Genomic DNA, 56,799 nt, shown 5'->3' with positions numbered 1-56,799 from the left:
TCCAGCTCAACAGTTCGTGGATCTCGCGGCTGGTATAGGCGTTGGCGCCGGTCGTCTCGTGGCCGACACCGACGAAGATCGACACGCCGAGTTCGGAGAGCTCGGCCGCGGTCGGGATCACGCCTTCGGAGGCGGCGAAATGGATGCGGCTCTCGCAGCCCTTTTCGGCGAAGCGCTGCATCTCGATCAGCTGGGTGGCCCAGGACTGGCGGAAGAAGCCGGCGGCCTTGGACGGATCGCTTTCCGGCCGCGGCGTATCGACATAGACGCGCTGGGAGGCGTCATTGGCATTCATCAGGTGCTGGACGCAGACAGTGTAGCCGCTGTGGCCGCCGCCGAGCCCTACCGCCATGCGGTTCGTCTTCGGAAAGCCGAAATAGCGGTGGATCGCCCGCATCATGTCGGTCAGGATTTTGTCTGCCGGATAGCCGCGGTGCATGCTGCGGGAAATTTCGGCGGTGGTGAAGCCGCCGATGTCGTTACCCCTGTCGTCGAACTTGCGATAGGTCTTCTCGATCCAGGCGTCGAAGGCGATGCGCCGCAGGCGGCTGTCCACTTCATCCGTTGTCGCGTCTGTGATCGGGCCGACGCCGAAGAACGGGTTGGACGGCAACCGTGGCGCGCCATCCCGGGTCAGTTGGAGGGCCTTCAGTCGCTGTTCCTGCATATGCGCGATGTTCGTCATTGTCTGCCTATCTGATTTCGAGACGGGAAAGTGCCTGATAGTGAAGCGAACACGTTCGAAAAAAGACCTCATATGCGTCGAACAGCACGCGGAATGCGTCATCGGCGCGCCTGCGGTGGTCCTACAGGCTCATCAAGAAGTGCCTCGACGGGATATGAGGCTGGGGCAGCCGCGAAAACGGCGTAGTGCGCGACGGTGCAGCAACCAGACGCGAAGCCATCGCTTCAGCGGGCAGTCTCGCCGCGTGCTGCCCGTCCCGGACGCGCCAGGGATGCCCGGAAAACGTGCGGCGTGCCCGCGAAGCGTCTCCGGAACATCCGGCTGAGATGGGATGAATCGCAGAAACCGCTTTCCGCCGCGATCGTCGCAATCGACTTGTCGGTGTTTTCGAGCATGTGGCGCGCGAGCAAGAGCCGCATCTCGATGAACGCCGACAGCGGCGAGGTTCCAAGTGCTTCCCTGAAATGCCTTTCGAGCAAGCGTTTGCCGACTTGCAGATGTCTCGCCAACTCGGCGACGGAAAGTGGCGCGTCCAGATTTTGCTGCATCAGCAGAAGCGCTTTCCTGACGAGAGGATCCGTGGTCCGGAAGTCGAGCGTCAGGCCGGGCTGCGGTGTTTTGCCGTCCTCAGCCCCGTTGATCATCATGATGTTCAAGCTCTTCGTGGATTGGGCCTTGCCGATGTGCCTGTCGACCAGGAACGCGGCCAGATGCGCAGTGCTCGTGCCGCCCGAGCATGTCAGGCGGTCGCGGTCGACGACGAAGATCTGGTCGGATACCGGCCTGAGCCCGTCGAACTGCGAAAGAAAATCCTGATGGTGGAACCAGCTTACGCAGCCGCGGTAGCCCTCCATCAGTCCGGCACGATGGAGGATGAAGGTGCCGGTACAAAGGCCCACGAGCGGAACGCCGGCCGAGGCGGCCTGCCGCAAGAAACCCTCCACACGGTCGTCGGGCCTGTCCATTTCGTCCATGAGCCCGCCGACCACGACGATATAGTCGAAGAGCCTGGGATTGCCGAACACCTCCTGCGGCTGAACGGAAACGCCGCAACTCGCCGTGATCGCTCTCATGTCGGGGGCGACGACCTTCCATCGACATTGAATCGGCCGGCTACGGTCGCCTTCATCGGCGGCAAGGCGCAACACGTCAACAAAGTTTGCGAAGGCACACAGCGTAAACCGCGGCACCAGCACAAACCCCACGGTCAGACGCGCGTTCTGGTCACGCCGGATACTGCTCGGGGAAACGTTGTTGGCATCCATTCGCATGGCGTCTCATTTCTACTGCCGATATGACGCAATCATTCTTTTCAGATTTCTAATAGAGGTCAATACTCCAAGCCTTTCGAGGAGTAGATATGCCATGCAACGCTGGAGGGCGCGGCTGGCAGTCGAGCGGAGGGTCTTGCATGAAAATGACGAGTGCCGAACAGCGTCTGTTCGCATTCTACCTTGTGCCAGATTTTACAATGCTGGCCTTCTCTTCCGCGGTCGAGGCCCTGCGGTTGGCAAACGCGGTGGTCGGCTACGAAGCCTATGCCTGGCGCGTCGTCTCTTCCGACGGTGGCAAGGTCCGCGCCAGCTGCGGCCTCACGCTCGAAGCCGACAATTCCGTAACGGTCGAGCGCCAGCATCTCGGCAGCCGGCTGCGTCCGTCCGTCTCGGTCATCTGCGGCGGAAAGAACGTCGAGCGCCACGCCGACCGTGCGGCCGACGCATGGCTGCGCGAGTGTCGCAATCGCGGCGTCGCCGTCGCCGGTCTGTGCACCGGGGCGCATGTCCTGGCGAGAGCCGGGCTGCTCGACGAGAGGAAATGCGCGATCCATTGGGAAAACCATCCCGGATTTATCGAGCGCTTTCGTGCGGCGAGCGTCAGCACGGGAATCTTCGAAGTCGACGGCAGCATCTATACCTGTGCCGGAGGCACCGCTTCCTTCGACATGATGCTCCACATCATCGGCCGCGATTTCGACGAAAGCGTCGTGAGCGGCATCTGCGAGCTCGCTCTTGTCGACCGCGTCCGCGATCCGGGGGAGCGGCAGCGCCTTCCCTTCGCCCAACGCGTCGGGGTTCAGGATCCCACTGTGATGAAGCTGGTCGAAAAAATGGAGCGGAGCCTGACCGAGCCGATGCAGGTGGAGGAGCTTACGGCTTCGATCGGGCTCTCGCGCCGCCAGATCGAGCGGCTGTTCCGCAACGAGTTGCGCTGTTCCCCGGCGCGCTACTATCTGAAGCTCCGTCTCGAGCGCGCCCAGTTGCTGTTGGTCCAGTCGGCAATGCCGGTCGTGGAAGTCGCCATCGCCTGTGGCTTCGTGTCGGCTTCGCATTTCTCCAAGTGCTACCGCGAAACCTTTGGGTGTTCCCCGCAGGAAGCGCGGGGCCGCAGCATCAAGGCGAGGTCAACGCGTCCGGTCGCATGTGCGTCGGCCGCCTGACGCGCGGCCACTTCCGAGTTCCGCAAATTCAAAGGTCTGCAGAGATCCCGCGCGGCTGAGACGACGCGGGCGCTGTAGGATATGCGCGACATTCCAGCCCCTTCGCCCCGATGACCGGCTGAAATCCGATCGATCGCCCGGGTAGTCCGGGACCTACCCACCCTTCCATACTGCCACCCGCTCGGACCGCATCGGTGCCGCCCGTCTGGCATTCTTTTCTGCCTGAGCGAGTGTTGTGCGCGCAGGGCCTGAAAGGCAGCCTGAGTCGCGCGAAAGTCGCCTATGAGAGGCGACAACCATCCAACGAAAAAGCCGGATGGGAGCGGTTCAAGAACCAACGAACCGAAAAGGGGAAACCGATGCAACAACCAAGGTCAATTCACGTGGACCCGGCCGTTTTTTGGCCGGCCATGATCTTCATATTAGGATTTGTCGGCTGGGGGACGCTCTCCCCCCAAAGCCTCGCTTCGACTGCCAAGGTGGTGCTGGATACGATCATCGCGGATTTCGGATGGGGCTTTGTCGTATCCTCGGTCGGCTTCCTGGCTTTCGCCCTGTTTCTGGCGGTGAGCCGCTTCGGAAAGATCCGCCTTGGCCAGGACGACGAGCGTCCCGAGTTCCGGACGGCCTCGTGGATATGCATGATGTTCAGCGTCGGCATGGGAATAGGCCTCATGTTCTGGGGCGTTGCCGAACCCATCTATCACTTTGAGAGCCCCCCGCATGGGCAAGCCGAGCCGAGAAGTCTGGAAGCGGCCCTGCTCGCCATGAAATATTCCTACTTCCATTGGGCGCTGCATCCCTGGGCGATCTACGCGGTCGTGGGTTTGACGATCGCCTATTTCACGTTCCGCAAAGGCAAATCGAACCTGATCTCCGCCGCCTTCACACCGATCCTCGGCGAGGCGGCCAGCGGACCGATCGGCAAGGCGATCGACGTCCTGGCAATCATCGCCACGCTGTTCGGCACCGCAACGTCGCTGGGCCTTGGGGCTCAGCAGATCAACAGCGGTTTGAACTTCCTCTGGTCTACCGGCGAGTCCAATACGATCGCGCTCACCATCATCGGTGTCATGACCGTGCTGTTCATTCTCTCGGCAGTGTCGGGGGTGGGCAAGGGTATCCAGTTCCTCTCGAACATGAACATGGTCATCGCCCTTCTCCTGTTGCTGTTCCTCGTCTGCATCGGGCCGACCATCTTCATATTCAACACGTTCACGGAATCGCTCGGCTTCTACCTCAGCGACCTCGTGACGATGTCCTTCCGCACCGCGGCCTTCAGTGACGGCAAATGGCTCGGGAGCTGGACCATCTTCTATTGGGCATGGTGGGTCTCGTGGGCACCCTTCGTCGGCGTGTTCATCGCGCGCATTTCGCGCGGCCGCACGATTCGGGAATTCATCATCGGGGTGCTCCTGATCCCGAGCGGCGTCACCTTCGTCTGGTTCACGATCATGGGCGGCACCGCGCTCCATTCGGAACTGTTCGGTGCCGGCGGCATCGTTGACGCCGTCAACAACAAGGGCGCGGCCGTCTCGCTCTTTGCCCTGCTCGCACAATATCCATTCGCCTGGCTGACATCGTTGACCGCCATGTTCCTGGTCGCGATCTTCTTCATCTCGGGCGCGGATGCAGGCGCGGTTGTCATGGGCATGCTTTCGTCGCGCGGCACGCTCGAGCCGCGCCCCGGCGTGGTCGTCCTCTGGGGTGTGCTGGCGGGAGCCTCCGCCTCGGTGCTGCTGGTCATGGGCGGCTTGCAGGGGCTTCAGACCGCTTCGATCATCGCGGCCGCGCCCTTCCTGCTGGTCATGGTCGGGCTTTGCCTCTCCCTTTGGCACGCGCTTCTGGACGAACTCGAAGAGGGAGCCCCGCAGCGGGGTGCCGTCGGAGCCGTCTCTGGAACGACTGCAATCATCACGGTCGCGCCTGAATTGGCGTCGTGATGTAAAAGGAGCAATCCTGGCGTCGGCCCCAAAGTCTGACGCCAGGGTCTGCCGCGTTTGTTGTACAAGCGCAGAACGTGAGGCGTTCCTGCTAGTCCCGCTTCGTTACGTCCTCGAATCGTAAGCCAAAGCGCGCAAGATATTTCACGAGACGGTCGGCATCATTGCTACTCTTCTTTTCCAGGCGGGAATTTGCGAAAAGCGCTCTGCCGGCGGCACTCGCCGTCGCATGATCCCGACACATGCGAAGTACTGCGGCAAGTTGCGCTGCATCAAAACGATCGAGGCGCGCTGCCCCACCGGCGCCGAGGAGCTCTTCGAGGATCGAGTCACCATCAGGAACGTCTGATGGGGGCCGCCAGAACGCGTTCAGCCTGCGGATCTCGTCATTGACGACATCGATTGTGATGCGGCTGTGCGGGGCGAGCGTGGCCATCCGCGTAATGGAGGCCGACAAGTCCCGGAAATTCGCGCTCCAGACTGCCTGTGGGCTGGTGGCGAAAGCAAGATACCGTTCGCGTGCTTCCTTGTTGAAGGTGACGTTCTGTCCCTCGCGCTCCAGATAGCGCCTCAGCTCGAACTCGATATTGGGCTCTATGTCCTCCTTGCGCTCCCGCAGAGCCGGCAGTCGGAAGGTCCAAAGATTGAGGCGAGCATAAAGGTCCTCGCGGAATCTGCCCTTTCTCACCTCGTCGCCGAGATCGCGGTTGGTGCCGGCAAGCAATTGGAAATCAGCCGTTGCCTCGCGGTCGGCGCCGACGGGCAGGAAGCGCTTCTCCTCGATCGCCCGCAGGCACATCGCCTGCTCATCCAGTCCGAGCTCGCCGATCTCGTCGAGAAACAGCACGCCCTGGTCGGCCGATTTGAGCAGACCGGCCCGTTCGCCGGCTGCACCCGTGAAGGCGCCCTTCACATGGCCGAACAGGGCAGACATCGCGTGATCGCCGCGCAGGGTCGCGCAATTGACCTCGATGAACTGTCCGCTCACCTTGCGCTGGTTCTTCTTGAGCTCATAGATTCGACGAGCAAGCTGGGATTTGCCCGCACCCGTCGGCCCCGTCAGGAGCACAGGCGCCGTCGAGCGGATGACGACCCGCTCGATCTCGTCGATCATCCGGTTGAAGGCGGCATTGCGCGTTAAAATCCCCGACTTCAGGAAGGATGCGGCGTCCGCGCGTTCGGAGGCGAAGCGCTTGGCGATTTCGTCGTAGCGGGAGAGATCGAGATCGATGATCCGGTGCGTTCCGGCGAAATCCTCCCCCGGCTCCCGTTCCCGGGGCGGCGAGAGCTGAAGCAATCGACCGGGGATGATGCGGGCTTCGGTGAGCAGAAACCAGCAGATCTGCGCCACATGCGTCCCGGTGGTGATATTGACGAGATAGTCCTCTTCGTCCGGATCAAACGCGTAGCCGCGGGCAAAGTCCCGGAGGCCGGTATAGACTTCGGAAAAGTCCCAAGGATCCTTGAAGTTGATGACGTTGCTGCGCACTTCCGTCGCCGGCGACACGGTTTCGATATCGCCGATGATCCGCCTTGCCAGGGCCCCGGCATGATTGTCGTGAATAAGCTCCAGCCGGTCGATGAAGAGACCTGATTGCTGGCACAGGCCGACATTTGGTCGCCAGCGATTCCAGCGATCCTCCCGCTTGCCCATGTCGAGGGTGGTCCCGAGAATGCTGATGGCAACGCGTCGCTTCATGATTATCCAAAAATATAAGTTGCTATATCAAAAGCTAAGATAATCACTCATACGCTTGTCCCGCAACCTTCGAATGATCGCTGCTCAGTAATTTTTTATCTTTTAATTTCAGCATGATATGGAAAACGGATAGTTTTTTCGGCGCCGCCTCGCCAAATTGGCACGCCTCTTGAAATTTATCTGGCACAAGCCAATCAAGAGGTGCTGTGATGGTCAACAAGGCAATCTTCAAATCCTACCTCGGAAAGCTGCTTCCGGGCACGGACGCGACAAACCACGAAGGTGCTCCGGCCTATCCACTGTCGGCGCGGGAAACACTCGCACAATATGCCGTGACCGGCACGTTCAACGGCACCTTCTATGCGAACGGCGCCGAACAGCTCGATGCGGTGAAGGCTCTCGCGCTTCAGGTCGAACCGGAATTCCTTGCCAAAGTGGCGATCCATGCGGCCGAGAAGGGCTATATGAAGGACATGCCGGTGATGCTGCTGGCGATGCTCTCGAGCCTTCAAAGCGAGGCTTTCGCGCGTGCTTTTCCGCGGGTCGTGAAAAGTGGCAAGATGCTGCGCGGCTTCGTTCAGGTCATGCGCTCGGGCGCAACGGGGCGCAAGTCGCTCGGCACGCGGCCGAAGAAGGCCGTGCAGGCATGGCTCGAGCGCGCAAGCGTCGAGCAGATCCTGCGTGCGATGGTCGGCAACGACCCTTCGCTCGCCGATGTGATCCGCATGGTCCATCCGAAGCCATCCTCGCAGGAGCGTAAGGCGCTCTACGCCTGGGCGATCGGCAAGCCGTATGATCACGCGGCACTGCCGGATCTGGTGAAATCGCTGGAGGCATTCCGGCGCGATCAGCGAGCTCCAGTGCCGGACGTGCCGTTCCAACTGCTGACGTCCCTGCCGCTCACCCGTGAGCATTGGGTCGCGATCGCCCGAAAGGGCGGCTGGCAGATGGTGCGGCAGAACCTCAACACCTTCGCACGCAACGGCGTGTTCGAAGTGGATGGGTTCGCTGAGACGCTGGCTGCGCGGCTCTCCGATCCTGAGGAGATCCGCAGGGCGAAGGTCTTCCCCTATCAGTTGATGATGGCGTGGAGGATGGTCGACAGCCAGGTTCCGGATGTCGTGAGGCAGGCGCTGCAGGAGGCTATGGATATCGCGATCGCCAATGTGCCGGCGATCGAGGGAAATGTCGTGCTCTGCCCGGACGTATCCGGCTCCATGAGCTCGTCGGTGACAGGTTACCGGAAGGGTTCCACGTCCTCGGTGCGTTGCATCGATGTCGCCGGTCTGATGACCGCGGCCTTCCTGCAGCGTAACCCGAAGGCGCGGGTGCTGCCGTTCGAGAACGATGTCGTGCGCATCGACCTCAACCGGCGGGATTCGGTGATGACCAATGCCGGCAAGCTGGCCGCGATCGGCGGTGGCGGAACGAACTGCTCCGCGCCGCTCAGGAAGCTTGTCAACGAGAAGGCGAAGGTCGATCTCGTCGTCTTCATCTCGGACAACGAGTCCTGGGTGGACGCGCGCCGCGGCGGTCAGCCCACCGCTGTGATGACCGAGTGGGCGCGGATCAAGAGGATCAACCCGGCCGCAAAGCTGGTTTGCCTCGATATCCAGCCCTACGCCACGTCTCAGGCGACGACGCGTGACGACGTGCTGAACATCGGCGGCTTCTCTGACGCCGTCTATGCTGTGATTGCGGCCTTCGCGGCCAACAGAACAGGAGCTGAAGCCTGGGTGGAAAGTATCGAAGCGATCGAGCTTTGACCCGAACAAAGCAATTCCCCGCGCCGCCGTGAACGGCGCGGGGCCGTGACGAATGCCGGATGAAACTACAGGCTGTTAACCCTCCAGGTCGCGGGTTCGAATCCCGCCGGGTCCTCCATTTATGGACCCGTAGCTCAGCGGATAGAGCAGGACGTTTCTCCACTCCTCGTCGTCACGGGCGGATACATGGCGAATGCGTGAGGAACTCCATCGGTAGCCCGCAAGGGTCGTGGGTTCGAATCCCACCTTCCGCAAGGAAGAGTGTTTCTCGCAAACCTCGTCGCCATGGAATGGGCAGCGAATGCCTGGAAAACGACGCTGGTGCTCCGCGAATGGAGTTGCAGGTTCGAAGCCTGTGCTGCCGTCATCTCCCTTCGTGGAGAAACGGCAGGAAGTTTTCCTCGCAAAGCTGTTTGACGGCAGCGGCGAATGCCGGACGGAACTACAGCCTCACCACATCGGATGGTCTGGTTGGGTTCGACTCCTACCCTTGGCGGCGCTCTCTGTCGCGAGCGGGGCCATCCGGTTTCGTCCACCTCGTCGCCGCTGCGACGTTCCCTCCGGGGAACTGAGGAATGCAATGCCCGGCGAATGCCGGTAGGACTACAGGGTAGAGCGGCCCGTCGAGCCTTAGGCGGGCAGGTCGGATGTTCAAATCATCCCGTGTTCGATGGAACGCGTAGCTCAGTAAAGCGTCCTGCCAACACTCGTCGCCGGGACCCAAGCGATGAAGAAACGAACGGAACAGAAGGACTGCAGACGCAGATAAGAAAATGACCGGAGTAATGAGCGGACAGGACTTGATCGATGCCGGCATGAGCCAGGGCAAATGGTTTCGCGCGGCGCTTGAAGCAGCCAACAAGGTGTTGAGCGATGGCGGCTCGACGGCCGATGCGCTGGCTGCCGCCCGCGGATATCAGCCCGCGCCGACGCTTCCGCTGCGATCGGGGAACGACGTGGCCATTCACATGAATATCCGCGCCGAAAACACGCAGGAACAGGACAACATCGAGAAGGTCAGCGCCACCATGCGCGAGTTGGTCCGCACACCTGTCGTTCGGGCGGCCGCGATCATGCCGGACGCCTGCCCTTCCGGGCCGGTTGGCACGATTCCCGTCGGCGGCGTAGTCGCCTCGGAGGCGATCCATCCCGGCATGCACTCGGCCGACATCTGCTGCTCGATGGCGATCTCGACCTTCCCGGAGGTGTCGCCAAAGGCACTGCTCGATGCCGTGCATGCGGTGACGCATTTCGGTCCGGGTGGACGCCCTCGCGGTGCACAGATCAAGCCTTCCGAGGCGACGCTTTCGGCGTTCCAGCAGAATCCGCTTCTCAGGGAGATAGTCAGCGTCGGCATCGACCACTTTGCCACCCAGGGCGACGGCAACCATTTCGCCTATGTTGGACAAATGAAGTCGACCGGCGAGACGACGCTCGTCACCCATCACGGTTCGCGTGCGCCTGGCGCGCGGCTCTATGATAGGGGCATGAAGCTCGCCGACAGGTTTCGCCAGCAGCTTTCCCCGGAAACGCTGAGGGAAAACGCCTGGATACCGGCGGAGAGCGAAGAAGGAGAAATCTATTGGTCGGCCCTGCAGACGGTCCGCCAGTGGACGAAGGAGAACCACTTCGCCATCCATGACATGGCGGCGGAGAAGCTTACCGCAAAGGTCGGCGACCGTTTCTGGAACGAGCACAATTTCGTGTTCCGGAAATCCGACGGTCTCTTCTACCACGGCAAGGGTGCGACGCCCGCTTTCGACAACTGGGCAGGCGATGCGACCGATCTCACGATCATTCCGCTGAACATGGCGGAACCGATCCTGATCGTGCGCGGCTCCAACGCTGACAACGGTCTCGGCTTCTCGCCGCATGGGGCCGGCCGCAATTTCTCGCGCACGGCGCATATCAGGCACCTGCGCGAGGAATATGGCGCCGACACTCGCGGTCTGAGCCCGAACAACATCGCGACGATCATGGAGAAGGAGACGAAGGGCCTTGACGTGCGCTTCTACGCCGGCTTGCCCGACGTGTCCGAGCTTCCGAGCGCCTACAAGAACGCAGCGACCGTGAAGGCGCAGATCGAGCACTATGGTCTCGCCGAAGTGGTCGATGAGGTGATCCCTTACGGATCCATCATGGCCGGCGACTGGCAGAGCAACGCTCCGTGGCGTCGGGGCAAGCGCCGGGGTTGAGAGTCAGGGCGAAGGGCGCCGCCACGAAGTCGGAGGCGGCGCCCCGCTATGCGGGCTTCCCGACGATACATTATGCGATCCTAGACTAAGCCACCTATTGGGCTTCCGGCCGTTTGCCCTTTTTGCCGCCACTCTTTTTGGGAGCGATGGTCTTTTTCAGCGGCTTGGTGCTCTCTGACTGTTTTACTGTCGTGGATTTCGGCGCCCGTTTCACTTTGGCGACGACTGCCGGTTCGTTCGGTTGGGCAACAACGGCCACATCCTGCTGGCCACCGTTGATCTTCGTCGACTGGATCTCGGCTGCTGCTTCGAACCAGTGCTTCAGCCCGTCGCCCTCTGGTCGCTCTCTCCCACAGCTCATAGGCACGCTTCCTGATCAGTGCTTTGTCGTCCGTTTTCATGGCAAACGCTCCTTATCAGCTGTGGTGGAAAATGGCGGTGGGTAGTGAAACCTGAACTCGTGCCGAACAAGGACTTTAGGTCCAAGACTGCATGCGCGCAACCGAACTGGCCTGTTGCTCATTCCTGGACCGTTTGCAGCTAATCGAGGCGCACACATGCCTCCGCCGAATGAGACTGACCGCATGCCTAGATCTAATGGCCCTCCGCTCATCGGCGGTCGCGTTATCGGGATGGGGAAGGTGCACAACGTTCTCGCGTCCCAGCCCTGCCCCGGCTTACTGCTCGCCCTCGCTGCGTGCACGCCTCCATCAGCGTCAAGGGCGAGATTGGCCGTGCAAGCGGTCAGCACACCAGGCGGAGTGATAACGACGACACGCGTTGCCGAAATGATCGGAGCCGGCGCCGAATTTGCCAAATTCCTTCGAGGAGCAGATCAGGACGGCGCGGGTTCCACTTGGTGAGGAACTGTCGCCCCGTTCAGGGCCGTGGCGAAGCGCGCGGCAAGGGCGCGCTTCGCTTCTCTTACCGGCCAGCGCCGGACCGCAAGCACACGAGGTTGCGCTCGCGCTCAGGCGGCTTTCATGACCGACAGCACGTCCGCGACCGTCTCGCCGAACGAGGACGGCGTCGGCACGATGGTGACACCGGCGCTCTTCAGGATCTCGACCTTTTCCTGGGCCGATTCGCCGAAGGCAGAGATGATCGCGCCGGCGTGACCCATGCGACGCCCTTTCGGGGCTGAGAGCCCGGCGATATAGGCGATTAGCGGCTTCTTCATATTGTCGCGTGCCCAGAGCGCGGCTTCCGCCTCCTGCGGCCCGCCGATCTCGCCGATCATCAGCACCGCATCGGTGTTCGGATCCTGCTCGAACAGCTCCAGCATGTCCTTGAAGGACGAGCCGTTGACCGGGTCGCCGCCGATGCCGACCGAGGTCGACACGCCGATGCCGCGCTCCTTCATCTGGCTTGCGGCCTCATAGCCGAGCGTCCCCGAGCGGCCGACGATGCCGATGCGGCCGGGCAGGTAGATCGAGCCGGGCATGATGCCCATCATCGCCTCGCCGGGCGTGATCATCCCGGCGCAATTCGGCCCGATCAGGGTCATGCGATCCTCGAAGCGGTAGCGCCGCATGTATCGCTTGACCCTGATCATGTCCTGGGAGGGAATGCCGTCGGTGATGCAGACGCAGAGCCGGATGCCGGCATCCGCCGCCTCCATGATCGAGTCGGCCGCAAAGGGTGGCGGCACGAAGACGATCGAGGCATCGGCACCGGTTTCCTGCACCGCGCCCTTGACGGTGTTGAAGACCGGCACGCCGAGATGGGTCTGGCCGCCCTTGCCCGGGGTAACGCCGCCGACCACGTTGGTGCCATAGCGCTGCATGTCCTCGGCGTGGAAGCTTCCGATCTTGCCGGTGAAGCCCTGGACGATGACGCGGGTGTTCTTGTCGAGCAGAATGGACATGTCTCGGCCTCCTCAGGCAGCCTTGCCGGCAGTGAACGATCGCCACGCAGCGACTGCCTTGTCGGCAGCTTCCGCCAGCGTTTCCGCGACGATGATGTTTTCGCCGGATTCGGCGAGGATGCGTCGGCCCTCCTCCATGTTGGTGCCGGAGAGGCGGACGACGAGCGGAACCGGTACGCCGACCTCCTTCAGTGCCTTGAGCACGCCCTCGGCCACCCAGTCGCAGCGGTTGATGCCGGCGAAGATGTTGACGAGGATCGTTTCGACATTGCTGTCGCGCAGCACGGCACGGAAGGACTTCGCCACCCGGTCGGGCGAGGCACCGCCGCCGATGTCGAGGAAGTTCGCAGGCTCTCCGCCGGCGATCTTGATCATGTCCATGGTCGCCATGGCAAGACCCGCACCGTTGATGATGCAACCGATATTGCCATCGAGGCCGACATAGGAGAGGCCACGATCGGATGCGTAGGTTTCGCGCTGGTCCTCCTGGCTCTTGTCGCGCATCTCGGCGATCTGCGGGCGCCGGTAGAGCGCGTTCTCGTCGAAGCTCATCTTGGCATCGAGCGCCACGAGATCGCCGCCGCGCGTGACGACCAGCGGATTGATCTCCAGCATCGAGGCGTCATAGTCGACGAAGGCGCGATAGCAGCCGAGCAGGGTCTGCGTGGCACGGCCGATCAGGGCATTGTCGATGCCGAGGCCAAAGGCGATCTCGCGGGCCTGGAAATCCTGCATGCCGACACCGGGATCGACGGTCGCGCGGATGATCGAGTCCGGTTCGGCCTCGGCGATCTCCTCGATCTCCATGCCGCCCGAGGACGAGGCGACGATCATGATGCGCTCGGATTTGCGGTCGAGCACGAAACCGAGATAGATCTCGCGCGCGATATCCATCGCCTCCTCGACATAGAGGCGGCCGACCAGCTTTCCCTGCGGTCCGGTCTGGTGTGTCACCAACGTCTGGCCGAGCATGGCGTCGGCGGCGTCGACGATCTCGTGGTCGGACGAGCAGAGCTTGACACCGCCGGCCTTGCCGCGCGCACCGGAATGGATCTGCGCCTTGACGATCCAGCGATCGCCGCCGATCTCCCGGGCGCGATAGGCCGCCTGCTCGGGACTATAGGCAAGGCCGCCGCGCGGAACGTGAATCTGGTAGCGGGAAAGAAGTTCCTTCGCCTGGTATTCGTGGATGTCCATGAATTCCTCCTCTCAGCGGCCGGCCGTAATGGCTTCATGCGTGGCGAGCACGTTGCGCGCCATGCGCTCGGAAGCGGCGTCGATCATCTTGCCGTCGAGCGAGGCGGCGCCTTTGCCCTGGCTTTCGGCGACCTTCAGCGCCTCGATGATGCGGCGGGCGCGGTCGACCTCCTTTTCCGGCGGGGAGAAGATCTCGTTGGCAAGCGCAATCTGGCTCGGATGGATCGCCCACTTGCCCTCGATGCCGAGCGCGGCGGCACGGCGGGCGGCCGCCTTGTAGCCTTCGGGATCGGAGAAATCCCCGAAGGGGCCATCGATGGCGCGCAGGCCATAGGCGCGGCAGGCAACCGTCATGCGCGACAGGCCGAAATGCCACTGGTCTCCCGGATAATCGGGATTGAGACCGCCGATATTGACGGTGCGGGCCTTGAGGCTCGCGGCATAATCGGCAACGCCGAAATGCAGCGCTTCCAACCGACCACCGAATGAGGCGATCGCTTCGACGTTGGCCATGCCGAGTGCCGTCTCGATCAGGGCTTCGAGGCCGACACGCGTCGTGTAGCCCTTGGCCGTCTCGATCTGGTTGACCATCGCCTCGACCATGTAGAGGTCGGCCGGAACCCCGACCTTCGGCACCAGCAGCGTGTCGATCCGGTCGCCGGCCTGTTCCATGAGGTCGACGACGTCGCGGTACATGTAGTGGGTGTCGAGGCCATTGATGCGGACCGAGATGGTCTTGCCGCGGCCGCGCCAGTCGATCTCGTTCAGCGCCGCGACGATATTGGCGCGGGCCCGTTCCTTGTCCGGCGGCGCCACGGCGTCCTCGATGTCGAGGAAGATGTAGTCGGCGTCGGAATTGGCGGCCTTCTCGATCATCTCGGGGTTCGACCCCGGTACGGCGAGCTCGCTGCGCTGCAGGCGGAGCCGGCGGAGGTGGTTTATCGTATGGCTCATGAATGCCTCCCGTTTTCTGTTCAGGCCGCCTTGGCGGTTGCCGTCGCTGCGGCAGAGCGGAACTGTTTGATCGCGGCGCCGACGCCGGAACCGGGCTCGATCGCCACGCCGCAATCAAGCAGCGTCAGTTCGGCGGCCGAAAGCGCACCGAGCACCATCACTTCGTTCAGCGATCCCAGGTGGCCGATGCGGAAAACCTTGCCAGCGACCTTGCTGAGACCGCTTCCGAGCGAGGTATTGTAGGTGCGGTAGGCGTGGCGGATGACCTCGGCGCCATCGATGCCTTCCGGCAGGCGGATTGCCGAGACGGTGTCGGAATGCCACTTCGGCTCGGTCGCGCAGAGCTTGAGGCCCCAGGCGGAGACACCGGCACGGACGCCGTTGGCGAGATGGTGGTGACGGGCGAAGATATTCTCCAGGCCTTCCTCGAAGATCAGGTCGAGCGCAGCTCTGAGGCCGCGCAGCAGCTGCGTCGGCGGCGTATAGGGGAAGTAGCCGGTATCGTTCGTCTTGATCATGTCGTCGAAGGAGAAGTAGCAGCGCATGTGGCGGGCAGTCTTGGCGGCTTCCAGCGCCTTCTGGCTGACCGAAAGGAAACCGAGGCCGGCCGGCAGCATGAAGCCCTTCTGCGAACCGGACACGGCGCAATCGACGCCCCATTCGTCCTGGCGGAAATCGATCGAGCCGATCGAGGAGACGCCGTCGACGAAGAGCAGCGCCGGATGGCCGCAGGCGTCGAGCGCCGCGCGCACCGCGGCGACATCCGAGGTGACGCCGGTCGCGGTTTCGTTGTGCGTGACGAAGACGGCCTTGATCTCATGCGCCTTGTCGGCGGCGAGACGTTCGGCATAGAGCTCGACCGGTACGCCCGTACCCCATTCCCTGTCGAGGCAATCGACCTCGAAGCCGAGACGTTCGGCCATATCGACCCAGAGATGCGAGAACTGGCCGAAGCGGCTCATCAACAGGCGGTCGCCGGGCGAGAGCACATTGGTCATCGCCGCTTCCCAGGCGCCGGTGCCGGACGACGGATAGATGAAGACGCGGCCGTCCTGGTTCTTGAAGACCTTCTTGACGTCGGCGAAGAGCGGCAAGGTCAGCTCCGGGTAGCGCGGGGAACGCATGTCTTCCATCGGCAGGTTCATCGCCTGGCGAACCTGTTCGGGGATGTTCGTGGGGCCGGGAATGAAGAGATGATTGTAGCCTGGCATGGTTCCTCCGATGCATAGAGTGTCCGCGGGCCGGACGTTTGCTCGGCGCCAAAGCTGCCGTTCGACTGCTCTCCGCACAACACTCGCTCAGGCAGAAAACAATGCCGGACGGGCAGCGCCGGTGCGGTCCTGACGGGTGGTCATGCGGGAAGAATGGGTAGGGCTGGACTACCCGCACGTAGCAATGCCAACGGCGGTGGATTCTGGCCGATCTTGCCGAAGCTATGGTGTGGCGTGGCAAGGCACGCCGCGATGGCGCGCGCAGGCCCTGGCCTTCGGGCAGGACAGGGTGATCCTAACCGAAGGGCCAGAATCTGCCGCCCGTGGCGTCAGCCCGGATTGCGCCGGCGCTCCTTGGTGTAAATCGCCACGGCCATGGCGCGATTGCGCACTTCGAGCTTGTCGTAAAGATTCTTGAGGTGGTATTTCACGGTATTCTCGGAAATGCCGGTTCGCGCGGCGATCTGAATATTGGTCCAGCCATTGGCCAGCATGCCGAGCAGCTCGCTTTCGCGAGAGGTGAGTTGCTGGAAAGGCGTGTTGGAGATTTTCGCGAGCACCGTATACGGGATGCAGATCCGGCCCTTTATCACGGCGGTCAGCGTCGCGAACAGGATGTCGGGATCTTCGAACTGGTAGCAAAGACCGTTGACACCGAGCCGGATCGTCTCGTTGACGACCGAGGCGTTGATGGTGTCGGCGAAGAGAACGACCCGCGGCTCGAGCCCGAGCCGGCCGAGATCGGCGAGGACCTCGGGCGCCTCGCCATCGTCGAGCTGCCAGCTGAGCAGCACGCAGTCGGTCTCGACGACGGCAAGCTTCTCGCAGAGTTCGGCCGACGAACGGGCCGTCTCGACGATGGTAAAACTGGGATTCTCGGAAAAGAGCGCTCGAAGAGCGGCAATCACCAACGGGTTTCGCTCTGCGATCAGAACCCGGCCTCCACCATCCTGCGACATGTGCCTCCCTGCGTCTTGCGTCGTGACGCGCACCCATCCAGCGATGCTCGAAACACTACCATCGGAAATCGCGCGCATTTCACCGCAGAGCGACGAAACGTGTCCTAAAACGTCGCTCTTTCAGGAAATCGGCGGGTCGCAGGAACGGACGCTGTCAGATTGCGGCCGCACGCCTGCCTTGATCGCCGCCAATTCAGGGAAACATTCAGGGCCCGTCAGCGCCGACGCGGCATTCGGAGGAGATCGGCGAGAAGGGAAGCGTTAGCGCAGGGCATCGGCGAGGTTTCCAAGCTTGCGCTCCGAGCGTTCGAGGTCGAGCCCCGAAAGCAAATCGTAAAGATGCTCCTTCATCAGGTCTGCCGCTCTGGACGGATCGCCCGCCTCGATGGCGTCGACCAGCGCATGATGAGCGTGGCTTTCGCAGGTGGTGTCCCGGCGCTTCCAATAGAGGGCGATGATCAGCGAGGAGTGGGAAACAAGATCGCGGACGAAACCGGTCAGCACGGATTGATCGGCAATCTCGGCGATGCCGACATGAAACATGGCCGAGAGCATGATCGCGTCGCTGTCGCGCCCGGCATGCAGCGCCTCATGCTCCCTCTCGAGGTGGCTGCGCAGGAGCTCCACGTCGTCTGCTTTGGCAATGGTGGCGGCTAGCGCCGCCACCCTCGGCTCGACCAAGGCACGGGCTTCGAAGACCTCGCGCGCCTCCTTGGGCGAGGGCTGTGCCACGAAGGCGCCGCGATTGGGCTCCAGCCGAACCAGCCAGTCATGCGCAAGGGCCTGGAGCGCGGCGCGGATGATCGTGCGGCTCACCGAATAGATCGAGGCCAGTTCATCCTCGGGAAGCTTGGTGCCCGGGGTCAGGCGATGGCTGACAATTGCATCGCGAAGGCCGTGATAGATCGGCGACCAGCGCGCCGCTGGCTTCTTGCGGTCGTTTTCGGGTCTTAGGGTCTTCAACATGTTCATCATTCCTGGGGAGCTTGTGCTCCCCGTGCAAACGGGGCCCTCGACGGCGCATCGCAAGAAAGCCCCCTTTATGCACTTTGCGACTTTTCCTGCGCATGTCGTGGTCAGGAACACTGCGCAACTCTTGGGCGACATGCAGCTGCCGTCCCTGATCTCACGGGGCGGGCCTGGCGGTCAATCGGGACGCGTTCTTACGGAACACGAAACCGCCGGACTTGCTCACCCCGCTTTCGGAGACAACGGCGCGTAGTGTCCCGCGAAGTGCTTGGCAAGCGGCGCCGCATAGCCGCCCACCTTCGATGTCCTGAGACCCAGTGCCGAAACCGCTTCCGCCAGTTTTACGGCGCAGGCAACGCCGTCGATCACCGGTACGCCATGTTCACGCGAGAGTGCCTGGGCGAGATCGGCCATGCCCGCGCAACCGAGCACGATTGCCTCGGCCCTGTCCTCGGAAATCGCCCGGCCGATTTCGGCAGAGATCTTGCGGTTGGCATCGGATCCCGGCAATTCGAGATCGAGCACCGCGACATCGGAAGCGCGCACCCGGGCGCAGCGGGACGCCAGACCATATTTCACCAGATTGTGCTCGATCGCCGGCACGGAACGCGCAAGCGTTGTGACGACGCTGAACTTTCCGGCGACCAGGGTCGCGCAATGGAAGGCCGCTTCGCCGATCCCGATGACGGGAGCTTCGCTGGCACAGCGCGCCGCGTCCAGCCCCGTGTCGTCGAAACAGGCGATCACATAGGCGTCCATCGGACCGGCCTTCGCCATTTCCGCGATGATGCCCGGCACCGAGAAGACCTCGTCGAAATAGCCCTCGATGCTGGGCGGACCGTCCTCGGGATTGACCGCAACGATCTCTGTCGCCGGCGACGCCGCAGCTTGTGCCGCCTTGCCGATCTTTTCGGTCATCGACTTCGTGGTGTTCGGGTTTATGACGAGGATGCGCATGATGGAGCTGCCTAGTATTCTCCGCCGAGATAAAGATGCCTGACCCGTTCGTCGGTCAGCAATTCAGGGGATTTGCCGCTGAGGGCGACCTTGCCGGTCGTCAGCGCATAAGCGCGCTGCGAGATCCTGAGCGCCATGCGCGAGTTCTGCTCGACAAGCAGGACGCTGACCTTTTCGTCGCGGTTGATCGCCACGATCGAGCGCGCGATGTCCTGCACCAGCTTCGGCGCAACACCAAGCGACGGTTCGTCGAGCAGCAGCAGCCGCGGACGTGCCATCAGCGCCCGACCGATGACGAGCATCTGCTGCTCGCCGCCGCTCATCGTTCCGGCCTGTTGCGAGTAGCGCTCCTTGAGGCGCGGAAAGCGTGTCAGCACCATCTCCAGGCTCTGCCGGATCTCCGCCTTGTCGCTGCGGGTGAAGGCCCCCATGAGCAGGTTGTCGCGCACCGTCATGAACGGGAAGACGCGGCGCGCCTCAGGCACCATCGAGATTCCCATCCGGACAATCTCGTCCGCGGCAATGCCGTCGATGCGCTTGCCCTGGTAGCGGATTTCCCCCTTGCGGATATTCCTGAGGCCGGTGATGGCGCGCAGGATCGACGACTTGCCGGCGCCGTTGGCACCGATGAGGGCGACGGTCTCGCCTTCGTTGACCTCGATCGATACGCCTTTGAGGGCGTAGACATGGTCGTAATAGAGCTCGACGTCATCGAATTTCAGCAACGGTTCCATGGGCTTACAATCCGATCGATTCATCCTCGGCACCAAGATAGGCCTCGATGACCTTGGGATTCTGCTGAATTTCCGCCGGCGTGCCTTCGGCGATCTTCTGGCCGAAATTGATCACCACGATGCGGTCGGAGATGTTCATCACCGCCGGCATGTCGTGCTCGACAAGAAGCACGGTGATGCCGCGGTCGCGGAGCTTGCGGACGATCTCCAATGCGCGCCTGGTCTCGTCGTGGTTCATGCCGGCGAACGGTTCGTCGAGAAGAATGACGGCGGGATCGGTGGCGAGGGCAATGGCGATTCCGAGCGCGCGCAAGTGGCCGTGCGGCAGGTTGCTGGCGACCTCGCCGCTCATCGCATCCAGACCGAGGAAGACAAGGATCTCGTCGGCCGAACTGCCGAAGGCGTCGAGATCGCTCCGCGCTGCCGCGCTGCCGAAGTAAAAGCCGGCCAGGCTGGCGCGCGAGCGCAGGTGATGGGCGGTCACGACGTTGTCACGCACGGTCATGCTCTTGAAGATCGTCGTCTCCTGGAAGGTTCGCACGACCCCCTTGCGGGCAGCGATGTGCGGCGCCAGCCCCGAAATGCGCTCACCTCTGAAGCGCACCTCGCCATGGCTCGGCCGAAGAAAGGACGAGATCAGCTTGAACAACGTCGACTTGCCGGCACCGTTCGGCCCGATCACCGAGAGGATCTCGCGCTCGCGAACGGTGAAGGAGACATCGTTGACTGCAACGAGGCCGCCGAAGCGCTTGGTGAGCCCCATGACCTCCAGGATATCTGTCATCGCTCAAGCCCCCTCTTGCGCGGAAGTGCCAGGCTCAAGAGGCCGTTCGGCAGCACCAGCATCAGCACGATCAGGACGGTGGAGAAGATCAGCAGCTGGAATTCCCCGGTCTGGAACAGGAGATCCCAGCCGAAATAGAGAACGAACGTGCCGAGCATCGGCCCCAGCACGTAGCCGAGCCCGCCGAGGAAGCAGTTGAGCATGAAGTTGACGGAATCCGCGACGGTGAAGCTCGATGGATAGATCGACTGGGAGATCGACGCGAACATCGCGCCGCCGACGCCCCCCAGGAAGGAGGACAGCGCATAGGCGATGACGCGCAGATAGGCGATGTTGACGCCGATCGACGAGGCGAGTTCCTCGTTCTGCTGCAGCGACTGGCAGAGCTGACCGATGCGGGAATGAGCCAGCCGGTAGAGACCCAGGAAGCAGAGCGCCATCAACAGAACGGCGACAATGTAGAAGGCAAGGCGCGGATTGGCCAGGGTCGCGAAATCCGGAACGAGCGTGATGCCGAACAGGCTGATCCCGGTCGGGAGCGGAATGCTGACGATGCCGCTGGCGCCGTTGGTTATCGGCAGGGCAAGGGCGAGAAGACGGGCGACTTCCGTCAAGACCAACGTCACCATCGCGAAATAGACGCCGCGCAGGCGCAGGATCGGCAGGCCGATGAGCACGCTCGCTGCAGCGCAGAAAAGGCCGGCCAATGGAAGGGTCAGCCAGAAGGACATGCCGTAATTCATGACCAGAATGGCCGAGACATAGCCTCCCATCAGCGCATAGGCGCCCTGGCCGATGTTGATGCGGCCGATATAGAAGGTAATCCACACGCCGGCGCTGATGATGCTGAGAAGCGCCACAGATGTCAGCGTGTAGTAAAGATCGCTTCTCCCCGTGGCGTTGATCAGCAGCGGCACCGCGACGAGCAGAGCGACGAGGAAGAGCGCTGCCGAGACGACCCTCAAGGTATTGGTCGAAGTCTTGCGCATCGGCTCAGCCCCACGGCTTTCCCATCAGCCCGTGAGGGCGGATGCTCAGGAAGATCATCAGCAGCGCGAAGATGACTAGGTAGGTGATGTCGCCATATTCGCGCAGCACGGTGAGGCCGACCGATTCCATCATGCCCAGGATGAAGCCGCCGGCGATCGCGCCGCCGACGACGCCGGCGCCGCCGATCATCACCATCAGGAAGGCCTTGATCGAAATCGGTCCGCCGATCCCCGAATTGACACCGGTGATGCTGACCAGCAATCCGCCGACCACGCCGGCAAGCATGGCGCCCAAGGCGAAGCCGATCATCGAATAGCGCTCCACCTTGACGCCCATCAATTGGGCGGCGACGCGGTCCTGCGCCAGCGCCCGCATCGCGCGTCCCGGTTTGCTGTATTGCATGAAGAACATGAAGGCGGCGATCATCAGGATGGCGAGCACGCCGACGAGGATGCGGTCATAGGGCAGGATCAGCCTGTCGGAGACGAAGACGCCGCTGATGATCTTCGGCACGCCGCGCTGCTTCTCGCCAAAGAGGAGCAGCATGACGGCATCGAGGAAGAAGGCGGTCGCCGCCGCCAGCAGCATCGTGCTTTCCTCGCGCTTGCTGCGCCGGACGACCGGCCGGAACAGGAATTTCTCCATGAGCCCGCCGATCACCGCAAGCGTCACGCCCGAGCAAACCAGCGCCACCACGAAAGGCAGCTTGAGCTGGCCGTAGATCGTGTAGGTCACAAAGCCGCCGAGCACATACATCTGCCCGTGCGCGAAATTGAGCACATTCATGAGGGCGAAGATCAGCGTCAGCCCGAGCGCGATCAGTGCGTACTGGGCGCCGAGATACAGTCCGTTGGCAATTACCTGTTCCATGGCGGCGGTCCGGCCCCGGTGCAGCTTCGGCATCGTTGCGAAGCCCGATTGAGCTTGCCGGGCGCGGTCAACCAACATGGGCTCGCCGCGCCCCGGCATTTCGGGTCTACAGCTGTCAGTCGACTTCGCCGACGAACAACGTCTTGAATTCGCCGTCCTTGAATTCGGTCACCACCATCGGAACGGAGAGCTGCCGCTTCTGCCCGAAGGACGTTGCACCGACATATTTCAGCGTGCTGTCCTTGGCGTAGGGATTGGGCGCCGAGAAGGTGTCCATGGTCTTCTTGAACTCGTCGACATTGTCGATCGCCTTGGGGTTCGCCTTGAGCGTTTCGATGATGTATTCGAGGGCGTAGACCTTGGTGTTCGACTCGTCGTTGTACTCGCCGAACTTCTTGGTGTAGCGTTCGATGAACTCCTCCATCACCGGCGTGCGGATTTCCGGCGTCGAGGCGCCGCCGACGGAAATGAAGCCGTTGGCAAGCTCGCCCGCGCCCTCCTGCAGCACGGTGGCGTCCTGCGCCGTTTCGGCCGAGATCAGGCCTTCATAGCCCAGCTCGCGGGCCGCGCGGATCAAAAGCGGCGCGTTGGCGGGCGCGACCCCCGACAGCACGAGCAGGTCCGGCTTCAGCTGTACGATCGGGGTGAGCACCGGCGTGAAATCGCGGGTGTCGTTCTGGTAGGTGTCTTTCTCCGCGACCACCTCGAGCCCGAGCTCCTTGGCCGCAGCGACGCCGCTGTCGCGCTGGCTGAGCGGATCGGATTCATTGGCCGCGATGAAGGCGACCTTCTTCACGCCCTTGTTCTCCTTGAGATATTTGTAGATGGCCGGTCCCGACTGGTAATTGGCGATCATGCCAAGCACGGCGTTCGAGGCCGGCGGCGCATAGAGCGCTTTCGGGAAGGCGTAGGGGAAATAGATGATCCCCTTGGATTCCGCGACCGGACGTACGGCGGCCGCACCATCGTCCACGTTCGGTCCGACAACGTAGTGGATGCCTTCCTGAGCCATCTTTTCCATGCCCGCGATGGCACGCTTCGGGTCCTTCTGGTCGTCGAAATTGACGATGCTGATGTTGTAGGTATGCTCGCCGATCTTCACGCCGCCCGTCTCGTTGAGCCAGTCGGCACGCGTCTGCATCGAGCGGACATTCGACGTGCCCCAGGCGGCGGCGGGACCGCTCGTCACACCGACGAAACCGATCTTGAGCTCCTTGTTCTCAGCCTGCGCGGAAACGGCTCCTCCCGCCGCGATAGCCAGAAATGAAACGGCGCCGAGCGCCAGCGATTTCAATGTCGAGCGTCTGTTGGTCATCTCACTCCCCATCCTTTGCATCCGGCGCACTTTCGCGATGCGGACGGGGTAGGGAAATCCCAAAATACAGAATTGTCAACATTTACGTATAATTTTGTATACAAAATTGATCGCTCGCCCGGTTGGCGCCTTTGCGCGCCCCCGGTCAGGCGGTTTGCCGCTTTGCGCCGAAGCGCGGCCGTCGCTCTGATTCGACGGATTTCTGCTGAGACGAAGAAGACCCTGCCGCGCGACAGGCCCCAAGAGAACGCCGGAAACCAGTGGAGATGTCTGCGATGACGGAGCTCGGCGTTTCCGTCGGGCGGGCCGACTATCCGATTTCCGCAGGCACAGTCCATATCGCGTGACTTTCGATGCCCAGGCCGTGGAAGCGTACGATTTTATTAAACATCGCCGCCGTTTGATCGCCGCAGCGACGCCGCGCCACCGCTGCCTCAGGCAGCCTCGCGCCGTTCCTGCCGCTCGAATGATTTGAGGGGCGTTTCTCTCACATCTCATCCGCGCTCAGGACGAACCCATGAAAAATTGGCCGATTATTCTCAAGATGCTGCTCATTCTCGGAGCCTTCGGATTATTTTCGCTGGCAACCGGCTTCTACGCCTCAACACAGATCACGAAGATCGACACGGCCTATTCGAATCTGCTCGTCGGGCAGGTGCGTGCGTCCCAAAACATGGCTTCGGCGGGCCGGGCCCTGCAGCGGGCACGGGCGGCAATCGCCGACGTCATCATGCTGAGCGATCCGAAAGCGGTTGAGCTCGCCAACACCGAGTTCAAGTTTGCCAAGCAGACATTCTCGGAATTCATGGACGTCGCCGCTCAGGCGAGCCCCGAGAACAAGCATATCCCGGAATTCAAGCAAGCCGGCCTGGACATCCTGGAAAAGCGCTGCGCGCGCGCCCTCGACCAAGGGGCGAAGACGACCAATGCAATGGAAATGATGTCGGCGGTCAAGACCTTCGGGACCGAATGCCAATCCGGCTTTCCGGAGCTGGCCGAAAAGATCATCGCCGAGACCCGGAACATGGAACAGGCGGTGCTGAAGGCCAGCGCCGAGCTTACGACTGTTTCGACCTCGACCAGCAACAATACACTGCTGATCCTCGTCGGCGGTCTCGCCATGGTTCTTGCAGCCTCCTATTTCGCAATAACTGCGTGGGTCGTGAAGCCGATCAACGCGCTTCGCGACCTGATGGCGGTTCTTGCCGGCGGCAATCTCGACGTTGATGTCGAGGGAACCGGGCGCCGCGATGAAATCGGCAAGATGGCCGCGGCTGTCCAGGTGTTCAAGGACAATGGGCTGAAGGCGCGCGAACTGGAGGGGCAGTCCGAGGAGATGCGGGCTGCCGCCGAGCGCAACCGCCAGGCGGAACAGGAGCGGGTCGCCCGCGAAGCGGAACAATTGCGCATTGCCACGTCGACGCTTGGCAATGCATTGAAGCGGCTTGCCAGCGGCGACCTCGCTTGCCGGATCAACGCCGCCTTCGCTGCCGAATACGAGCCTCTGCGCACCGACTTCAACGCCACGGTCGACCAGCTGAGCCAGACCATCAGCTCCGTCGCCGCCTCGGTGCAGAGCATGGACAGCGGCACGCGGGAAATTTCGGCCGGCGCGAACGACCTTTCCAAGCGCACCGAGCAGCAGGCCTCCTCGCTGGAGGAGACCGCCGCTGCACTGGATCAGATTACCGCGAACGTCTCCAACTCCGCAAAGCGGACTGAAGAAGCGCGCGCCGTCGCAGGCCGCGCCAACCAGTCGGCGGTGCATTCGGCCGAGGTCGTTTCCCACGCCGAAGAGGCGATGAAGAAGATCGAGGAGAGCTCGCAGCAGATCTCCAACATCATCGGCGTCATCGACGAGATCGCCTTCCAGACCAACCTGCTGGCGCTGAACGCGGGCGTCGAGGCGGCCCGCGCCGGCGATGCCGGCAAGGGCTTCGCCGTCGTCGCCCAGGAGGTGCGCGAGCTCGCCCAGCGCTCGGCCCAGGCGGCCAAGGAGATCAAGGGCCTGATCCAGAACTCGACGACCGAGGTCGAAAGCGGCGTCAAACTGGTGCGCGACACGGGTCAGGCGCTGAAGACGATCGGCGGCTTCATCGTCGAGATCAACGCCCACATGGAATCGATCGAAATCTCGGCCAAGGAACAGTCGACGGGCCTTGCCGAAATCAACAGCGCGGTCAACCAGATGGACCAGACGACGCAGCAGAATGCGGCGATGGTGGAGCAATCCAGTGCCGCCTCCGTCTCGCTTGCCCAGGAAGCGACGAAACTGCGCGACCTGGTCGGCCAGTTCAAGCTCGACGGCACCCGCCAGGCGGCGCGGCCAGCCACCTTGGACAGCAAGCCGGTCGCTTCCCCCGCCCGCGCGCTCGGCCGGAAAATTGCCGGTGCCTTTGGTGGCACGGCAACCGCTGCCGCGGCCCAGGATTGGGAGGAATTCTGATGTCCAGCGCCGACCATAGCGGACGGTTTCCTCCCACGCGATACTGGAAATCATCGCCTTCCATCTTGGCGACCAGCAGTTCTGCATCAAGACGACATCGATCCGGGAAATTCGGGGCTGGGCGGCGGCAACGCCGCTGCCCCATGCGCCGCCGCACGTGCTCGGCGTCATGAACCTGCGCGGCTCCGTCATTCCGGTGATCGACCTCGCGGCGCGCCTCGGCATGGCCGGGACGATCGACAGCAGTCGAAGCGCGATCGTCGTTGTCGAAGTGGGGCAAGGCGTCGTCGGCCTGGTCGTCGACCAGGTCTCGGACATTCTGTCGGTCGGCGCCAACCGTATCCAGCCGATGCCCGATTTCGGCGCGAACTTCGACCCCGCCTACGCCCACGGCATCCTCGCGCTCGAGCGGGGGATCGTCTGCTTCCTCGACCTCGATCACATGTTCGCAGGCGTCGATGTAGGATTGGAGGTGGCCTAGCGCCCCTGCAGATGGAGGGCTCGGCCAAGTCAGGGGCGCAGGTATCGGCGCAGAGCCGGGTGTGAACACGCGGAATCCCTCGTCGAGACTCGATTTCAGACTGCGCAGAGAGCCATCATTCATGTGCGGCCCGCTGAAAGACACGGAAAAAAGGCCTGCCCATGCGGGCAGGCAAGCGCCGCTCTCGGGAAACGAAAAGAGAGCGGGGGAGCTTGTAAGGGCGATGATGGGTGGGACTAGAGCATTTTGCAGTCAGGTGACGTCGCACAAATGCGGCAAAAACAAATAGATTGAGCGGCGGCGCGAACGCATGTGAGCGCATCCCGCTTTAGGTCAGCGCTTCACGCTGCGGTCCAGTGTCATGGTCCCTATAGAGGTTGGTTATCGGCTCGATCACGGTCCACACACCTTTGATGTCCGGATGGATCGTCACGAAATCGTCCTTCTGGACGTCGAGCCTGGTGCCGTCATTGAACGCGATCTCCGCCCGGCCCTCCATGACGCAGAACGACACGGCGCGGTCGTAGTGGATCTCGAAGGGTTCCCTGGAGTCCGCTTCCCATTTGGTCCATGAACCGACCATCCTCCTGGTGTCCGGCGTTGCGTGATGTCGCTGGATCCGATCTGTCTCGAAACTACGATCCGACTGCATGGTCATGATGTCCTTCCGTCAGGGCTTTGTAATAGGCGACCTCAATCGCTGGCAGCGGCTTCCGACCCCGGATGAGGTCGGATGCCTTTTCTGCGATCATGAAGGTCGTGGCGTTGATGTTCGCGCTTGGAATCGAGGGGATGACCGACGCATCGACGACGCGCAGACCCTCGGCCCCGATGAGGCGAAGATCGAGATCGACGACCGAGCGGGGGTCTTCTGCCTGGCCCATCCGCGCGGTCCCGCACGGATGGAACGAGCTCGTGACATCCTGGCGGATAAACGCCTCCAATGCCGCATCGCCCCGGCATTGGTCGCCTGGCGCGTCTTCCCGCTTCCGGTAGGGTGCGAATGCTGGCTGCGCCAGGATTTCCCTGCCGAGCTTGAGACCCTGCAGCGTCTCCTTCCGGTCTCGCTCCGTCGCGAGATAGTTCGGATCGATCAGAGGAGGCTGGTTCGGGTCGGAAGAGCGGAGGCGCACCGAGCCGCGGCTTTCCGGTCGCATCGGGCCGACGCCCAGGCGATAGCCGCCCCTGCGCGGATCCGGGATCCAGTTCGGCCCGAAGAAGACGGGGAAGAAATGGATCTGAAGATTCGGGTGCGTAACGGCGCTGTCGCTCCGCAGGAAGGCGCCGACATGGCATTGGTTGACTGCCCCGGCACCGCCCTTGAACACGAACCACTGGAGGCCCGCGGTGACCATCTTGTCGAGCCGGAGGTACTGGTTGAGGCTGTACTTGAGGTCGCATTCGACCTGGATGTGCGTCTCGAAGTGATCTTGCAGGTTCTGCCCCAACATCGGAACGTCGAGCAGGGGTTGGATTCCCAGCCTTCTCAGATCGTCCGCAGGTCCGACCCCGGATAGCATCAGAATCTGAGGACTGCCGAAAGCCCCCGAGCACATGATGACCTCGTGCGCGGCGAAAACGTCGACCGTCTGCGAGCCGCGCCGGACCCGAACGCCGATCGCCCGGTTGCCCCTGGACAGGACCTTCAGCACCTGGCAGCCGGTGTGCACGTGCAGGTTCTTCCGGGTCGGCTGCGAATGCAGATACGAATTCGACGAGCTGGAGCGAACGCCGCGGCCAACGCTCATTTCGAAGCGGCCGACGCCCTCCTGACGGAATCCGTTGAAGTCCGAAACCTCTTCGAGCCCGGCCTGTTTTCCCGCATCGAGGAACGCCTGGTTCAGCGCGCCCAGATTTTCCTGCCGCTTGACCGGCACCATTCCGCCGGACGACCTGAAAGGGCCCTCGGCGCCTTCGCGACGTTCGAGGCGCTTGAAGTACGGCAGACAGTCGGCGAAGGACCAGCCCGCACAGCCGTCGTTGTCGCGCCAGTCGTCGAAATCGCGTGGATTGCCTCTGAGGAAGGTCATGCCATTGATCGACGACGAACCGCCGAGAACGCGGCCGCGCGGCTGGTCGATCTCGCGGTTGTCGAGATGGCGCTGCGGCGTGGTCTTGAACCAGTAGTTATAGGTGCTGGTCGGCTTGAATGCCGAGCGCAGACCTGCAGGCATTCTGAGGATCCAGCTGCGGTCGGACGGTCCTGCTTCGAGCAGCAGGACGGAGGCGCCCTCGTCCTCGCTGAGCCGGCTTGCGAGGACGCACCCCGCGGTTCCCGCGCCAACGATGATGTAGTCGTATCCTTCAGCCCGGAACGTCTTCACGGAAATCCTCCAAAGGGATAGGGGCGCGAATGGAGGGCCAGCACGGTGTGCTGGCTCTCCTACGTTCGCATCAGAGCGACGATTTGATCTGTTCCGCGGCCTCCGGCGAAACCCACTTGGTCCAGATCTCCGGGTGCTCCGAAAGGAAATGGCGTGCGCCTTCCTCGCCAGTTGCCTGGTTTTCGGTCATCCATGCCATCAGCGTGTTGACCGTCTTGTTGCTCCAGCTACGCGCCTTCAGGTATTCGACCGCGGCCGGATCGGTTCGTTCGATGAAGGACTTCGACGCGAGCGTCAGAACATTGTCTTTGGGGAAGGTGTTGGGCTTGGGGTCTGTGCAGGTATCGACCGAGGTGCAGCGCTTCCATTCCGCGGCATCGTGCTTCACGCCGAAGTCCACCGGGACCATGTCGTACATGCCGAGCAGAGAAGTCGGTTCCCAGTAGAATCCGAGCCAGGGCTCCTTGCGCTCATAGGCCTTGGCCATGGAGCTGTCGAGCGCGGCTGCCGAGCCGGTATCGACCACGGTGAAGCCCTTGCCTGCGACGTCGAAGGCCTTCGCTAAGCTGTTCGTCGCAATCGTGCCGCCCCAGCCGGTCGGGCCGTTGAAGATCGCACCCTTCGACGGATCTTCCGGCGAGGGGAAGGCTTCCGGATGGGCGAGGATTTCCTTGATCTTGTTGAGGTTCGGGTTCTTTTCGAGCATGTATCGCGGAATGAACCAACCAGCCTGGCCGCCATCCGAAAGCGACGGCACGAGGGCGACGACCCGACCGTCAGCGAGCGGGGCCTTCACCAACTCGGGAAAGAGATCGACCCACGCTTCCGGAATGATGTCGGGTTTGCCTTTCTCTGCCTGGGACGTAATTCCCGATGCCGCGTCGACGACGACGATTTCCGCGCTGCAGCCATAGCCGTCGTTGAGGATGATCTTGTCGATATTGGAGAGCACTTCGGCGCTCTGCCAGTTCATGCTGGCAATGGTCACCTCACCGCAGTCCGCCATGGCGGCGGGGGCGAATGCGACGAATGGCAGGGCAATGGCCGCACCAAAGACGGTGTTCCTCATGTTCCTTACTCCGTTGGTTCGTTTGTTTTTATGTCTCCCGACCGGGAGGGCAGCCATCGGGCGTTTTCACCCGACATTGCCTGCATGGTCAGGCAGCGATGGCTGCCCTTCTGTCTTCTGCCTGACCATGGATTTGGTGATCGAGAGCGACTACTCGGCCGCCTCGTGTGTAACCAGCCAAGGCGCCACCCAGTCGCCTTTGACGCGCAGTTCGACCCCGGCGTCATCCTCGACAACCTTGCAGACGGTCATCTCGCCGGCGTCCGGGCCATAACGGTCGCTCGCTTCGCGGAATCGCGCATGGCAGGCATCGAGCAGGTCAGAACGCGTGCCGGTGTCCTCGAGCAGTTCCTTGATCAGCCCGAGATCTTTCAGGCACAGCTTCAGCGGGAACGAGGGGTCGTAGTGGCCGGCGAAGATCGACGGAACGTCATGCTGCATGACGAAGCTGTCCGCCGCGCCGCCCTTCATCACGTTCCACCAGACATCCGGCTCGAGGCCCGCCTGCTTGGCGCAGACCATGGCCTCGCCGATCGCCGCCGCGTGGACCTTCCACAACTGGTTGTTGACCAGCTTGGCAACATTGCCGTTTCCGTATCTGCCGACCTTTCTCAACTCGCCCATCGCTTCGATGACCGGGCGTGCGGCCTCGACGTCCCCGTCCTCACCGCCCACGAACATCGGCATGTCGCCGCGGATCGCCGCGTCGACGGAACCCGTGACAGGCGCGTCGATCGGCCGGCCGCCAGCCGCGACGAACGGCTTGGTGAGTTCGCGCATGAAGCGCGGCGACGACGTCGTCATGTCGATCCAGAGCTTGCCCAAGCAGTCGCCGCGGAGCAGCCCTTCGGGCCCGTTGAGAACCGCGTCCTGATGTGACGGGCCGAAGACCATCGAGACGACGCAGTCGACGCGGCTGATCATCTCGCGTGGGCTGTCCACCCAGGTCGCGCCCATGGAAAGATGATCCATTGCCACATCCCGACGCAGGTCGAAGACATAGGTTTCGAAGCCCGCGCGGATGATGTTCTTCGCGGCATTGCCGCCCATGGTGCCGAGCCCGATAAAGCCGACCTTCATTCAATCCTCCCGGATCCAAGTTGTCGGCCGAGAGACTAGACGGAGCGCGAGCTATTGGTAAAATGAGAAGATCATATGCGTATGATTGGGATTCTTTATAATGGTCGATATCGATATGAGACTGCTGCGGTCGTTCGTCTCGGTCGCCACGGAAAGAAACTTCTCCCGCGCTGCCGAACGGCTTAGCTGCTCACAGGCCACCATGTCGCTGCGCATCAAAAGTTTGGAAGACCTTCTAGGCCGAAAGCTCTTCAACCGGAGCTATCATCTGGTCGAACTGAGTATTGCAGGCAAAGAGCTCCTGCCACATGCGCAGATCATCCTCGACCACCATGATGCTCTCGTCGACAAGATGAGAAGCGGCAGAGTGGCGGGAAGCGTAAACCTCGGTATCGCCGAGGACTACGGCGAGCCGTTTCTCTCCCGTCTTATGCGCGTTGTCGACACATCATTTCCCGACATCGAATTGAACGTGACCTGCGCGATGAGCATCAGGCTTCAGAAATTGCTGGAGTCCCGGAAGCTGGACCTTGCGATCGTCACATTGCCCAATCAGAAGAGCCACTCGACTCTGCTAAGCCGCCCCAAATTGGTCTGGGTTTCCTCCGGGGATTACGTCGTCGACAGGAAAAAGCCGTGGCCGATGGCCTTCTATTCTGACGGCTGCGCGTTTCGGGCGGCCGCAGAGGCGGCCCTGAAACGGGAGGGTCACGCCTATCGTGAGGTCCTGACCACAGGAAGCGGCGAGGCGATCAAGAGCGCGGTCAGTTCCGGGACCGCGATAACGGTCATGGCCGAAGGACTCGTGCCCTACGGCTTCTCTGTCCTGCAGAAGGAAGTTGGCCTCCCTGAACTTCCGGAGAGCTGTATCCAGTTGGTCGAACGGGAAGATGGCCTCTCCAAGGCCGCGCAGCAGGTGAAGGTTTCCATCATGAAATTGCTCGGTGTCTCTACCGATTATCCTCAAACGGCAAGCTGAGACCGTTCAGGCGCGTTCTAAAGGCATGAGCCGACCCTGGCCGGCCCAGCCATTGGCGATTCCACTATGTGCGACCAGTACGCGGCCGTCGCGATGAAGCGCCACACAGTGGTCAAACTGCGACTCGACAAATAATCTCCATCGAATATTGCTTCTGTACGCCATTGCCAATAGCGCCGAAACCTGTTCAGTCAGCGGCTGGAGGATTATGAGCTTTGCGGAATCATGCGGACCGACCTGACTACTTCTCGTTTGAAGGAAGCGACCCGGATCACCTCGCGGCCACGCTGACGAGCTGGACGTCGAGGGTCCTCGTTCGACCGACGACCAAGGAGGGCATCTACTATAAATGTGCCTGGGCAACCGCCGGAGCGGTGTCGGTCGGACTCAGTCGCTATGACGGACAGTTCCTCGCGGAGAGCGATGGCGTCGGCGATCAACTCGTCTTCGTCGTGCCGAGCCAGGGCAGGGTGGACATTCGTGTGGCAGGCCGAACAATTTCCACGACGCCCGAGCGGGGCGCGGTTCTCGAAGGCAGCAAGCGCATAACCGCCGTGTGCCTGAGCGGTCGCGAGCACCTGTCCGTCGCGATCGATCGAACAGCGCTTTACAGCCATCTGAGCGACATGGTCGGCATGCCGATTTCCGGGAGGTTGGAGTTCCCGCCTGAGGTGGACCTGTCATCGGGACCAGGCACGGCAATCGCGCGCATCGCAGCCACGTTTCACACCGGATTGGCCGGGGATGCGCCGCTGCGCAAGTCTCCGCTCGCCCTGACGAGCCTGAGTGAAGCACTCATGCACATCATCCTCGAAACGCTTCCCCATCGCTTTTCGGAGACCGTGCACCGCGCTGCCTCGCCCGTGCCCCGCCATGTCAAGAAGGCAATCGACTTCATGGTGGCCAACCTGTCGAAGCCGATAACCCTGGTCGAGGTTGCCGTCGCCTGCGGTGTCAGTTCGCGCACGCTTCAGCAGGGGTTTCGCCAGTTCAAGATGACCACGCCGATGAACTACCTGCAACATTTACGGCTGGAGGCGTTTCGCGAAGCACTGATGCAGGCCCGACCGGGCCAGAGCATCGCGGACATTGCGTTCACCTGGGGATTCACCCATATGGGTCGACTGGCGACGGACTACCGCAACCGCTTCGGGGAACTTCCCTCCCAGACACTCCGCTCCCCTTCGTCCCGCAGATAGGCGCCGCCTCGGACGGCCTGGCCGTGGTTCGGCGGGTTAAGCCCGCGAGGTGGCGAAGCTGTCGCAGGCTACTGCATGATTCCTTGAATCGGAAACGATTCAAGGAATCATGCAGCATTTCAAAGTGCTACAGCGACCTTAGCGCGTCCGTTTGGACGCGCGGCGCTGTAGAGAAGGCGCCGAGCAGATTACATCGCCGCCTGCAAGGCCGGCAAATCGGTCTTCGGGGACTGACGCCAAAGGCCGACCGCGGCGGCACGCATGCGTCTTCACGTTGACACGACCCGCTGCAACCGCCACAAAGGCCAAGGCCTAAGGACGAAGCAACCAGGGATGGATGGCGTGGCCCCTTTGCCGGATCTCATCTGCCGGCCCTATCGCCAGCTTGCGCGCAACGCACGGCTCGCCAATGCGCGCCTTGATCGCGCCTGCATGGCGCTGTCGCCGGGGGAATGGGAAGCGACCCGGACGTCGTTCTTTCCGTCGCTCAAGGAGACGATGGTTCACCTGCTCGACGCCGATCGATACTATATCGACACGCTGCGGGGCGAACTGGCCGGCCCGCCATCGCCGGGCAGCCGCGCGACGGCCGCAGAATTCTCCGCCGAGCGGGCGGACGTCGACGACTGGCTGATCGCGTTCTGCGAAACCCTGACGGCGCGGGCGCTATCAAGTCGGATCAGTATCCCCTGGCCCGACAGGACGCTGACGGAAACCGTCGCCGATACCCTCCTCCATGTCTTCCTGCATGGCCAGCACCATCGCGGCCAGATCCACGCGATGCTGTCCGGCACCAGCGTTCCGCCGCCGCAGATCGATGAATTCATCCTGGCGGACAATGGCGACGCGCGGGTGGAGGACCTGCGAGCCCTGGGCTGGAGCGAGGCGCGCTTGACTCAATAGGCTGAGACAAGAGCGGCGCCCGTAGCTGCCCGGCATAGCCGGCTGAACCTCAGCCGGCCTTAAGCCGTATAAGCCAAGAGCCCAAACACCGCGCTAGTCAAGCACGACCACGGCTTCCACCTCGAAGAGCATGGGGTCGATGGCAAGCTTGGGGACGGGAATAAGAGTCTGCGCCGGCAGCGCCTCGCCGAACATTTCCTTGACGTTCTCGGTCAGCACCCCGAGCTTGGACATATCGTGATCGACCACGAAAACCGTGAGCTTGGCGACCTGATCCGGCCTCGCACCAAGCGAATCGAGGGCGGCACGCAAGTTTGCGTAGGCCTGCTTAACCTGGACAGCGAAGTCGGGCGACAAGGCTCCGGTGCTGTCCTGGCCGCCCTGTCCGGAGATGTAGGCCAATCGGGCTTCGCGGGGCACAATCACCGCGGTGCTGTAGCCATTCGGCGTCGGGTCGTAAAGATTTCGCGGATTGACGATGGTCAGCTTGAGATCATTCTCATTCGCTGTCGTCCGAGTGGGAACTCCAATAGTCATGGTGATTAGCCCTCCGATAAGCAGATGCTTGATGGTGCGTGACATGATTTCTTTCTCTTGGCTCTGAAGACTGCGAGCAACGTTCCCTCGCGGCCCGCAGGATTGAGCTTTTGACTCATCGCCGCATGACTCGTACGGCGTACGATTCAATCGCATCGTACATCGTACGAGTCAACCATTCAGAATCGACATTGGTCGCATTGTCGGCTTAAATCGACGGCGTGATAAGCAAGGAAGACGGATGGCAGCCAAACGTAGCGGCGCTCAGAGCAAACGGTCTCAACGGAAAGGTCTGTCACTCCGGTCCGTGCAGGAGTCGCGCAGTGAACCGCCTCTTTCTCTGGAACGCATCGTGGCGACCGCGGTCGAACTGCTGGACGCCCAGGGAGTCGACGGATTGACGATGCGTCGGCTGGCCGATCGCCTCGGCTCGGGCGCGATGAGCCTGTATTGGCACGTCGCCAACAAAGAGGAGGTTTATGACCTGGCGCTCGACTCGGTGCTCGAATATCGCGGACCGCCGCAAATCGCTGAGTCTCGAGATTGGCGCGGAGAAGTCGTTCATATGCTCGAAGACTGGCGCGCCATCATGCTGCGACATCCTTGGTCGGCGCTGCTGTTGCCGCGCCGGGCGCTCGGCCCGAACATCCTCGGTCGCCTGGAACTCTTGAGCAAGACCTTGGCCGGGGCCGGTGTGGCGGACGCAGATTTGAACGTCGCGATATGGTCGCTCTGGAACTATGTGATGGGCGCTACCGTCACCCGGGCGAGCTTCGACCTCTCGGACGACGACAGGGCCGCCGCGCAGCAGCGCCTTACACGTCTCAGCGAACACTACCCGACGATCGAACGCTCTCGTCTGCTGTTGGATAACGATTGGGACGGCGCTTTCAGGAAGGGCCTCGACTTCCTGCTTGATGGGCTGGCACCGATGCAATGAACATTCGCCAATTCCTGCTCATGGCGCAAGCCGGTCAGTTGTCGGCGGTGGCATTTGCCAGCCAATGCAGAATGTCTACACCGTCCCCACTACAGCGCCGTGCGTCTCATCAGACGCACAAAGGACGCTGTAGCACTTTGAATTGCGATCCCTACGCAACTCCCGGCAAATTGGAGCCCCGGCCGTTCGAGTACCTGTTGCAGGCTTTGCTGGCAACGCTTGAAGCGACGCGGCGGCGAACCGCCGCCACGGAGAACGCGCCGTCTTTTCCGATCCGGCCTGCAGTCACAGCTCAATTCTTCCCGTAACCGCCACCGGTCGGCGTCACCACCGTGAAGGCCTCACCCGCCTCCAGGACGGTATGGGCAGAGCCCGGCAGTTCGTCGATGCGGCCGTCGTTGCGCCGGACATAATTGCGGCCGAGTTCGCCCGGTTTGCCGCCCTTGAGCCCGAAGGGTTGGACGCGGCGGTGGCCGGAGAGGATCGCAAAGTCCAGCTGCTCGCGGGCGCGGATCGTCCTTTGCGTGCCGTCGCCCGCCGACCATTTGCCGCGACCGCCGGAACCCTTGCGGATGTGAAAATCCTCGAGCACCACCGGGAACCGCGTCTCGAGGATTTCCGGATCGGTGAGGCGCGAATTGGTCATGTGTGTGTGAACCGCGTCGGCGCCGTTGTAACCCGGCCCCGCCGGCGCGCCGGAGCAGATCGTCTCGTAATACTGGTAGCTGGCATTGCCGAAGGTCAGGTTGTTCATCGTGCCTTGCGCGGCCGCCTGCGCCTCGACGGCGCCGAACAGGCAATTGGTCACCGCCTGGCTGACCTCGACATTGCCGGCGACGACCGCCGCCGGATAGCGCGGCGTCAGCATCGTGCCTTCCGGAATGACGATGCGGATGGGGCGCAGGCAGCCGGCATTCATCGGAATATCCGCCTCGACCAGCACCCGGAAGACATAGAGCACCGCCGCCCGCGTCACCGGTTCCGGCGCGTTGAAATTGTCGGCGCGCTGCTCGGAAGTGCCGGTGAAGTCGACCGTCGCCTCGCGCCTTTCGCGGTCGATGGAGATTTTCGCGACGACCCGGCAGCCCTGGTCCATCTCGTAGGAGAATTCGCCGTCGCGGAGCTGGTCGAGCACGCGCCTCACGCTTTCGGCGGCATTGTCCTGGACGTGGCCCATATAGGCCTCGACCACGTCTTCGCCGAACTGGGCGATCATCTTCTTGAGCTCCGCCACACCCTTCTCGTTGGCGGCGACCTGCGCCTTCAGGTCGTTGACGTTCTGGAGGATGTTGCGCACCGGATAGCGCGCGCCGGTGAGCAGCGCTTCAAGCTCGGCTTCGCAGAAGCGGCCGGCATCGATGAGCTTGAAGTTGTCGATATAGACGCCTTCCTCCTCGATATTGGTGGCGAGCGGCGACATCGAACCCGGCGAAATGCCGCCGATATCCGCATGGTGGCCGCGGCTTGCCACCCAGAAGCGGATCGCCCGGCCCTCGTCGTCGAAGACCGGCGTGCAGACGGTCAGGTCCGGCAGATGCGTGCCGCCGTTATAGGGGGCGTTGATTAGGAACACGTCGCCCGGATGGATCACCGGGTTCTCACGGATCGCGGTGGCGACGGACGCATCCATCGAGCCGAGATGCACCGGCATGTGCGGCGCATTGGCGACGAGGTTGCCCTCACTGTCGAAGACCGCGCAGGAAAAATCGAGCCGTTCCTTGATGTTAACCGAATAGGCGGTGTTCTGCAGCGTCACGCCCATCTGCTCGGCGATCGACATGAAGAGGTTGTTGAAGATCTCCAGCATCACCGGGTCGGCCCTGGTGCCGATCGCCGTTCGCGCCGGCAGCGGTTTGACGCGCGTGAGCACGATGTGGTCCTTGGCCGTCAGTTCTGCCTGCCAACCGTCCTCGACGACGATCGTCTGGTTGGCTTCGACGATGATCGCCGGACCTGCGAGCCGCTGGCCGGGCGAGAATTCGGCGCGCAGCAGCACCGGCGCGTCGTGGAACGCGCCCTGCGAATAGAACCGGGTTCGCCGGCCAACGACTGCCTCGCCGGATGCGGTCGCCAGCCCGTCCGCCTCCATCTCCGCGGCGCCGCCGCCGACCGTCTCGACCTCGGCGGCATCGATCACCAGCGGCTTGTTCTCGGCGATGAAGCCAAAGCGGCGCCTGTGCAGCATCTCGAATTCGGCGCGGAGCCGCGTCGCATCGTCATTCGATGGAAATCTCGCCTCGACGGCGAGCACCGTGTCCGTGCCGGCATAGCGGATATGGGCGCGCAGATGCGTGCGGATGCGCTGGCGCTCGATGCCTTGCGCCTCGAGCTCGGCAAGGCATTCCGTTTGCAGTTCCGCGCCGAGTCCGGCAAGTGCTGCCGGCGCGGCATCGTCGAGCGCCACGCCGAGCGCCTTCTGCCGCGTCGCGCGGATATCGGCGAGACCCATGCCGTAGGCGGACAAGAGCCCCGACATCGGATGCAGCAGGATGCTCGTCATGCCGAGCGCGTCGGCGACGAGGCAGGCGTGCTGGCCGCCGGCGCCGCCGAAGCAGTTCAGCGCGTAGCGCGTCACGTCGTAACCGCGCTGCACGGAAATCTTCTTGATCGCCTCGACCATGTTGGCAACCGCAATGCGGATGAAGCCGTCGGCGACGTCCTCCGGGCTGCGACCGTCGCCGATCTCGGCCGCGAGTACTGCGAACCGCGCCCGCACCGCCTCGACGTCGAGCGGCAGGTTCTGCTCCGGCCCGAAGATCACCGGGAAGAATTCCGGCATCAGCTTGCCGAGCATGACATTGGCATCGGTGACGGCGAGCGGCCCGCCATTGCGGTAGCACGCCGGGCCGGGATTGGCGCCGGCCGAATCCGGGCCGACGCGGAAGCGTTCGCCGTCGAAATGGAGGATCGAGCCGCCGCCGGCGGCGACCGTGTGGATCAGCATCATCGGCGCCCGCACGCGCACGCCGGCAACTTCCGTCTCGAAAGCGCGCTCGTACTCGCCGTCGAAATGGGCGACGTCGGTCGAAGTGCCGCCCATGTCGAAACCGATGACGCGGTCGAAGCCTGCCGCCTCGCCGGTTCTGGCAAGGCCGACGACGCCGCCCGCCGGCCCGGACAGGATCGCGTCCTTGCCCTGGAACAGGCCGGCCGCCGTCAGGCCTCCCGAAGACATCATGAACATCAGCCGGGCGCCGGAGCGTGCCACGTCGAGCTCCTCGGACACCTGCGCCACATAGCGGCCGAGCACCGGCGAGAGATAGGCGTCGATGACCGTCGTGTCGCCGCGGCCGACATATTTGACGAGCGGCGAGACCTCGTGGCTGACCGAGACCTGCTCGAAGCCGATCTGCCGGGCGATGCGGGCGACCGCCGCCTCGTGCTCGGGATAGCGATAGGCATGCATGAAGACGATCGCGACCGCCCGGTAGCCCTTCGCCTTCAGCGCCTCCAACGCCCGGTGTGCTTCGGCCTCGTCGAGCGTCCTTTCGACCGTGCCGTCGGCAAGCACGCGTTCGTCGAGCTCGACGATGTCCGAATAGAGCGCGTCCGGCTTGACGATCTCGGTGGCAAAGATCTTCTTGCGCTCCTGGTAACCGATCCTCAGCGCATCGCGGAAGCCGCGCGTCGTGATCAGCGCCATCGGTTCGCCCTTGCGCTCGAGCAGCGCATTGGTGGCGACCGTCGTGCCCATCCTGACTTCGCCGATCAGACCTGCGGGCACCGGCTCGCCGGGGCCAAGACCGAGATGCAGGCGGATGCCGTGAACGGCCGCGTCCCGGTAGGCGCCCGGGTTTTCGGACAAGACCTTCAGCGCATGCAGGCGCCCTTCAGGGTCGCGGCCGATCACGTCGGTGAAAGTGCCGCCGCGATCCACCCAGAAGTCCCACATCGCCGTCATCTCCAATCCCTTCTCGCCTCGGGGCGCCGTCCAGCATGAGCGCGCATAAGAGCAGTTTATTGACAATTTGTCGATAAAATGTTGTCGTTGAGGCTGAGCAAGAGGGTGCGCCGATGACCAGGAAGCGGGAACAAAGCCGCGAGACACGCGACTGGGCCGAGACCGGCCCGCCCGACCATCTGCAACGCGTCAACGCCATCGGCCCGATCGTTTCGTCGGCTCACCTTGCCGAAGGCGGGTCGCCGGGCCTTTCCGAAGTCGAATACGGCCTGATCCTCGCCTCGCACGCCTTCCACCGCTGGATGGTGCGCTGCATGGCGGCGGCCGGCGTTCCCGGCCTTTCGCCGATGGAGATCATGATCCTCCACACGATCCGCCACCGCGACCGCGGAAAGAAGCTTTCCGACATCTGCCTGGTCCTCGACATCGAGGACACCCATGTCGCGACCTATGCGATCCGCAAGCTCGAGGCGGCGGGCCTGGTGACAACCGGCAGGCAGGGCAAGGAGAAGACGATCCAGATCACCGTAAATGGCGCCGAAGCCTGCGGCCGCTACGCCCATATCCGCGAGCGCCTGCTCGTCGCCTCGACCGCCAAGGCCCGCCCCTCGGAAGGAACCCTTTCGGAAATCGCCGCCGCGTTGCGCTTCCTGTCCGGCGCCTATGAGCAATCGGCGCGCGCCGCGACGACGCTGTGAGGGATGCGCCGGCGAGCGGGCTCGGTCCCCTGTTCACCGGTGGCATGACCTTTGCTACACTACAGCGCCGTGCGTCTTATCAGACACACACAGGTCGCTGTAGCACTTTGAGTTACTGCATGTTTTTGTCCTGAATCGGGTACGATTCAGGACAAAAACATGCAGTAGCAACCGCAAGCTGGCGGCGGCGGCAGGTGCGCCTTCTGGTCGGCTCGCAATCCGGTGGAGGTGTCGGTGATATTTCGGCTTGCGCTCGCCTGCTGCCTCATCGCTGCAACCGTCGTCATACAGGCGTTTTTCATGTCCGCCGGCCTCGGCGCCTTCCGCCGGGCGGAACGGCAGCGCGGCGAGCTTTTGATCCGCTACCCGACATTCGTCACGGTGGCCTGGGTTATCTATCTGATCGTCCCCATTCTCATCGATGTCAGCCTGTGGGCGGGCTTCTACTACTTTTCGAAAGCTCTCCCGAGCTATGACGATGCGTTCTACTTCTCGACCGTGACCTTCACCACAGTCGGCTATGGCGACATCGTCCTTGGCGAGGACTGGCGCCAGGTCGCCACCTTCGAGGCGATCAATGGCTGGATCATTTTCGGATGGGCAACGGCCCTGATGATGGCGGTCATCCAGCGCCTGTATTTTCGGCCCCCGTCCGGGCATTGACAACAGCGGCCCCCGCCTGCTCGCGGTCATCGCGCCCCGTTGCCGTCACGTCGGCGCCGCCGGGGGCAGAAGAAACAGCGTCAGCCCGAAAATGGCATAGACCGCCAGCGCCATGACGCCCATGTACCAGGCGCCGCGCCCGCCATTGGAGAGAAGCGTCGCGGCCATCGTCGCGACGAGCATCATGGTGACTGCGCCCGGCCAGAACTGCAGCGACATCGGTTGTGGGCCGACGAAATAGCTGACGAGCACGAGGATGGGCGCCACGAAAAGGGCGATCTGCGCGGCGCTCCCGAGCGCAATGCCGACGCTGAGATCGAGGCGATTGCCGCGCGCCGCCGAGAAGGCTGTTGTCATTTCCGCGGCTCCCCCCACGAGCGCCACGACGATGAAACCGACGAAGGCCGGCGTCATCCCAAGGTGCTCGGCCGCGACCTGGACCGAACCGACGAAGATCTCGCTGACCAGCGCGACCAGCAGCGTCACGACGATCAACACGGCGACGCTCACTGAAAGCGGCCACGATGACTCGTGCGCGTCGGCATGGCCGACGCTGACGAACAGCTCCTTATGTGTCTTCAGGGAGAAGAGCATGCCGAGCGCATAGACGGCGATGAGAAGGATTGCGAGCCCCAGGCTCAACTGCTGGGAGAAACCGGCGGCCGGTGCCTGATCCACTTCGCTGATCAGCGAGGGCACGAGAATGGCGATCGTCGCCAGGAACAGGAGGCAGGCCTGGAAGCGTGCATTCACCCGGTTGAATTCTTGCACGTGATGCTTGAGGCCGCCGAAGAGGAACGCACCGCCCAGCATGAAGAGCGTGTTGGTGACGATCGCGCCGGCAAGCGAGGCCTTGACCAGCAGATATTGGCCGGCTTGCAGGGCGGCGAGCGAGATCACCAGCTCGGTCAGATTGCCGAGGGTGGCGTTGAGCAGGCCGCCGACCGCGTCTCCCGTCCTGGTGGCGACCGCCTCGGTCGCCCGGCTCAGCAGCGCCGCCAGGGGTACGATCGCCACGACAGACAGGAGAAACAAGAGCGTATGCGCATCCGGCGAGACCCGCTCCAGAAGCACGACGACGGGTACGAAAACGATGAGCGCAAGCAGCGGCGCTTGCCGAACCTCGGATGTGACTCTTGCGAGCGCAGAGCGTTGCGGCGCGACGGGACGTCTTCCCTCGAGATTGCTCATTGACCATCCTCCGGGATCCTCGGAGCACCCAACGTCATCCCGTAAGGGTCACTGCATGCCCGCCCCGGCTCAGTCCTTCACCACGGTCCACGTGTCGTCCGGATCGAAGCGGTCGATGAACGGCACGATCGCCTCGGTGCTCGCCCCGAGATCCCGCTCGTAGACGATGCCCTGCTGGTTGACGAGGAGGGTCTTGACGCCGGTCTCGGCATAGGTGACCGGCCAGGCGATCAGCGCGAAACCGGCGATCATGTTGTCGTTGATGACATAGTCGTACCGCCCGCCGGCGATGTTGTCGCCCTGCGAGGTCAGGATGCGGTAGCGGTAGCCGAAATAGCCCTCGCCGGCCTTCGCCTTTTCCAGCGCCGCCTCGTTGATCGCGTCGCCGACCGGGCTTTCGCCGGTGCCCTGGTCGGCCGGCCAGTAGAGCCCGTCCGTCTGGCCCTCGGTGCTGATCAGCTTCTGGGCATATTCGAGGACGCCGTCGGCGTCGCGATCCTGACTGGCATAATCCTTCTGCGCCTCGACATAGGCGCGCACCGTCTCGATCGCCTGCAGCTCATTCTCGCCGACCCGGCGGTTGACGATCTCCTCCAGCCCGACAAAGGTGTCGAAGGCCCATTTGCCGTCGTCGCCCTTGGTGATCGGGAACGGCAGCGGCCAGAGCCGGTCGCCGATCTCGATGATCTTGCGTCCGTCGAGGTCGCGCACGCGGATATTGCGGGCCGCACCTTCGCGAATTTGCGCGAAGGTCTCCATCGCGTCTTCGCCGGTCCTGAGCTTCGCCGCGTCGAGCCCCAGCAGCTTTGCCACGCCGTCGAAATCATTGGCGGCAAGCGCCGATTTGAGCGCCTCTACCGCCTTGGCCGGATCGTCGAACACCGGCGGATCCTCCTGCGCGGCATAGTCTTCGATTTTTTCCACCGGCTTCACCTGGGCGACCGCCCAGTCGACAGCAGCCGTGCCGAGCGTGAGTGCAACCGCCGATCCCAGCAGAAGCGAATGCAAGAGCTTGCTCATGGTCGTTCTCCCCTCGCCCGCCTAACGCCTGCCGCCGCGCCCGCCGCCACGGCCACCGCCGCCGCGGGCCATCGGCCTGCCGCCGCCACCGCGGCTCATCTGCGGCCGCCCGCCGCCGCGATGGCCGCCGCCCATGCTGTGGCCGCCGCGCCGCGACGAGGCCATCTCCCGCCGCCCGGAATTGACGTTGCCGAGGCCGGACGGCTTCCTCGGCCGGTTCTGCGCCTTGGCCGCCATTTTCTTCTTGCCGGCCGGCCGGTTGACAGAGGACTTCTTGCCCTTGGGCCGGTTGACGCTCGGCTTGCCGCCGTCGGCCCTCGCCTTCGCCACCGCCTGTCCGCCGCCGGGCCGCGTGGAGGGCCGTGCGGAAGCTTCCCGACGCGGTTGCGCCTTCAGCCCCTCGAGCGTGCTCTTGCGCACATCGGTGAGCCCACCGCCGCCTCCGCCCGGGCGCGCCTGCGGCCGGTCGCGGTTGATCTCGGCGGCGCGGTTGCGCAGGTTGTTGTCGCCCCTGGCCTTGATATTGTTCTTGATGTTCGTCCGGTCGAACTTGTTGAGCTGGTCGCGGTCGAAGCTGAGCTTGCTGCGGTCGACGTTCTTCCAGTCGATGTCGTTGAAGTTGAGCTTGCCGTCGAAGTCTATGTTGTTGAAGCACTTGTTGCAGTCGACGTCGATGTCGCCGTCCCAGTCGCCGCCCCAGACGCCCCAGTCGTCCCAGTCGACGATGGCGCCGAAGATCGCCCCGGTCACGGCGCCGGCGAAGAAGGCCGCGCCCGGATACCAGTAGGCCGGATAGGGTTCGTCGTAATAATCGATCGGCACCGGCGCGTAATCCGGTTCGTAGAGCATTTCCGGCGGGTACTGCGGCACATAGATGGTCTCGGGGCTCGCCGATTGGATGATGATGTTGTCACCCTCCTCGACCACCTTCATCTTGTCATCCGTCTTGATGATATCCTTGGCGACCGCCTCGTCGCGCAATTGCTGGATGGCGATCAGCACGTCTTTCTGCTGGTTGGCGATCGCCTCGCCGAAGCTCTGCGTCCATTCGAGATCCTCGCTCATCATCTTGACGATCTCGGGATAGTTGAGAAGCGAGATGACGCTGCCGTCCCAGCTTTCCTTCGGCTTCAGCTCGGGGTTCTTCTTGCGGGCCTCGAGGAAGCGTTCCGCCTCGATGATCTGCAGGGGGAAGAGCGACGCGGCCGAGACCAGCGCCACCAGCTCGTCCGGATAGAGCGCGATGCGGGCGACCAGCACCTCGAGCTCGTCGTCGGTCAGCGGCTCCGGCGCTGCCGGCTGCTCCGCGGCCGGCGCGGGCGTCGCCGGTGTCTGCTGTGCCAAGGCTGTCGAAAAGAACGAAGAGTCCGAAATCTGCAGCAGGGATGTGGCTGCCAGGGCGACAAGGCCCCCCAGAACGGACTTGTGCATGATACACGTCTCCCCCTTAAGCATCGGAGAAGGCCCGCTTTTCAGAAGCTGCGCCTTTCCGAGACGGCCCCTTAAACAAGTCTGGAGCAAGACTACCACTTGTGATCTTGATCTTGAAGCGGCAGCAATCAAAAGATTTTTTGACTCTGGTCTCTTGACGCCGGGCGTGCCAGATGACCAAGCCCACGACAGCCCCGTATGCCCTTCCCGACACACGCGGGACGCTGTAGCACTTTGAGTACGATACCCACGGAGAATCGACGGGTGAAGCAGCGCCGCCCCTCGCCAGACAGGAGACCCGCCCCAACGAAAACCGGCGGCAGCGACGCCGGAAAGCGCGTGACGCTCGCCCGGGCGCTCTCCAAGCTCGGCTACTGCTCGCGCAGCCAGGCCGAAAAGCTGATCGCCGAAGGCCGGGTCAGCGTCGGCGGCCGGAAGACCACCGACCTGTCGCACTGGGTCGACATCGACCGCGACAGGATCGCCGTCGACGGAGCCGCTATCGCGGCCGAGGCGAAGATCTATCTGATGCTGAACAAGCCGCGCGGTCTGGTGACGACGCGCGACGATCCGGAGGGGCGGCCGACGGTGTTCGATTGCCTCGGCGAGACTGATGCGCGCTTCCTCTCGCCGGTCGGCCGGCTCGACAAGGCAAGCGAGGGGCTGCTGCTCTTTACCAACGACACGGTGCTGGCGCAGCGGCTGCTCGATCCCGCCACCCATCTCGGCAAGATCTACCATGTCCAGGTTCGCGGTCTCTTCGATGCAGCCTCGACTCAGGCGATGCTGGATGGCGTGAGCGAGGGCGGCGAGGTGCTGAAGGCAACGCGTGTCCGGGGCTTGAGGAGCGGCGACAGGAACTCCTGGATTGCGGTCGAGCTCCAGGAGGGCCGCAACCGCCAGATCCGCCGCATGCTCGACGTGCTCGGCTTCGAATGCCTGCGGCTCATCCGCATCTCGATCGGCGAAATCATGCTGGGCGACCTGCCGAAGGGGGCAAACCGGCCGCTGACGGATGCAGAAATCGCGTATCTGCGGCGGCGTACCGGTTGCTGAATCGCCTCCGATGTGTGGAAATCCACCCATCCGCCAGCCCTTTTGTTTCCAAATCCACCCATGATCCGCGCCGACGCGGCGGAAATGCGCGAAACAGCCGCAGACGGCGGTTGTCTATGGTAAAATCCCGTTTGCTAATGGGTGAAACCAGGACCGGCGGGAGGAACCGTGCCGGCTGGTGGACAATATCATCCGGGAGGAAAAAGATGAAAATTCTGAACGCGCTTCTGGGCGCCGCCGCCGCCGTTTCCCTGTTCGCCGCCTCGGCCAGCGCCCAAACTTATCCGGAGCGCACGATCACCATGGTGGTGCCTTTCTCGGCCGGTGGCCCGACCGACACGGTCGCCCGCCTCGTCGCCGAATCCATGTCGAAGGACCTCGGCCAGCAGATCATCGTCGAGAACGTCGGTGGTGCCGGCGGCACGCTCGGTGCCGGCCGCGTCGCCCAGGCCGATCCCGACGGCTACACGATCCTGCTGCATCATATCGGCATGGCGACCAGCGCGACGCTCTATCGCAAGCTTGCCTATGACACGCTGAACGCCTTCGAATATGTCGGCCTCGTCACCGAGGTGCCGATGACGATCGTCGCCCGCAAGGATTTCGAGGCGACCGACCTCAAGGGCCTGATCGAATACGCCAAGGCCAACAAGGATACGGTGACGGTCGCCAATGCCGGCATCGGCGCCGCGTCGCATCTCTGCGGCATGATGTTCATGAGCGCCATCGAAACGCCGCTCACCACCGTGCCCTACAAGGGCACCGGCCCGGCGATGACCGACCTGCTCGGCGGCCAGGTCGACATCATGTGCGACCAGACGACCAACACGACGAAGCAGATCCAGGGCGGCACGATCAAGGCCTATGCCGTGACCTCGCCGAAGCGCCTGAAGATCTTCCCGGACCTTCCGACGGCCGAAGAAGCCGGGCTTGCCGGCTTCCAGGTCGGCATCTGGCATGGCGTCTATGCCCCGAAGGGCACGCCCGCCGAAGTCACCGACCGCCTGTCGAAGTCGCTGCAGAAGGCCCTCAAGGACGAGAACGTCGCGGCCCGCTTCGCAGAACTCGGCACCGAACCGTCGAGCGAGGCGGATGCGACCCCGGCGGCACTGAAGGCGAAGCTCGAAGCCGAGATCGCCCGCTGGAAGCCGGTGATCGAGGCAGCCGGCCAGTACGCCGACTAATCGGCTCCCGCGAGCCGCTGCCATTCCGTTTCTTACCATGGGGCGGGATGGCGGCGGCATCGCCTCCGACCGGTCGCGCTGTGGGGCAGCGACCGGTCGGAGAAATTGATCGGCAGCCGGAGTTGACAGGTGTCAACTTCCTCAGGACCCGCTACGGGGCAGTCAGGCTTTTCAGGCGCACAACGGTTCGCAGTGGAACTTTGAAGCGCTGCATGTTCTTATCGTTGAACCGACTCGAATTTGAGGAAACGTGCAGTAGCTTAGCCGGACAAGAAGCGAGGACATCGCCAAAGATCAGGACGCCGCGGCCGCGTCCGACACAAAAATGGGGACAAGATGAAAGCCATCTCCTTCGATACCACCAACGCGCTGTGCGGGAGTATTCTGACGGCCGTCGGTCTTTTCTTCGCCTGGCAGTCCTTCGGGCTCGAGCTCGGCACCGCCTTCCGGATGGGCCCCGGCTATTTCCCGCTGCTGCTCTCCGCCGTGCTGACGCTGCTCGGCGTCATCATCCTGGTGCAGTCTGCCCGGGTGAACCACGAGCCGATGGGGCCGATCGCCATCCGCGGCATGCTGTTCATCCTGCCGGCGCCGATCTTCTTCGGGCTGACAGTACGGGGGCTGGGCTTCGTGCCGGCCGTGTTCTTCACGGCGCTGATCGCCTGTTTCGCATCGCATCGCATGAAGCCGCTCTGGGCGGTGGCCGTCTCGCTGGGGCTGGCGATCTTCTCGGTCGCGGTCTTCAGCTACGGCCTCAACCTGCCGTTCGAACGCTTCGGCCCCTGGGTCCGGTTCTAGGAGACGGATGATGGATCTCTTCAGCAATCTTGCCCTCGGCTTTGCCACAGCCGGTTCGCCGGCGAACCTGCTCTTCTGCCTGATCGGCGTTCTGCTCGGCACGCTGATCGGCGTGCTTCCCGGCATCGGCGCCACGGCGACCATCGCCATGCTGCTGCCGATTACCTTTCAGCTCGAGCCGGTCTCGTCGCTGATCATGCTCGCCGGCATCTATTACGGCGCCCAATATGGCGGCTCGACCACGGCGATCCTGATCAACATGCCGGGCGAATCCTCCTCCGCCGTCACCGCCATCGACGGCTACCAGATGGCCCGCAACGGCCGCGCCGGCACGGCGCTGGCGGTCGCCGCGCTCGGCTCGTTCTTCGCCGGCACGGTCTCGACCTTCCTCGTCGCCCTCTTCGCGCCGCCGCTCACGGCGATCGCGCTGGAATTCGGCGCCGCCGAATATTTCTCGCTGATGATCGTCGGCCTCGTCTCCTCGGTCGCGCTGGCGCACGGCTCGGTGGTCAAGGCGCTCGCCATGGTGGCGCTCGGCCTGCTCTTGGGCCTCGTCGGCACCGACATCTACACCGGCACACCGCGCTTCACCCTGGGCATCCGCGAATATTCCGACGGCCTCAACTTCGTGGCGCTCGCGGTCGGCGTCTTCGGCATCGCCGAGATCCTGCGCAACCTTGAAAGCGAAAAAACCCGCGAAGTGCTGATGGCGAGGGTCAGCGAGTTGCTGCCGACGAAAGAGGATTTCAAGCGGATGTTCGCGCCGGTGGTGCGCGGCACGGTGATCGGCTCGGCGCTCGGCGTGCTGCCCGGCGGCGGCGCGATTCTTGCCGCCTTTGCCTCCTACACGGTGGAAAAGCGCCTCTCCGACCGGCCGGAGGAATTCGGCCGCGGCGCAATCGCCGGCGTCGCCGGGCCCGAAAGCGCCAACAATGCCGGCGCCCAGACCTCGTTCATCCCGCTGCTCACCCTCGGCATTCCGGCCAACCCGGTGATGGCGCTGATGATCGGCGCGATGATCATCCAGGGCATCGTGCCCGGCCCGAACGTGGCTACGGAGCAGCCTGCCCTCTTCTGGGGCATCATCGCTTCGATGTGGATCGGCAACCTGATGCTCGTGGTCCTCAACCTGCCGCTGATCGGGCTCTGGGTAAAACTCCTGAAGATCCCCTATTTCGTGCTCTTCCCGATCATCATGGCCTTCTGCTCGATCGGGGTCTACAGCGTCAACTCCAACGTCTTCGACCTCTATGCCGTCGCCTTCTTCGGCCTCGTCGGCTACCTGCTCCTGAAGCTGCGCTGCGAGCCGGCGCCGCTGCTGCTCGGCTTCGTGCTCGGGCCGCTGCTTGAGGAGAATCTGCGGCGCGCCATGATCCTGTCGCGTGGCGACCCGACCACCTTCGTCACCCGGCCGATCAGCGCCGTGCTGCTCGCCATCGCCGCCATCGTGCTCGTCGTCGTCTTCCTGCCGAGCGTCAAGGCCAAGCGCGAAGAGGTGTTCGTCGAGGAGGAGTGAGACGACGCTCTCTGCCAAAGCCCTTTGCGGCCCCGTGCTTCGGTGCGGGGCCGCATGCTGTTTGGGTCGTCATGACGGCATGGCCCGGCGCTCGCCGTCAAAGAAGCCCTCCGTCGTCTGACAGATTGCCGCAATCGGCGGTTCCGCCTTTGATGCCGCATCAGCACAGCCTATATGAGAGCGGCAAAGTCGGAGCGTGAAATGAACAATGAACTGCAGGGCCGTGCTGCTCCTGTCGCAGCCGACCGCGAAAGCGCGGAAGCGGAGATGAGCGCGATCGGGGTCGACGACGCCTTCATCGGCACCTTGGTCGATACGTTCTACGGCCGCGTGCTGGCGCATCCCGAACTCGGGCCGGTCTTCGACGCGCGGCTTTCGGGACGCTGGCCTGAGCATATGGAGAAGATGAAAAGCTTCTGGTCCGCCGTTGCCTTCCGCAGCGGCGCCTACGGAGGCAAGCCGGTCCAGGCGCATCTCGGCGTCGCCAACATGACGCCGGAGCTTTTCCCGAAATGGCTGGAGCTTTTTGCCGCGACGCTCGAGGACATCGCCCCGAACAATGAGGCGAAGGCCTGGTTCATGGCCACGGCGGAGCGTATCGCCCGAAGTCTGACGCTGTCGCTTTTCTACAATCCGGCGCTCGACGATCCGGCGCTCAGACGAGCCTGATCGGCTTTCGGCCGACCGCCAATTTAGAGATGGCGGCCCGCGGCCAATGCCTCTTCGGCATCATGGGCCGACATCTCGAAAACCGTCCTGCCGATGTCGAAGCCGAAGCCGGCCCTGGCAAAGGCGGAGAGCTCCTTTGCCTTTCGTTTTTCGTCCAGCTCACACTTACGGAACGGCCCGAAGGCACGCTTTCGGGCAAGCACGAGGGCTGCGTACAGGTCGTCCGCCTCGGCGATGGCGGCCGCGACCGTATCGTTGGCGACACCCTTCTGCGACAGCCTCTGCGCGATCTGGCGCTTCGACTTGCCGCCGCGCATGCCCGAACGGGTGCTGATTTCGGCATAGGCCGTATCGTCGAGCGCCCTGTTGTCATGGGCGAACTTCACGGCGGAGTCGGCGAGCGCCTTGACCTGCGCTTCGCTGATGTCGTCGAACTTCTGCCGGGCCTTTCGCGATATCGCGTCGAAGAGCTGCTTCTCCGTATGCATCCGGCGTTCGAGGCGATAGATGGCCGAATTGCGCGCCCATGAGAACATGCGCGGCGTCGGCGTGTCGGATTGCTGCGTCTCTTCGCCCAAGTCCAGCCTGGATCTCCCGTTCGTTTGCGACCTTGCACGGTCGAGGCCGGCACCTAGTCGCGGCGAAAGACTCGATCATGGATCCATACAGGCGAAGCCCTCCGATTTCAAACCAACCAACGGGACCGGATCCAGCTCATCCCTTCAGCGTGCCGCCCGCCGCCACGATCGCTTCCGGCGTGTCGAGATCGAGGCGGGCTGCGGCTCCGAGCTCGACATCGATGACCGGCACGCCGGACCGCTCGACAATGTGCCTTGCTCCGACGTCGCCAACGAGTTTGCCGACGTCACCAAAGGTGCCTTTCGGCAAGACGGCCGGGTTGCCGGGCTGACCGTCGGCGACGGCGCGCCATCGCGGGCGAAGGCCAGGATCTCGCCCGCGTCGTCGGTCAGGACGGCAGGCTGCGGAACCGGCAACTCCTCGTCAGCTTTGTCGAAAGTCCTTCTCCGTAGGCGCCGAGATGAGCTGCTGTCATCGGCAGCGTGCTTCGTATCGGCGCCCGTAGCGATCGCGATAGATGCAGTAGCCCTCGCGCTCCCGGGAGCGGCCTATCAAGTTGCCCATAATTCCACCGGCCACAGCGCCGATAGCCGCGCCGCCCCAGCTGTCACTCACAACGCCTCCGATGATGGCGCCGGTTCCCGCACCGATTGCGGTCGCTCGCTCTGTCTGAGTGCAGGACGCAAGGGTACCAATCATTCCAATGGCAATGACAAGCTTTCTCATGCTTTCACCCCTTTGCTCGACATCAACCTGGACGTTTCACCGCTTTGCATCCTCAGCGTGAGGCCTAGCATCTACGCAACGCTCGCAATTGTCGATAGTGTCGACTCCCATAGGCGGAAGGGGTTGTCCCGGGTGGTCGCGCAGCCGACCCCGGGGCGCGATTGGAATGGACTGGACGGTGCTGATCCTCGAGCCGTCCCGGCCCTTCTCAACATTTGTGCGCTCAGCTCCCTGCCCACGGCTAGCTTCCTCCAACGGCGGGAATGTCCGAGCGGTCAGTGACGTTCGGTTCCTGCATCCATTGAGGCATGTCCCGCTTGGCATGCAGCACGCGCCAAACGTCGACATGATCTGGCTGGGTTGCGATAGAAAATGAGATAGGGATATCGCTTCACGGAGACGCTCCGCAGGTCGGGCAGCCCCAATTCGTATGCATACCGCAACGATCCGGATTCGGGGCGCCGTTGCCATGCGCGGCGGGCAGACCGCGGCAAGGGAGCCGGGCCGCCTCGTCTCGGTTGCATGAGGCACGGCATTGTCCGCAAGACGCCGTTCCCTGTCAGGCGACCAGCGTCATCCCGTAATCCGCGATCAGCTTCAGCGATAGAAGAAGCAACGATACCTGGACGACCCGGAAGAAGAGGCCGTCCGGCAGGATTTCCGTCAGCCTCTTGCCGATGGCCGTTCCGAGGATCGCGGCCGGCGCCAGCCCCAGCATGAGCCGGACATCGAGATTTGCGAACTGCTGCAATTCCCAATAGGGAACGATCTTGGCGGCATTGATGATTGCAAAAAGGATCGTCGACGTGCCGGCGAATTTCATCTTCTCCAGATGCTGCGGCAGGACGTACATCTGGTAGGGCGGGCCTCCCGAATGGGAGACGAAACTCGTCAGCCCCGTCAGCACGCCCCAGAACAGGCCGCCCGGAACGTGCCCTTGCCTGGGCGACCGGCGGTAGCGCGCGCCCATCCACATGTTGAGGCAGAACAGGACGCCGACCACGCCGACCAGCATGCCGATGAACACGCTCGACAGATGGGCGCTGAACGCCCAGCCGATCGAGACGCCGACCAGGGACGACGGAATGAGGATGGCGAGGTTACGGCCGGAATAGCTGCGACGATAGAGGTAGAGGCCGACCATGTCGCTGGTGACATAGATCGGCAGGAGCAGCGCGGCTGCCGCCACCGGCGAGATCACAAGTGCCAGGAGAGGAACGGCGAGGGTCCCGATCGAGGGCAGACCTCCCTTGGACAGCCCGACGAAGAAGGCGGAAACCACCGCGATGGCGACGACGAGAGGAGTAGTTTCGAGCATATGTTATTCGCCTGAGTATCCGGTTTCGAAAACGGCCAGCGTGCAGGGACGCCTGCTGCTTTCTGCGCCGCCATCAGTCGACGAACTGAGGGTTCCGGTCAATGCTCTTCCTGGCGGGCGCGTTCTGGCGGTGGGGGTTCTCTTCGGACGATTTCGATGGAGTCGTCGCAGACGGGCCGCGCGGGGCAACGGGACGGAAGCTAGATCCTTGGCTAAATTGAACCAGGAAAGGCTCTAGGAAGAGATGGCGATGATCTCGAGCTCTTGATCGCCGACGCTCGCGACATCCCCGACCGCTTTACCCATGAGAATCCGTGCCACCGGCGAGACGTAGGAAATCGATCCGGCCTTGGGATCGGCTTCGTCCTCTCCAACGATGCGATAGGTCTGGATCCGCCCGTCGTCTCGGCTGAAGGTGACCGTGCTCCCAAAGGCGACAGTGTCAATTGACGTCGGTTCAGGGACAAGCTGGGCCGTGCGGACCCTTTCGGCAAAGTAGCGCAGATCACGCAAGGGGCCTGCTGCCTGTCGCCGCCGTTCGTTTACATCTTCGATCGTAGTCGTCGTATCGTAGGCCGCGCGCGCCTGCTGCACCTGCAATTCCAAAGCTTTCAGTCCCGCTTCCGTGACAAGGTTCGGATGAGGTGAAACCGGACGGTCGGGCAAAAGTGTTTCCGAAGCCGTTTCGGCACTTTCTTCCTTGACAAAGGCAACGCTCACTCTCGAACTCCGTTTTTTGAACGTAACGCGCGCTCGGCGCGGATGGGGTGAAGGCGTCTCGTCAGATAGACAAACCGGCAAGATTGATCCACGGTTTCAAAGCCCTGACCGACCGGCCGCACTATTTCGCCGACAGGACCACCCGACCCGCGACCGGGTCCGTGACGCCGAGCCCGCCGCCAAGGTCCTCGAGGGTCTCACGGAAACTGTCGAGCGTGGCAATCATCTGCGGCCGGCTCGCTGCCAGTGCCTCCATGCTTTCCCATTCCGCAACGATGCAATAGCGGCCCTCGCCGGTCTGGATGATGTTGGCGTGGCGCAAGCCGGACCAGCTGTCGGCAATGTTGCGATGGGCGTCGAGAAAGACAGTCTCCATGCCAGGCTTGACTTTGAAGCGCACGACATTGAATGCGGTCATGTCTGCCTCCGACGCGCGGGATGATGACGGGAATATTTGCGTACCCCGGGACCGGCCGACATTCCTGAAGCGGGCCGTCCCCTCATGGCTTCAAACTAGCACGCCGTCTGCCGACAGCGCCAGCCTCCGAACTCGCCGAATGGCTGGAGCGGAGCGGGAAGCAGGACAAGCAATCCGGAACTCCGCTCCACTCTTCGAGTTCTTAAAGTCATGTCCGCTTTGAGGCTCGCCCACCGAACCGGGGCGCGGAGTATGCGATGAACCCGGAAAAATGGATCCACCTGTGCGTAGACATGCAGCGCATGTTCACCGAGGCGACCCCGTGGCACGTCGCCTGGATGCCCAAGGTGTTCGACCAGATCGTCGAGGTCGCGGCTCGCTTTCCCGATCGCACCGTCTTCACGCGGTTCGTGCCGCCGTCCGCTCCGGAGGAACTGCCGGGCATGTGGCGCGCATATTACGAAAAATGGCCGATGATGACGACCACCCGACTTGAACCCGCTCTGGTGGATCTGGTTCCGGACCTGAAGCGGCTGGTTCCGCCGGCGCGCGTGTTCGACAAGACCACCTATTCGCCATGGACGAACGGCCGGCTGCATGGCGCCCTGGCTCGTGAGGACGTCGGGACACTGGTCCTGACGGGAGGCGAGACAGACATCTGCGTGCTGGCCGCCACACTCGGGGCCATCGACCTCGGCTACAAGGTCATCCTGCTGAAGGACGCGGTGTGCAGCACGACCGATCAAACGCACGATGCATCGCTGGAACTTCTCTGCAATCGCTTTTCGGTTCAGGTGAGGGTGACGAACACCGAGGAATGGCTGTCGGCATCCCTTTAGAGAGCCTGCCCGTCCGCTATTGCTCGAATGCGTAGATCTTGCGCCAATCGTTCTTCATATCGACGAGCAGCCAGCCGCGCTGAGGCGCTTCGCTCAGCGCCTTATCGAGCTTGCCGATATGCGACTGGCGGTCATAGGCCCATTCGCGATCGGCGTCGGTCTGGTGGACGATGAGGCCGAACCGCGGCCCCGGACCGGATGTCACCTCGCGGAGCATTTCGTAGTCGCCGTCCGAATTGCCGGCAGCGAAGATGGGGCGGCGGCCGATGAACTTGTTGATGCCGACCGGCTTGCCCGGCCCGTCATCGAAAAAGACATGGGCTGGCCGGTGGAGCGCCTTGCTTGCGGGCCCTTCGTGCTTCGTGGATGCAATCATGGCGGCGTCTCCTGGTAAATGGTGCCAACGCGACCTATGGCCGCCGGACGCAACGGAAGCCGATATGGGTGGCCGCCGAATTCCTTCCTGGGCATGGCGCGCGCCGCCGGCCGGTAACGGCGGCAATGGTTGGGCGCGCAAAGGTGCGATCCGCCCTTCAAGACCCGTCTCGCGATGCGAACCTCTGGCTGCGCCGGATCGCGGCTCGCCTCGGCGGTGCCGCCGCGCGGATCGACCGGAACGCAGCAGGGCGTCTCGGCCGGTGCCGGATGCTGCGTGGTCCAGTAGTCGATGGTCCACTCCCAGACGTTGCCGATCATGTCGTGGAGGCCATAACCGTTCGGCGGGAAGCTGCCGACCGGCGAGGTCCGCTCGAAGCCGTCGGGCTTCAGGTTCTCCGTCGGAAACATCCCGTGCCAGGTATTGGCCATGTAGCGTCCGCCCGGAACGAGTTCGTCGCCCCAGGCAAATTCGGCGCCTTCGCGACCGCCCTTTGCCGCGAACTCCCATTCCGCTTCAGTCGGCAGGTCCTTGCCGGCCCAGGCCGCATAGGCCAAGGCGTCGGCATAGGCGATCTGGACGACCGGATGGTCGAGTTTTCCGCGCAGATTGCTCAAGGCGCCATAGGGCCTGCGCCAGTTCGCCCCGAACTTGAAATGCCACCATTGCGATGGATCCCGGCTCAAGACCCGCTTCGGCGGATCGAAGACCACCGACCCCGCCTTCAGCATTTCGGGTCGCGCCCCCGGATAGTCCTTCGGATCCGACGGCCTCTCCGCAAGGTGACGTAGCCGCTTGCCTCCACGAATTCCGCAAACTGGCGGTTGGTCACCGGCGTGACGTCGATCCAGAACCCGCCAACCTTCACCGGATGGGCGGGCGCCTCTTTCGGATAGTGGCTGTCCGAACCCATCGTGAAGGTGCCGCCCTCGACCCACACCGGCTCGCGGGCGCTGATCTCCATCGGCGTCTCACTGCGGTGCGATCGATTAAGCGAGAGAGTCATGCGTCACCTCATCCGGCCCCGTTCGATCTTAAGCCATTCATCGTCGCGAAGCTAAACGCACTTGCCGCCGGCCCGAAAGTACCTGACGGTTACGGCCGCCCGCATCGCCGAATCCCGGTTCGCCGACCCCTTCGTTACCGCTCCATCCTCGGCGGAACGGACACTTCGGGGTGGAGAAAAACGGTTCCCTCCCTATTTCGGACGGTAGCGAATGGGAGACAAGGCCGAACGGCTTCAAAGCGAAAGGAACATGCAATGGCGAAGAATACGATCTGCCTCTGGTTCGACAAGGATGCCGAGGCTGCTGCTCGCTTCTACTGCGATACCTTTCCCGACAGCAAGGTGAGCGCCGTGCACCGTGCACCCAGCGACTACCCGTCCGGCAAGGAGGGCGACGTGTTGACGGTCGACTTCACCGTTGCCGGCATTCCTTGTCTCGGCCTCAACGGCGGGCCGATGTTCACGCATAGCGAGGCCTTCTCGTTCCAGATCGCCACCGACGACCAGGAGGAGACCGACCGCTACTGGAATGCCATCGTCGGCAATGGCGGCCAGGAAAGCGCATGCGGCTGGTGCAAGGACAAATGGGGGATTTCCTGGCAAATCACCCCGCGCGTCCTGACCGACGCGCTTGCCGCTGGCGGCGCCGAGGCAAAGCGCGCATTCGACGCCATGATGACCATGGGGAAAATCGACGTCGCCGCGATCGAGGCGGCGCGACGCGGTTGACGCTCCATCTTGTGTGATCGGACATGCCCTATTGAAAATCGAACCGAATGACTGCAGGGATGGCCGCGATAAAGGTTGCAGACTACGACCCGGCATGGCCCGGGCTATTCGAGGCGGAAAAGAGCCGGATCATGGAACTGATCGGCGACATGGTGGATGACATTCACCATGTCGGGAGTACATCGGTGGTCGGCCTTCCTTCGAAGCCCAAAATTGACATCGACACAGTGCTTCGCAGCCATGCGATGGTTGTCGAAGCAGTCGAGCGGGTGAAGGCGCATCTGGGCTTTGCCTTCCACGGCGATCCATACGGTGATGGTATGTGGACCTTCACCTCGGGCCACGGCTCCTACGGCACGCGGCTCTATCTCTGCGGGCCGGAGAACCCGACGCATGTCAAACGCATTCTGTTTCGCGATTGGCTCCGTACTCGTCCGGACGACGCAGCCGAATATGCTGCTCTGAAGCGCA

General features: G+C 63.0%; 51 protein-coding genes and 4 pseudogenes (2 of these 55 running past the window's edge). 20 read left to right on the top strand and 35 right to left on the bottom strand.

All coding sequences use genetic code 11. The annotated features are described in order from the left end of the window. Both RHIBR816_RS0121040 and RHIBR816_RS0121035 read right to left on the bottom strand, forming a co-directional pair. Positions 1–685: the start of an NAD(P)-dependent oxidoreductase gene (locus RHIBR816_RS0121040; RefSeq protein ID WP_018238572.1), read on the bottom strand. 2,291 nt of this gene lie to the left of the window's left edge; 685 of the gene's 2,976 nt are visible here — the first part of the coding sequence; its start codon is at positions 683–685; its stop codon lies beyond the left edge, outside the window. A gap of 224 nt (positions 686–909) precedes the next feature. Further along, the gene (locus RHIBR816_RS0121035; protein WP_018238571.1) at positions 910–1,950 is read right to left on the bottom strand and encodes a GlxA family transcriptional regulator; all 1,041 of its coding nucleotides are present in this window, start codon (positions 1,948–1,950) and stop codon (positions 910–912) included. 146 nt (positions 1,951–2,096) lie between these two features. Between RHIBR816_RS0121035 and RHIBR816_RS0121030 the strand changes: the two genes are divergently transcribed. Beyond that, a complete protein-coding gene (locus RHIBR816_RS0121030; protein ID WP_026187261.1) occupies positions 2,097–3,122 on the top strand; it encodes a GlxA family transcriptional regulator in 1,026 nt (341 codons plus the stop codon). Between the two features lie 359 nt (positions 3,123–3,481). Continuing rightward, positions 3,482–5,065, top strand: a complete 1,584-nt coding sequence (locus RHIBR816_RS0121025) for a BCCT family transporter (RefSeq protein WP_034815566.1) — start codon at positions 3,482–3,484, stop codon at positions 5,063–5,065. A 91-nt stretch (positions 5,066–5,156) separates the two neighbouring features. On the opposite strand, the gene rtcR is transcribed toward RHIBR816_RS0121025, so the two are convergent. Continuing rightward, the gene (rtcR, locus tag RHIBR816_RS0121020) at positions 5,157–6,764 is read right to left on the bottom strand and encodes an RNA repair transcriptional activator RtcR (RefSeq protein WP_018238568.1); all 1,608 of its coding nucleotides are present in this window, start codon (positions 6,762–6,764) and stop codon (positions 5,157–5,159) included. A 43-nt stretch (positions 6,765–6,807) separates the two neighbouring features. Further along, on the bottom strand, positions 6,808–6,984 hold the full coding sequence (locus RHIBR816_RS37595; RefSeq protein WP_157628218.1) for a hypothetical protein: 177 nt from the start codon (positions 6,982–6,984) through the stop codon (positions 6,808–6,810). Between RHIBR816_RS37595 and RHIBR816_RS0121015 the strand changes: the two genes are divergently transcribed. Together RHIBR816_RS0121015 and RHIBR816_RS0121010 are read left to right on the top strand one after the other, a co-directional pair. After that, positions 6,974–8,530 (top strand): RNA-binding protein, encoded by a 1,557-nt coding sequence (locus RHIBR816_RS0121015; RefSeq protein ID WP_018238567.1) that lies wholly within the window; start codon positions 6,974–6,976, stop codon positions 8,528–8,530. The two genes, RHIBR816_RS37595 and RHIBR816_RS0121015, sit on opposite strands and share 11 nt — an antisense overlap. A 785-nt stretch (positions 8,531–9,315) precedes the next feature. Further along, positions 9,316–10,725: an RtcB family protein gene (locus tag RHIBR816_RS0121010; RefSeq protein ID WP_018238566.1), complete on the top strand. Its 1,410-nt coding sequence runs from the start codon at positions 9,316–9,318 to the stop codon at positions 10,723–10,725. 94 nt (positions 10,726–10,819) lie between these two features. Here RHIBR816_RS0121010 and RHIBR816_RS34465 read toward each other — a convergent pair whose 3' ends face one another. From RHIBR816_RS34465 to RHIBR816_RS0120945, 13 genes are all read right to left on the bottom strand, one after another. Continuing rightward, complete coding sequence (locus RHIBR816_RS34465; RefSeq protein ID WP_018238565.1) at positions 10,820–11,086, bottom strand: hypothetical protein; 267 nt, start codon at positions 11,084–11,086, stop codon at positions 10,820–10,822. Positions 11,087–11,695: 609 nt separating this feature from the next. Beyond that, positions 11,696–12,592, bottom strand: coding sequence for a succinate--CoA ligase subunit alpha (sucD, locus tag RHIBR816_RS0121000; protein WP_018238564.1), 897 nt, complete (start codon positions 12,590–12,592; stop codon positions 11,696–11,698). Between the two features lie 12 nt (positions 12,593–12,604). Further along, complete coding sequence (locus RHIBR816_RS0120995) at positions 12,605–13,789, bottom strand: malate--CoA ligase subunit beta (protein WP_018238563.1); 1,185 nt, start codon at positions 13,787–13,789, stop codon at positions 12,605–12,607. 12 nt (positions 13,790–13,801) lie between these two features. Further along, complete coding sequence (locus RHIBR816_RS0120990) at positions 13,802–14,743, bottom strand: CoA ester lyase (RefSeq protein ID WP_018238562.1); 942 nt, start codon at positions 14,741–14,743, stop codon at positions 13,802–13,804. A gap of 20 nt (positions 14,744–14,763) precedes the next feature. Next, complete coding sequence (locus RHIBR816_RS0120985; RefSeq protein ID WP_018238561.1) at positions 14,764–15,954, bottom strand: aminotransferase class V-fold PLP-dependent enzyme; 1,191 nt, start codon at positions 15,952–15,954, stop codon at positions 14,764–14,766. 329 nt (positions 15,955–16,283) lie between these two features. Then, positions 16,284–16,913 (bottom strand): response regulator transcription factor, encoded by a 630-nt coding sequence (locus RHIBR816_RS0120980; RefSeq protein ID WP_018238560.1) that lies wholly within the window; start codon positions 16,911–16,913, stop codon positions 16,284–16,286. 261 nt (positions 16,914–17,174) lie between these two features. Then, a complete protein-coding gene (locus RHIBR816_RS0120975; RefSeq protein WP_018238559.1) occupies positions 17,175–17,879 on the bottom strand; it encodes a GntR family transcriptional regulator in 705 nt (234 codons plus the stop codon). A 225-nt stretch (positions 17,880–18,104) separates the two neighbouring features. Further along, entirely contained in the window at positions 18,105–18,839 is a 735-nt protein-coding gene (locus RHIBR816_RS0120970; protein ID WP_018238558.1) for an aspartate/glutamate racemase family protein, read from the bottom strand. An 11-nt stretch (positions 18,840–18,850) separates the two neighbouring features. Continuing rightward, on the bottom strand, positions 18,851–19,573 hold the full coding sequence (locus tag RHIBR816_RS0120965; protein ID WP_018238557.1) for an ABC transporter ATP-binding protein: 723 nt from the start codon (positions 19,571–19,573) through the stop codon (positions 18,851–18,853). 4 nt (positions 19,574–19,577) lie between these two features. Next, a complete protein-coding gene (locus tag RHIBR816_RS0120960) occupies positions 19,578–20,357 on the bottom strand; it encodes an ABC transporter ATP-binding protein (RefSeq protein ID WP_018238556.1) in 780 nt (259 codons plus the stop codon). Beyond that, positions 20,354–21,346, bottom strand: coding sequence for a branched-chain amino acid ABC transporter permease (locus tag RHIBR816_RS0120955; RefSeq protein ID WP_018238555.1), 993 nt, complete (start codon positions 21,344–21,346; stop codon positions 20,354–20,356). The genes RHIBR816_RS0120960 and RHIBR816_RS0120955 overlap by 4 nt, the downstream gene beginning before the upstream one ends. A 4-nt stretch (positions 21,347–21,350) precedes the next feature. Further along, complete coding sequence (locus RHIBR816_RS0120950; RefSeq protein ID WP_026187260.1) at positions 21,351–22,217, bottom strand: branched-chain amino acid ABC transporter permease; 867 nt, start codon at positions 22,215–22,217, stop codon at positions 21,351–21,353. 115 nt (positions 22,218–22,332) lie between these two features. Continuing rightward, positions 22,333–23,532, bottom strand: a complete 1,200-nt coding sequence (locus RHIBR816_RS0120945) for an ABC transporter substrate-binding protein (RefSeq protein ID WP_018238553.1) — start codon at positions 23,530–23,532, stop codon at positions 22,333–22,335. A gap of 517 nt (positions 23,533–24,049) precedes the next feature. On the opposite strand from RHIBR816_RS0120945, the gene RHIBR816_RS0120935 reads away from it, so the two are divergent. Continuing rightward, entirely contained in the window at positions 24,050–25,978 is a 1,929-nt protein-coding gene (locus RHIBR816_RS0120935; protein ID WP_018238552.1) for a methyl-accepting chemotaxis protein, read from the top strand. A gap of 40 nt (positions 25,979–26,018) precedes the next feature. Continuing rightward, on the top strand, positions 26,019–26,459 hold the full coding sequence (locus RHIBR816_RS0120930) for a chemotaxis protein CheW (protein ID WP_026187259.1): 441 nt from the start codon (positions 26,019–26,021) through the stop codon (positions 26,457–26,459). A 328-nt stretch (positions 26,460–26,787) separates the two neighbouring features. Here the strand turns inward: RHIBR816_RS0120930 and RHIBR816_RS0120925 are convergent, their stop codons facing one another. The 4 genes from RHIBR816_RS0120925 to RHIBR816_RS0120910 form a co-directional block, all read right to left on the bottom strand. Then, on the bottom strand, positions 26,788–27,042 hold the full coding sequence (locus RHIBR816_RS0120925; protein WP_018238550.1) for a cupin domain-containing protein: 255 nt from the start codon (positions 27,040–27,042) through the stop codon (positions 26,788–26,790). A gap of 52 nt (positions 27,043–27,094) precedes the next feature. Then, on the bottom strand, positions 27,095–28,783 hold the full coding sequence (locus tag RHIBR816_RS0120920; RefSeq protein WP_018238549.1) for a choline dehydrogenase: 1,689 nt from the start codon (positions 28,781–28,783) through the stop codon (positions 27,095–27,097). Positions 28,784–28,853: 70 nt separating this feature from the next. Then, the gene (locus tag RHIBR816_RS0120915) at positions 28,854–29,852 is read right to left on the bottom strand and encodes a glycine betaine ABC transporter substrate-binding protein (protein WP_018238548.1); all 999 of its coding nucleotides are present in this window, start codon (positions 29,850–29,852) and stop codon (positions 28,854–28,856) included. 150 nt (positions 29,853–30,002) lie between these two features. Then, positions 30,003–30,932 carry an NAD(P)-dependent oxidoreductase gene (locus RHIBR816_RS0120910; RefSeq protein WP_018238547.1) on the bottom strand — a complete coding sequence of 310 codons (930 nt, stop codon included), beginning with the start codon at positions 30,930–30,932 and terminating at the stop codon, positions 30,003–30,005. A 100-nt stretch (positions 30,933–31,032) separates the two neighbouring features. Between RHIBR816_RS0120910 and RHIBR816_RS0120905 the strand changes: the two genes are divergently transcribed. The 3 genes from RHIBR816_RS0120905 to RHIBR816_RS0120895 all read left to right on the top strand — a co-directional run bounded on the left by RHIBR816_RS0120905 (position 31,033) and on the right by RHIBR816_RS0120895 (position 34,013). After that, entirely contained in the window at positions 31,033–31,911 is an 879-nt protein-coding gene (locus tag RHIBR816_RS0120905; protein WP_018238546.1) for a LysR family transcriptional regulator, read from the top strand. A 215-nt stretch (positions 31,912–32,126) separates the two neighbouring features. Next, on the top strand, positions 32,127–33,110 hold the full coding sequence (locus tag RHIBR816_RS0120900) for an AraC family transcriptional regulator (RefSeq protein ID WP_018238545.1): 984 nt from the start codon (positions 32,127–32,129) through the stop codon (positions 33,108–33,110). 333 nt (positions 33,111–33,443) lie between these two features. Beyond that, positions 33,444–34,013, top strand: a complete 570-nt coding sequence (locus RHIBR816_RS0120895) for a DinB family protein (protein WP_018238544.1) — start codon at positions 33,444–33,446, stop codon at positions 34,011–34,013. 93 nt (positions 34,014–34,106) lie between these two features. Here RHIBR816_RS0120895 and RHIBR816_RS0120890 read toward each other — a convergent pair whose 3' ends face one another. Then, on the bottom strand, positions 34,107–34,595 hold the full coding sequence (locus RHIBR816_RS0120890) for a RidA family protein (RefSeq protein WP_018238543.1): 489 nt from the start codon (positions 34,593–34,595) through the stop codon (positions 34,107–34,109). Between the two features lie 196 nt (positions 34,596–34,791). On the opposite strand from RHIBR816_RS0120890, the gene RHIBR816_RS0120885 reads away from it, so the two are divergent. Beyond that, positions 34,792–35,490, top strand: a complete 699-nt coding sequence (locus tag RHIBR816_RS0120885; RefSeq protein WP_026187256.1) for a TetR/AcrR family transcriptional regulator — start codon at positions 34,792–34,794, stop codon at positions 35,488–35,490. A gap of 292 nt (positions 35,491–35,782) precedes the next feature. Here the strand turns inward: RHIBR816_RS0120885 and RHIBR816_RS0120880 are convergent, their stop codons facing one another. Next, a complete protein-coding gene (locus tag RHIBR816_RS0120880; protein ID WP_084811288.1) occupies positions 35,783–39,391 on the bottom strand; it encodes a hydantoinase B/oxoprolinase family protein in 3,609 nt (1,202 codons plus the stop codon). Positions 39,392–39,504: 113 nt separating this feature from the next. Between RHIBR816_RS0120880 and RHIBR816_RS0120875 the strand changes: the two genes are divergently transcribed. Next, positions 39,505–40,089, top strand: a complete 585-nt coding sequence (locus RHIBR816_RS0120875) for a winged helix DNA-binding protein (protein ID WP_018238540.1) — start codon at positions 39,505–39,507, stop codon at positions 40,087–40,089. A gap of 234 nt (positions 40,090–40,323) precedes the next feature. Next, positions 40,324–40,752: a potassium channel family protein gene (locus tag RHIBR816_RS0120870; protein ID WP_026187254.1), complete on the top strand. Its 429-nt coding sequence runs from the start codon at positions 40,324–40,326 to the stop codon at positions 40,750–40,752. Positions 40,753–40,797: 45 nt separating this feature from the next. Here the strand turns inward: RHIBR816_RS0120870 and cax are convergent, their stop codons facing one another. The 3 genes from cax to RHIBR816_RS0120855 form a co-directional block, all read right to left on the bottom strand. Beyond that, complete coding sequence (gene cax / locus RHIBR816_RS0120865; protein ID WP_018238538.1) at positions 40,798–41,943, bottom strand: calcium/proton exchanger; 1,146 nt, start codon at positions 41,941–41,943, stop codon at positions 40,798–40,800. Positions 41,944–42,012: 69 nt separating this feature from the next. Beyond that, positions 42,013–42,963 (bottom strand): DUF2950 domain-containing protein, encoded by a 951-nt coding sequence (locus RHIBR816_RS0120860; protein WP_018238537.1) that lies wholly within the window; start codon positions 42,961–42,963, stop codon positions 42,013–42,015. A 21-nt stretch (positions 42,964–42,984) separates the two neighbouring features. Continuing rightward, positions 42,985–44,394 carry a DUF3300 domain-containing protein gene (locus RHIBR816_RS0120855; protein WP_018238536.1) on the bottom strand — a complete coding sequence of 470 codons (1,410 nt, stop codon included), beginning with the start codon at positions 44,392–44,394 and terminating at the stop codon, positions 42,985–42,987. A gap of 264 nt (positions 44,395–44,658) precedes the next feature. On the opposite strand from RHIBR816_RS0120855, the gene RHIBR816_RS0120850 reads away from it, so the two are divergent. From RHIBR816_RS0120850 to RHIBR816_RS0120830, 5 genes are all read left to right on the top strand, one after another. After that, entirely contained in the window at positions 44,659–45,450 is a 792-nt protein-coding gene (locus RHIBR816_RS0120850; RefSeq protein ID WP_026187253.1) for a pseudouridine synthase, read from the top strand. 206 nt (positions 45,451–45,656) lie between these two features. Further along, a complete protein-coding gene (locus tag RHIBR816_RS0120845) occupies positions 45,657–46,634 on the top strand; it encodes a tripartite tricarboxylate transporter substrate-binding protein (RefSeq protein WP_018238534.1) in 978 nt (325 codons plus the stop codon). A 336-nt stretch (positions 46,635–46,970) separates the two neighbouring features. Further along, on the top strand, positions 46,971–47,432 hold the full coding sequence (locus RHIBR816_RS0120840) for a tripartite tricarboxylate transporter TctB family protein (protein WP_018238533.1): 462 nt from the start codon (positions 46,971–46,973) through the stop codon (positions 47,430–47,432). A gap of 10 nt (positions 47,433–47,442) precedes the next feature. After that, positions 47,443–48,948 carry a tripartite tricarboxylate transporter permease gene (locus RHIBR816_RS0120835; protein ID WP_018238532.1) on the top strand — a complete coding sequence of 502 codons (1,506 nt, stop codon included), beginning with the start codon at positions 47,443–47,445 and terminating at the stop codon, positions 48,946–48,948. Between the two features lie 201 nt (positions 48,949–49,149). Continuing rightward, positions 49,150–49,617, top strand: coding sequence for a group III truncated hemoglobin (locus tag RHIBR816_RS0120830; RefSeq protein ID WP_018238531.1), 468 nt, complete (start codon positions 49,150–49,152; stop codon positions 49,615–49,617). A 23-nt stretch (positions 49,618–49,640) separates the two neighbouring features. Here RHIBR816_RS0120830 and recX read toward each other — a convergent pair whose 3' ends face one another. The 7 genes and pseudogenes from recX to RHIBR816_RS0120795 form a co-directional block, all read right to left on the bottom strand. Next, the gene (gene recX, locus RHIBR816_RS0120825; protein WP_018238530.1) at positions 49,641–50,195 is read right to left on the bottom strand and encodes a recombination regulator RecX; all 555 of its coding nucleotides are present in this window, start codon (positions 50,193–50,195) and stop codon (positions 49,641–49,643) included. Positions 50,196–50,331: 136 nt separating this feature from the next. Continuing rightward, positions 50,332–50,544 (bottom strand): annotated as a pseudogene (locus tag RHIBR816_RS36270) (4-diphosphocytidyl-2C-methyl-D-erythritol kinase); the annotation flags it as partial. A gap of 123 nt (positions 50,545–50,667) precedes the next feature. Continuing rightward, positions 50,668–50,922: a YMGG-like glycine zipper-containing protein gene (locus RHIBR816_RS0120815; RefSeq protein ID WP_018238528.1), complete on the bottom strand. Its 255-nt coding sequence runs from the start codon at positions 50,920–50,922 to the stop codon at positions 50,668–50,670. 241 nt (positions 50,923–51,163) lie between these two features. Then, positions 51,164–51,380, bottom strand: a pseudogene (locus RHIBR816_RS38495) (type II toxin-antitoxin system RelE/ParE family toxin); the annotation flags it as partial. A 101-nt stretch (positions 51,381–51,481) separates the two neighbouring features. Continuing rightward, positions 51,482–52,240, bottom strand: coding sequence for a sulfite exporter TauE/SafE family protein (locus RHIBR816_RS0120805; protein WP_018238526.1), 759 nt, complete (start codon positions 52,238–52,240; stop codon positions 51,482–51,484). Positions 52,241–52,474: 234 nt separating this feature from the next. Beyond that, entirely contained in the window at positions 52,475–52,960 is a 486-nt protein-coding gene (greA, locus tag RHIBR816_RS0120800) for a transcription elongation factor GreA (RefSeq protein ID WP_018238525.1), read from the bottom strand. Positions 52,961–53,081: 121 nt separating this feature from the next. Further along, a complete protein-coding gene (locus RHIBR816_RS0120795) occupies positions 53,082–53,378 on the bottom strand; it encodes an antibiotic biosynthesis monooxygenase (RefSeq protein ID WP_018238524.1) in 297 nt (98 codons plus the stop codon). 257 nt (positions 53,379–53,635) lie between these two features. Between RHIBR816_RS0120795 and RHIBR816_RS0120790 the strand changes: the two genes are divergently transcribed. Then, positions 53,636–54,217, top strand: a complete 582-nt coding sequence (locus tag RHIBR816_RS0120790; RefSeq protein ID WP_026187252.1) for a cysteine hydrolase family protein — start codon at positions 53,636–53,638, stop codon at positions 54,215–54,217. Positions 54,218–54,233: 16 nt separating this feature from the next. Here the strand turns inward: RHIBR816_RS0120790 and RHIBR816_RS0120785 are convergent. After that, a pseudogene (locus RHIBR816_RS0120785) lies at positions 54,234–54,530 on the bottom strand (hypothetical protein); the annotation flags it as partial. A gap of 97 nt (positions 54,531–54,627) precedes the next feature. Next, positions 54,628–55,557 (bottom strand): annotated as a pseudogene (locus RHIBR816_RS34455) (formylglycine-generating enzyme family protein). Between the two features lie 297 nt (positions 55,558–55,854). Here RHIBR816_RS34455 and RHIBR816_RS0120775 point away from each other — a divergent pair. Next, on the top strand, positions 55,855–56,328 hold the full coding sequence (locus tag RHIBR816_RS0120775; RefSeq protein WP_018238521.1) for a VOC family protein: 474 nt from the start codon (positions 55,855–55,857) through the stop codon (positions 56,326–56,328). A gap of 59 nt (positions 56,329–56,387) precedes the next feature. Further along, positions 56,388–56,799, top strand: the 5' portion of a protein-coding gene (locus tag RHIBR816_RS0120770) for a GrpB family protein (protein ID WP_018238520.1). Its footprint extends 128 nt past the window's final position; only the first 412 of its 540 coding nucleotides appear in the window; it begins with the start codon at positions 56,388–56,390; the stop codon falls past the right edge of the window.

This window comes from Ensifer sp. BR816, from assembly GCF_000378985.1.
Classification (GTDB): Bacteria; Pseudomonadota; Alphaproteobacteria; order Rhizobiales; family Rhizobiaceae; genus Sinorhizobium.
This window is presented reverse-complemented; position numbering and strand designations above follow the sequence as displayed.

Coding starts and splice junctions, on each gene's coding strand:
- RHIBR816_RS0120990 (WP_018238562.1), bottom strand. CDS start 14,743: ATGAGCCATACGATAAACCACCTCCGCCGGCTCCGCCTGCAGCGCAGC.
- RHIBR816_RS0121010 (WP_018238566.1), top strand. CDS start 9,316: ATGAGCGGACAGGACTTGATCGATGCCGGCATGAGCCAGGGCAAATGG.
- RHIBR816_RS0120925 (WP_018238550.1), bottom strand. CDS start 27,042: ATGGTCGGTTCATGGACCAAATGGGAAGCGGACTCCAGGGAACCCTTC.
- RHIBR816_RS0120855 (WP_018238536.1), bottom strand. CDS start 44,394: ATGCACAAGTCCGTTCTGGGGGGCCTTGTCGCCCTGGCAGCCACATCC.
- RHIBR816_RS0120950 (WP_026187260.1), bottom strand. CDS start 22,217: ATGGAACAGGTAATTGCCAACGGACTGTATCTCGGCGCCCAGTACGCA.
- RHIBR816_RS0120915 (WP_018238548.1), bottom strand. CDS start 29,852: ATGAGGAACACCGTCTTTGGTGCGGCCATTGCCCTGCCATTCGTCGCA.
- RHIBR816_RS0120840 (WP_018238533.1), top strand. CDS start 46,971: ATGAAAGCCATCTCCTTCGATACCACCAACGCGCTGTGCGGGAGTATT.
- RHIBR816_RS0120775 (WP_018238521.1), top strand. CDS start 55,855: ATGGCGAAGAATACGATCTGCCTCTGGTTCGACAAGGATGCCGAGGCT.
- RHIBR816_RS0120965 (WP_018238557.1), bottom strand. CDS start 19,573: ATGGAACCGTTGCTGAAATTCGATGACGTCGAGCTCTATTACGACCAT.
- RHIBR816_RS0120960 (WP_018238556.1), bottom strand. CDS start 20,357: ATGACAGATATCCTGGAGGTCATGGGGCTCACCAAGCGCTTCGGCGGC.
- RHIBR816_RS0120830 (WP_018238531.1), top strand. CDS start 49,150: ATGAACAATGAACTGCAGGGCCGTGCTGCTCCTGTCGCAGCCGACCGC.
- sucD (WP_018238564.1), bottom strand. CDS start 12,592: ATGTCCATTCTGCTCGACAAGAACACCCGCGTCATCGTCCAGGGCTTC.
- RHIBR816_RS0120835 (WP_018238532.1), top strand. CDS start 47,443: ATGGATCTCTTCAGCAATCTTGCCCTCGGCTTTGCCACAGCCGGTTCG.
- RHIBR816_RS0120980 (WP_018238560.1), bottom strand. CDS start 16,913: ATGTCGCAGGATGGTGGAGGCCGGGTTCTGATCGCAGAGCGAAACCCG.
- RHIBR816_RS0120955 (WP_018238555.1), bottom strand. CDS start 21,346: ATGCGCAAGACTTCGACCAATACCTTGAGGGTCGTCTCGGCAGCGCTC.
- RHIBR816_RS0120860 (WP_018238537.1), bottom strand. CDS start 42,963: ATGAGCAAGCTCTTGCATTCGCTTCTGCTGGGATCGGCGGTTGCACTC.
- RHIBR816_RS0121035 (WP_018238571.1), bottom strand. CDS start 1,950: ATGGATGCCAACAACGTTTCCCCGAGCAGTATCCGGCGTGACCAGAAC.
- RHIBR816_RS0120975 (WP_018238559.1), bottom strand. CDS start 17,879: ATGTTGAAGACCCTAAGACCCGAAAACGACCGCAAGAAGCCAGCGGCG.
- RHIBR816_RS0120995 (WP_018238563.1), bottom strand. CDS start 13,789: ATGGACATCCACGAATACCAGGCGAAGGAACTTCTTTCCCGCTACCAG.
- RHIBR816_RS0120885 (WP_026187256.1), top strand. CDS start 34,792: ATGGCAGCCAAACGTAGCGGCGCTCAGAGCAAACGGTCTCAACGGAAA.
- RHIBR816_RS0120845 (WP_018238534.1), top strand. CDS start 45,657: ATGAAAATTCTGAACGCGCTTCTGGGCGCCGCCGCCGCCGTTTCCCTG.
- RHIBR816_RS0120985 (WP_018238561.1), bottom strand. CDS start 15,954: ATGCCAGGCTACAATCATCTCTTCATTCCCGGCCCCACGAACATCCCC.
- RHIBR816_RS0120910 (WP_018238547.1), bottom strand. CDS start 30,932: ATGAAGGTCGGCTTTATCGGGCTCGGCACCATGGGCGGCAATGCCGCG.
- RHIBR816_RS34465 (WP_018238565.1), bottom strand. CDS start 11,086: ATGAGCTGTGGGAGAGAGCGACCAGAGGGCGACGGGCTGAAGCACTGG.
- RHIBR816_RS0120895 (WP_018238544.1), top strand. CDS start 33,444: ATGGATGGCGTGGCCCCTTTGCCGGATCTCATCTGCCGGCCCTATCGC.
- RHIBR816_RS0120935 (WP_018238552.1), top strand. CDS start 24,050: ATGAAAAATTGGCCGATTATTCTCAAGATGCTGCTCATTCTCGGAGCC.
- RHIBR816_RS0121025 (WP_034815566.1), top strand. CDS start 3,482: ATGCAACAACCAAGGTCAATTCACGTGGACCCGGCCGTTTTTTGGCCG.
- RHIBR816_RS0120790 (WP_026187252.1), top strand. CDS start 53,636: ATGAACCCGGAAAAATGGATCCACCTGTGCGTAGACATGCAGCGCATG.
- RHIBR816_RS0120945 (WP_018238553.1), bottom strand. CDS start 23,532: ATGACCAACAGACGCTCGACATTGAAATCGCTGGCGCTCGGCGCCGTT.
- RHIBR816_RS0120815 (WP_018238528.1), bottom strand. CDS start 50,922: ATGAGAAAGCTTGTCATTGCCATTGGAATGATTGGTACCCTTGCGTCC.
- RHIBR816_RS0120880 (WP_084811288.1), bottom strand. CDS start 39,391: ATGACGGCGATGTGGGACTTCTGGGTGGATCGCGGCGGCACTTTCACC.
- RHIBR816_RS0120905 (WP_018238546.1), top strand. CDS start 31,033: ATGGTCGATATCGATATGAGACTGCTGCGGTCGTTCGTCTCGGTCGCC.
- cax (WP_018238538.1), bottom strand. CDS start 41,943: ATGAGCAATCTCGAGGGAAGACGTCCCGTCGCGCCGCAACGCTCTGCG.
- RHIBR816_RS0120805 (WP_018238526.1), bottom strand. CDS start 52,240: ATGCTCGAAACTACTCCTCTCGTCGTCGCCATCGCGGTGGTTTCCGCC.
- RHIBR816_RS0121015 (WP_018238567.1), top strand. CDS start 6,974: ATGGTCAACAAGGCAATCTTCAAATCCTACCTCGGAAAGCTGCTTCCG.
- rtcR (WP_018238568.1), bottom strand. CDS start 6,764: ATGAAGCGACGCGTTGCCATCAGCATTCTCGGGACCACCCTCGACATG.
- RHIBR816_RS0120875 (WP_018238540.1), top strand. CDS start 39,505: ATGACCAGGAAGCGGGAACAAAGCCGCGAGACACGCGACTGGGCCGAG.
- RHIBR816_RS0120795 (WP_018238524.1), bottom strand. CDS start 53,378: ATGACCGCATTCAATGTCGTGCGCTTCAAAGTCAAGCCTGGCATGGAG.
- RHIBR816_RS0120970 (WP_018238558.1), bottom strand. CDS start 18,839: ATGCGCATCCTCGTCATAAACCCGAACACCACGAAGTCGATGACCGAA.
- RHIBR816_RS0120890 (WP_018238543.1), bottom strand. CDS start 34,595: ATGTCACGCACCATCAAGCATCTGCTTATCGGAGGGCTAATCACCATG.
- RHIBR816_RS0121030 (WP_026187261.1), top strand. CDS start 2,097: ATGAAAATGACGAGTGCCGAACAGCGTCTGTTCGCATTCTACCTTGTG.